Genomic DNA, 57671 nt, shown 5'->3' on the forward strand with positions numbered 1-57671 from the left:
GATGGTCAGCGGCAGCGATGCCCACGGTACCCCGATCACCGTGGCTGCCGACCGCGAGGGGGTCTCCCCCGAGGAGATCTTCCGGCGCTACCACCACCGGTTCCTGGAGACATACCGCCGGCTGGGGATCAGCTTCGACCTGTTCACCCACACGCATACCGAGAACCACGTCGCGGTCTCCCAGGACATCTTCCGCACGCTCAACGAGCGGGGATACCTCTTCACCCGCACACAGACGCAGTTCTACTGCGAGTACGACCGCCGCTTCCTGCCCGACCGATACGTCGAGGGTACCTGCCCGTACTGCGGCTACCCGAATGCCCGCGGCGACCAGTGCGACAACTGCGGCCGCACCCTCGACGCTACCGAGCTGATCGATCCGCGCTGCCGGCTCTGTGGTCGCATGCCGGTGCTGCGCGAGACGGAGCACTTCTTTTTCGACTTGCCGGCCTTCAGCGATCAGCTTCTGGAGTACATCGAGCGGCAGGCGCACTGGCGTCCCAACGTGCAGAACTTCGTCCGCAATTTCATCCAGGAGGGGTTGAAGCCACGGCCGGTCTCCCGCGATCTCGACTGGGGTGTCCCCATCCCGGTTCCCGGCTACGAGCACAAGGTCATGTATGTCTGGTTCGAGGCGGTCATCGGTTACCTCTCGGCCAGTATCGAGTGGGCGCGTCACCACGGCGACGGAGAGTCCTGGGAAGCCTGGTGGCGCGATCCGTCTGCCCGGGGGTACTACTTCATCGGCAAGGACAACATCCCCTTCCACGCTCTCATCTGGCCGGCCGAGCTGATGGGCTATGACCGGTCGCTCAACTTGCCATACGACATCCCGGCGAGCGAGTTCCTCAACCTCGAGGGGCAGCAGTTCAGCACTAGCCGCAACTGGGCTGTCTGGGTGCCGGACTTCCTCGATCGCTACGCGCCCGACCCACTGCGCGATTACCTGACTAGCATCGCGCCGGAGACGCGGGACAGCGAGTTCACCTGGCATGGATTCGTGGAGCGTAACAACAACGAGCTGCTGGCCACCTGGGGAAATCTGGTGAACCGGGTCGTCAGCTTCGCGTATCGGAACTTCGATGGGCGCGTGCCGGAGCCAGGGCAGCTCTCGGAGCGCGATCGCAACCTGCTCGACCAGATCGGCCAGGGCTTCGCCGCCGTGGGCGCCCTCTACGAGCGGGTCGAGCTGAAAGCGGCTCAACGCGAGGCCATGGCGCTGGCCCGGGAGGTCAATCGCTACCTGGACGAGAAGGCGCCCTGGTTCCAGATCCGCGAGAACCGAGAAGCGGCGGCGACCACCATCTTCGTCGCGCTCCGCGCGATCGACTCGCTCAAGCTCCTGCTGTCGCCGGTTCTCCCGTTCAGCAGCGAGCAGGTGCACCACTTCCTAGGCTATGAGTCGCCGCTCTTCGGCGAGCAGGTCATCGAGCCGGGCACTGCGACCGGTGGTCACGAGGTGCTGACCTACCGGCCCGCGGCCAGTGAAGGCGAAGACCGCTGGAAGCCGAGCGAGCTGGAGCCGGGGCGGACGCTTCGCCAGCCGGTCGTGCTGTACCAGAAGCTGGACGAGTCGGTGGTCGAAGAGGAGCGCCAGCGGCTCCTCGTGCAAGTGCGCGGCTAGCCGCTGCCTGGAGTGCCGGGGCGCGGATCCGGCGCGGGAGTGGAGCTCGCCCCCAGCATCCCGACGCCCGGCGCCGGACGCCGGGCCAGGTGCTCCCGCTCTGGGAGGCATCAAAAGACTACTTCACCTTGCCCCGCGCAGCGACCGGCCAGGTCACCTCGACCTTGCCGCTGCGCACGCCGACCAGCTCGTCGTGGAGGTTCAAGCACATCTCCTGGTGCAGCGGGATGAAGCTCAGCCGCTCGCCGACGCGAAACCGGTGGTCGGACGCGCTTGTGTCCACGTGGCCGTGCTCCACGGACATCGCGTAGATCTGTATCTCTGGGTATTCGACGCAGTAGCCGTAGGGCACCGGCGGGTAGCTGGCGAAGGTCTTCATGCCGCCGTCGATGATGATCCGTCCGGGCGCCGGGGTGCTCACGACGCTGCAGACCACCCTGAGCGGGCAACGGTCAGGATGCAGGTCTTCCCGGCCGCGCACCCGCGAGCGGCCCTCCCAGACGTAGGAACCGCTACGGTGCTCGGTGCAACCGATCTCCCGAGAGATCTCCTCCAGCCCGGTGCCCCCGCCGCTGATCGTCGCCACCGGGATCCCATCGGCCTCGAGCAGCCGGATCGTCTCCTCCAGGAACGTCTTGGCCTCAGGACGACTGGGGTAGGTCATGATCCCCTGGAAGTCGAGACTCGGGAGGCGAACCAGCACGCGAGCGAGCGCCCGTGCCTCCTCCGGCGACTGTACTCCGCAGCGCCGGGCACCCGTATCCAGCTCGATGAGCACGCGCACGCGCGCGCCGTCGGCCTGGAGCTGCTCGGCGATACCGCGGGCGGTCTCCTCGGAGTCCACCGCCACGGTGATGGCGGCGCGCCGCGCCAGCCGCGCCAGTCGCTCGAGCTTGGCCTTGCCGACGATGTTGTAGGGGATCAGGATATCGCGGATGCCCGCCGCGACCATCACCTCAGCCTCCCCCAACTTCTGGCAGCAGATGCCGATGGCGCCGGAGGCGAGCTGCCAGTGAGCAATCTCGGGGATCTTGTGCGACTTGGTGTGTGGACGCAGCAGGATACCCAGGTCGCGACAGTAGGCGGCCATCTCGCGGAGGTTGCGCTCGAGCACGTCCAGGTCGCAGATCACCGCCGGGGTATCGAGGTCATCCACCAGCACAGTGTACGCTCCTTTCCCTCTCGCGACCGCCGTTGCCTCGATGTCGGAAGACTCCTCTGGCTGTGCCGTCGCCGCTATCCCCGGTCGAGGAGTTCCAGCACCGGTGCCAGCCGCTCGATTCCAGCTAGGGTGTTGGGCTCTACCCGCACCTGGAGGTGGGTGATCCCGGCTCGCGCGTAGGCGCGGAACTCCTCGGCCAGCCGCTCCGGTGGGCCGGTGAGCGGCTCGGCCACGACGCCGTAGATGGGGCCGTGCCCCTCGAAACCGACCAGCACGGTGGCCGACCGCTCGAGCGTGCCGGGATCGCGCCCCACCTCCGCGCAGGCCTCGTCTACTTGGGCCTGGAGCGGGGGTACGCCGTCCACGCGGTTTCCGGTTCCTGAGTAGTAGGTGTTCCAGATATCGGCGTACCGCGCTGCCAACCGGAGCATCTTGTGGCCGGTCGAGCCGATCAGGATCGGCGGGCCCTGTGGCCGTGGCCCGCGCGGCCGCAGCTCGCACGCGCGCATCTGGTAGAAGCGACCGTCGAAAGCGTCGATCGAGCCCTCGCGCAGCAGCCGGTGGATGATCACCAGCGCTTCCTCGAAGCGGCTGTAGCGGTGGTCGTACGGGAAGCCGAACGCCTGGAACTCCGGCTCGTGATAGCCGGCGCCCAGGCCGAGGATCAGGCGGCCGCCGCTGATCTCGTCGATGGTATCGGCCATCTTGGCGATGAGCCCGGGGTTGCGCCAGTTGGTGCAGACGACGAGCGTGCCGAGTTCCACCCGACGGGTCGCGGCCGCCAGGGCGGAGAGGAGCGTGAGGCACTCCCAGAAGCCTTCGGTCGGCTGGTCTGGCTGGCGAAACAGGAAGTGGTCGACGACCCAGACCGAGTCGAATCCCACGTCCTCGATCAGGTGAACCATCGCCTCTAGATCGCTCCAGCGCGGAGTCCGCCCGTCCCACCGGAACTCCGCCTGTGGGAGAAGGATTCCCACCTTCAGCGGTCGCTTGCCGGGCTGACCCATCGAACGCCTCCTCTCCCGGGCTCGCCGTTCACCTGGGGCTCGCGAGGTTGCTCTGTATAAGCACACAGGCCGGCCGATCGGTCAAGATCGGCGAGCGTCGAATTCGAATGCCCGTCGGGAGATGGTGATGCGCTCGCCAGCTCGGAGCGACCGCTCGGCCGGTGGTTCAGGTTCGACGGCGCGGGTCGAGCAGGCGCCCGAAGTGGCGAGGATGGGTTAGGGATCAGGCGCGATCGATGCGGGATCGACTCTCTGCCTGGCTCCGGGAGGCGACCATCGCCTCAGCGAGCCTGGCAGCGGTCCACTCGAGCAGCTCCTGGTCGGCCGGGCCGAAGGCGTCGACCTGGTTGCCGTCCACGTCGATCTCCCCCAGCACCTGGTCGCCGAGCTTGATCGGCACCACGATCTCGGAGCGCGTCTCCAGGAAGCACTGCAGGTAGCGGGGGTCAGCGTTGACGTCCGGCACGATGATCGTCTCCCCCTGCGCGGCGGCAGCGCCGCAGATCCCGGTGCCGATCGGGATGCGCACGTGTTCCGTCGCCGCCGGGCCGCGCCAGGCGACCAGCACCAGGTCTGGCCCTTCGACCAGGTAGATGCCGACCCAGTTGTGGGTCGGCAAGGTCTCGTTGAGCACCCGGCAGACTCCATCATAGAGCGCGTCCAGGTCACCGGTCGACGCAAATAGCTCGGCGAGCCTCGCTCGCGCAGCCTCTATAGCGGTCGTCTCTGCCCGGCTCGTCATGCCGTTCGTCGCTCCTCCCGAGGCAGTCTCGTTTCCCAGCGCATTTTACCCTTCTGGCGGTCGCTGGCCGTATCGCCACTCGTAGTAGTGGCGCCCGACGTTGCCGAACTCCACCTGCCAGCCCATCGAGTTCGAGGGGGTGTAGGTCAACAGCCGGCGCTCGAACGCCTGCACCAGCACCCACTGCTCCGCCCCGGCGACACGTGTCCTGATCCAGTAAGGCTCGCTGATCGGGTGGCCGAGCACGTAGAGCCAGTCCCACGGCTGGCCCTGCGTCCACTCCCAGAAAACGGCCGCCACGTTGATCCCGGTCACTGGGTCGTACCAGGCGTACGTCGTCGATCCGAGGCGCGGGTCGGTCGTCACGGTACCGTCCCTGGACAGCACCTCGACCACCGGCTGGCCCGTGCGGTCGGGCACAGCCCGATCGGGAGCGATCGCTGCCAGGTGGTGCAGGCTGGCGTACGTCGGCGCGTCCGGGTTGAGCGGGGCCGGGTCGCCAGCGAGCGGCACCTGGGCCGGGCCGACCGGCTGGAACGCGTTGTCACCGACCTGGGCTGCCCCGAGGATCATGTCTCGCACCAGCAGGCCGCTGGTGACGAACCAGGCCGAGGTGGGGTCGCCACCCTGGTCAGTGACCTCCAGCCTGGCCTTGTCCAGGTAGTAGACCGTGCGCCGGCCACCAGGCGACTCCGCGTACGGCTCCTCGACCGTCGCCCAGATATCCGGGCCCCAGACCCAGGAGCGGTCTTCGCTCTCCAACCAGACCGCGGCATCGGTCGACCACCACACCCGCTGCAGGGCCGGCGGCGCTCCGGCCAGGCCCGCCGGAAGCTGGGTAGCCGCGCGCAACCCGTCGCGCGCCAGCGGCTCCTCCGGTGACACCGCTGTCTGGAAGCTGGCCTGGTGAGTAAAGGGCTGGCCGTTGGCCGTGCCGGTGATCGTGTACGTGTAGAGTGTGCCCGGCTGGAGCGGCTTTGTCGCCGCCAGCAGGGCGGTGCGGCGGCTCAGCCAGCCGCTGCCAGTGGCGAACAGGACGTCGACCGGCTGCCCGTCGGCGAGCAACGACGCGCTGGTGAACTCCACGTCTCCGGCGCCGAAGTACTTCAGCGTAATCGGATACCCGATCGGGAACGAGGCATTCGCGAAGGGGTTCGGCACTTCGCCCCAGAAATGGGTGTCGACCCCGGTCGTGCCGTCCGCCGGCCAGGCGACCCACTCCGGGCTGGCGGTGTCGCTCCAGGTCGGCGAGCCGACCACGATGACCTCGATGCGGACGTCTCCCTCACTCACCCAGCCGAACCCGATGTCGGTGTAGCGCGGATCGATCAGCGGCAGCCGGTGGTTGACCGTCCCCATGAACCAGCGGATGGAAGTGGTCAGTGAACCGGAGAGGCCGATGTTCTCGTTGACAGAGCCGGCGTAGCCGTGCGCGCGAGCGCGGTCGCCGATGGTGGCGCCGGTGAAGCCTGGCTTCCCTTCCTGTTCCTGGTGCAGGCCCATCCCGGCGAGCGTGGGGTCGCCGTAGTTGAGCTGGTAATACCGTGCGTGTGCCGTGGCAGCCGACTCCAGGGCCGGGTGGCGTGTCATCGGCGGCAGCCCCAGCCAGGCGCGGTAGGAGTTGATCAAGGCCAGCGCGTGCTCAGCCGGGTCGGTGCTTTCCGACGCAGCCGCGCGCGGCGAGCTGGCGAACATGAGCGGAGTCGAGAGCAGGACAGCGATGACCGCGGCGAGGAGAAACCGGCAGGTACAGCGAGACCGTGCCCCCAGCGGTGCCCCCATCCCGTGTCCCTTCCCTCTGGCCTGCCTGAGCAGCCCGCGAGGTACCCGGCAAGCGCTGGTATCCCTTCCCGGGTCAACTATGCCACACTGAGGACAGGATGCCATCACCGAACGTACAATGGGGTGGTGTTGCGCGGCGCCGGATCTCGGCTTCTCGTGAAGCGGAAGTTGAGGCGACAGATGATCGAATTGATCGTGCTCATCCTGATCCTGCTGGTATTGCTGTTCGCGATCTGGACGACGTTCCAGCTCGTGGGCCTGCTGATCACGCTGCTCGTCGCGGCGATCATCGGCTGGGTGGCCGACCAGATCGTGCCCGGCAGCCTGCCCTATGGGTGGCTCGGTGCGATCGTCGCCGGGCTGCTGGGGAGCTGGTTGGGGAGCCTGCTGCTGGGCGACCTCGGCCCCGATCTGGGTGGTATCGCGATCATCCCAGCCCTGGTCGGGGCGATCATTCTCGCCTTTCTCTACAACGTCGTAGCCAAGCAGGCCCGCGGCCGGCGGTTGTAGGCCCTGCCGCCGCGCGGGGGCTGCCCGCGTTTGACGATCGGGCTGCCGGTTGCTACCGTTATAGAGGGCACAAGCGAGCACCGTAGCGGCGATGACGGAACCGAGTACGCCGTGAGCACGCGCTCAGCGAGTCCGGGTCTGGTGTGAGCCGGGTGCGCGTCCACGGCGGAAGATCCTTCCCGAGCTGCTACCCGAACCCGGGCCCGGCCCGCGAAGTAGGCGTAGACGGGGGCCGCCCGTTACCGCGGCGAGGACACGCGTGTCGATGCACGCCTGTCCGTAGAGTGGGCCCGGCTGAACCCGGGCCAAGCGAGGTGGTACCGCGGGGAAACCCCGTCCTCGGTCGAGGACGGGGTTTTGCGTTATCGGGGCATCGTGCGCGAGACGGTTGGTGGAGGAGAAGGAGGTCGGCCGGTGTTCAAGCCAGTGCCAACCAGAGGTGTCGACTTCCCTGCGATGGAGCGCGAGCTCTTGCGCTGGTGGTACGAGGCCGGAATCGTCCAGAAATACCTGAAGAAGAACGAGAAGAGCGAGAAGCGCTGGTCGTTCCTCGACGGCCCGATCACGGCTAACAACCCGATGGGCGTGCACCACGCCTGGGGGCGCACCTACAAGGACTTCTACCAGCGCTTCTACACCATGCTCGGTTATCGCCAGCGTTACCAGAACGGCTTCGACTGCCAGGGGCTGTGGGTCGAAGTCGAGGTCGAGAAGGAGCTGGGCTTCACGTCGAAGCAAGATATCGAGGCCTACGGCATCGATCGCTTCGTCGAGAAGTGCAAGGAGCGGGTGTTCAAGTACGCCGCCATCCAGACCGAGCAGTCGAAGCGGCTCGGCTACTTCATGGACTGGGACAACTCGTACTACACCCTCTCCGACGAGAACAACTACATGATCTGGCACTTCCTGAAGGTGTGCCATCAACATGGCTGGATCTACCACGGCTACGACGTGATGCCCTGGTGCCCGCGCTGCGCCACCGGCCTCTCGGAGATGGAAGTCAGCGAGGGGTATCAGGAGGTCGCGCACCTGAGCTTGTACGTCCGTTTCCCGCTCGAGGGGCGCGAGAACGAGTCGCTGCTCGTCTGGACGACGACCCCGTGGACGCTGGCGGCGAACGTTGCGGCGGCCGTGCATCCGGAGCTGACGTACGTCAAGGCACGCCAGGGCGACCAGGTCTACTACCTGGCGAAGGACGCGGCTCGGACGGCGCTGCGCGGGCAGTACGAGGTGCTGGAGGAACTGCCTGGCAGCGCGCTCGTCGGCCTGGCGTATCGTGGGCCGTTCGACGAGCTGCCGGCGATGCAGGGCGTAGCGCACCGGGTGATCCCCTGGGACGAGGTGGACGCCGAGGAGGGAACCGGCATCGTCCACATCGCGCCGGGAGCAGGGCGGGAGGACTACCAGCTCGGCAAGGAGTTCGACCTGGCGGTGGTGGCGCCGCTAGACGAGAACGGCGTCTACCTCTCGGGCTTCGACTGGCTGACCGGGATGCGGGTCGGCGAGGTGGCGGAGCCGATCGCGCGCAACCTCGAGGGGAGGGGCCTGCTCTACCGCTCCGAGCAGTACACGCACCGCTACCCCACTTGCTGGCGCTGCGGTACCGAGCTGGTCTTCCGGCTCGTCGACGAGTGGTACATCGACGTCGATCCCTGGCGCGAGCGCGTGATGGAGGCGGCCAAGACCGTCCGCTGGATCCCGGAGTTCGGGCTGGAGCGCGAGCTCGACTGGCTGCGCAACATGGACGACTGGATGATCTCCAAGAAGCGCTACTGGGGCCTGGCGCTCCCGATCTGGCAGTGCCCGGACTGCGGCTGGTTCGACGTCATCGGGAGCGAGACCGAGCTCGAGGAGCGGGCCATCGAGGGCTGGGAAGAGTTCCGTGGGCACTCGCCGCACCGGCCCTGGATCGACAAGGTGAAGATCCGCTGCGAGCAGTGCGGCGGCGTCGCCTCGCGCATCCCGGACGTCGGCAACCCCTGGCTCGACGCCGGCATCGTTCCCTTCTCGACGCTCAACTACCGGCACGACCGCGCCTACTGGCAGCAGTGGTTCCCGGCCGACTTCATCACCGAGTCGTTCCCGGGCCAGTTCCGCAACTGGTTCTACTCGCTGCTGGCCCAGAGCACGGTGCTGGTCGACCAGGCGCCGTTCAAGACCGTGCTCGGCTTCGCCAGCCTGCGAGACGAGCACGGCGAGGAGATGCACAAGAGCAAGGGGAACGCCATCTGGTTCGACGAAGCGGCCGAGCAGGTCGGCGTCGACGTCATGCGCTGGCTCTACCTGAGGCACAACCCGGCGCAGAACCTGAACTTCGGCTACCGGTTGTGCGACGAGACGCGGCGGCAGTTCCTGCTGCCGCTCTGGAACTCCTACGCGTTCTTCGCCAACTATGCGGCGCTCGACGGATTCCACCCGGCCCAGCACGACGTGCCGTTGGCCGAGCGCACGCTGCTCGACCGCTGGATCCTCTCGCGCCTGCAGGAGGTCGTAGCGGTCGCCCGCGAGCGGATCGCCGACTACGACTCGGCCGCGGCCTGCCGGGCGATCCAGGACTTCGTGGTCGAGGAGCTGTCCAACTGGTACATCCGCCGCAACCGTCGCCGCTTCTGGAAGACCGAGAGCGACCGTGACAAGGCGGCGGCCTACCTGACCCTGTACGAGGTGCTGGTGACACTGGCCAAACTGCTGGCTCCCTTCATCCCCTACACCGCCGAGGCGATGTACCAGAACCTGGTACGCTCGGTCGACCCCTCGGCGCCGGAGTCGGTGCATCTGACGGACTACCCGGAGCCGGACGAGGGCAAGGTGGACGCGGCGCTGGCCCAGGACATGGCCTGGCTGCTGCGGGCGGTTGAGCTGGGCCGGGCGGCGCGCAACAAGGCCAACGTCAAGGTGCGCCAGCCGCTGCCGCGCGTGCTGGTCGGCTCCCGCGTGCCTGAGGCGCTCGAGGCGGTTCGCCGCCTGCACGACCAGCTCCTCGACGAGCTGAACGTCAAGGCATTCGACGTGATCGAGCGTCCGGAAGAGTACCTGACGTACCGCGTGCGGCCGAACCTGCCGGTGCTGGGGCCGCGGCTCGGGCCCAAGCTGCCGGCGCTCCAGCGGGCGCTCGCCGAGGCCGACCCAGCGCAGGTCGCCCGGGCGGTGCGCGCCAACCGGCCGGTCACGGTGGTGGTCGACGGGGAAGAAGTCGAGCTCGGGCCCGATGACCTGCTGGTGGAGGCGATCGACCGCGAGGGCTTTGCGGCCTTCGAAGACCGTGACCTGATCGTGGCCGTCGACCTGTCGATCACCCCCGAGCTGCGGCTCGAGGGCCTCGCCCGTGACTTCGTGCGGGGCGTGCAGGAGGCGCGGAAGAGCGCCGGCTTCGAGATCGACGATACGATCGCGGTGGTCTACGACGCGCAGGGAGAGCTGGCCGAGGCGGTGGAGCGCTTCGCCGACTACATCAAGAACGAGACGCTGGCGGTCGAGCTCCGGCCGGGCCGGCCGGCGGAGCAGGACGGCCACGTCGAGGAGGTGCGCGTCGGCAAGGAGCGGTTCGTCGTGGGGCTGCGGCGGGTCGGCCGGCTGGCCAAGGTCACGGCGGACGGCCAGTAAGCCGGCATCCCTCGCTGCGCCACGTGCCTGTCGAGCGGCGTCGACCCGTATGGACTGCACGGGGCGAATAACCAGTCGAGGGGCGAATAACTATTCGCCCCTCTGCGGCATCTGGTCGGCCCGCGCGCTGGCTTTGGACTGGAGTCCGCACGGCGAGCGGCTCCTGGCATCTCCGGGCACCGAAGCACCTCGCGAGGGAGGCGACTTGAGCAGCTCGCCGTGCAATCCAGCCGCTAGTGACGCGCCGGAGCCCGGTCGCGCGCGGGCTGACGGGCAGACGGAGGCCATCTCGGCTCAGTTGACCCGCTTGCGCCGTCGACTCGAGCGGCTCGAGCCGCTGGCTGAGGTAACGGTAACGCTCCCCAGGAGCGGTCGCAGCTTCAGCGTCGTGCGACCGGTGGATATCGACCGGCTGCTCGATGAAGCCGAACGCGACCCCGAGGAGCAGCTCCCCTACTGGGCCGAGCTGTGGCCCAGCGGGATCGCGCTGGCCGACGCGCTTGCTCTGGAGCCGGAGGTCGTGCGCGGCGCCACCGTGCTCGAGCTGGGCTGCGGGCTGGGGCTGACCGCCGCCGCGGCGCTGCGGGCCGGCGCCGAGGTGCTGGCGACCGACTACGCGCCGGAGGCACTGCTCCTGACCCGGCTCAACTGCCTAGCCAACGCGGGCCGCGAGCCGTCAACGCTCCGGCTCAACTGGCGCCGCCCGTCTCCCCGGCTTCTGGCGGCTGCTGGCCCTGCTGGCTTCCCGGTCGTCCTGGCCGCCGACGTGCTCTACGAGGAGCGCGACGTGGAGCCGCTGTTCCGGCTGGTCGGGGAGGTGGTCGCCCCTGGCGGGCTGCTCTGGCTGGCCGAGCCGGGACGGCACTCAGCCGCGCGGTTCCTCGCGCTCGCCCGGGATGCCGGCTGGCGCGGCTCTGCCGAGACCTGGGACGGCCCCTGGCCCGATCCTCTCGATGAGCGCGTGCGCGTCACTGTCCACCGCCTCCGCCGGCCCTGAGGCGCGGATTGCCGAGCTCGGCGGTCTGCGCGCGCTCGAGCCGTTGAGCCGCGACTCCGCGGTGGGCACAATCTGCCGGCGAGAGGGAACTCGCGTAAGGGCTGTCCGATGTATTACCCGACGACCCGTCTGCTCACCGTGCTGGAGCTGCTGCAGGCGCACGCCCGGCTGAGCGGTGCCGAACTGGCTCGGCGCCTCGAGGTCGACCCGCGCACGATCCGGCGCTACGTGACCATGCTCCAGGATCTCGGCATCCCGGTAGAAGCCGAGCGCGGCCGACACGGCGGGTACCGCTTGCGGCCCGGTTACAAGCTCCCGCCACTCCTGTTCACCGAAGAGGAGGCGCTTGCGGTAACGCTCGGGCTGGTCTCGGCCCGGCGGCTCGGCCTGGCCGCAGCCGCGCCAGCGGTGGAGGGGGCGCTGGCCAAGCTAGAGCGCGTGCTGCCCGAGACGGTGCGCGAGCGCGTGCGCGCGATCCAGGATACGATCGGGTTCACGCTTCCGGCCGTCGAGCCGGCCTCGGCCGACAGCGCGACGCTGGCCATGCTCGGCGAAGCGACGCGACGCGAGCAGCGAGTCTGGCTGCGCTACCGTTCCTGGAGCGGCCAAGAGAGCGAGCGCCTCGTCGATCCCTACGGGCTCGTCTTCCATCGTGGCCGCTGGTACCTCGCCGGCCACGACCACCGCCGCGGTGGGGTGCGGGTGTTCCGGGTCGACCGCGTGCTGGCGGCGGAGCTACGCGCCGAGTCGTTCGAGCGGCCGGACGGGTTCGACCCAGTGGCGCACGTGCAGCGGTCGCTGGCCAGCGTACCCTGGGGTCGGGAGGTCGAGGTCGTGCTCGAGACGACCTTAGCCGAAGCGCGCCAGCGCGTGCCATCGACCGTCGCCGTATTGGCGGAGGGGGACGGCGGAGTGGTCTTGCGTGCTCAAGCCAGCGACCTCGGTGCGGCGGCGCGCTCCCTCGTCGCGCTCGGCTGGCGGTTCACCGTGCGCCGTCCCCCCGAGCTGCGCGACGAGTTGCGCCGCCTCGCCGCCGAGATCGCCACCCTGGCGGACGAGTGAGGCCAGCAGGCCCGGCCTCCGCGTCTTCTCCGTGATGGTCCAACGGGCGGCTCCGCAGTGATTACTCACGAGTCTACTTTACGCCGTCGAGACGAGCGCGAGCACGTCGCGCACGATCGCCCGATGCCGGGGGTCTGCCGTTGATCTCGACCCAGCGACGACCAGCCGGTCGTCCTCCTTGACGCCGAGGTCGCGCGCAAGTTCCAGCACGACCGGAACCTCGCGAACGGCCTCTCGGAGGAAGTCCGCGATGTGGAGCCCGACAACCTCCTCGGTCTCTGGATCCACCCGGATGGCTACCCAGTCGTTGACGAACACGGTGACCGCGGGCCGCGGCGGATCGGTGAATGCCACCACCAGCTCGTCGGCGAGGTCGTTATAGACGAACGATACCGGCCGCCGTTCAAGCGATTCGACCGGCGGTAGGTGCCAGCGGCGTTCGTGGCTATAACGCTTGGCGGTCATGGCCATACCTGCATCTCTCGCTGGTGCACCCGGCCTACGAGATATGCTGTCACGGCCAGCGCCGGGTTCGTGCGGACTTCTACGACAACTTTCAGGCAACCGTCAAACGGTAACCCGAGTCAGCGTGCTTCCTGATAACAACACAAGCGGTAAGAGCATGTCTTATCACGCATCACGCAGAACCGGGCCGCGAAGGCATTGAGTACAGCCAAGTGACGACCGATGAGCTCGGGATTCGCTTGGCGTATCTTTGTGTGCCACAGCCAGACCGTCAGCGTGATCCGCCGCCCGGCATAGTCGTAGCCAATAATATCTCTGTGGAAATCTAGATAGCTCGGAAACATCTCCACTCCATGTCGCTGCGGAGACCGAGAGAGTATTCATTAGGTCGTCCGCTCTGTCAAGATTTGTGCCAACTGGGGCGCTACCTGACCTCGTACGAAGGCCCCAGGCGCATTCCGCGGAGGCAACTGAAAGCCAGCTAATGCACCGGTGAGCCGGCTCCCCAGCATGAGGGCCAAGAACGGGCCGCGCGCCAGGCGCTCACAATCCGGCCGTCATGCAGAAGAGCCAGGGAGAGATCGCTTTGGGCAGGTAAGGCACGAGGTTTCGCTCCTGCGTGCGGTAGCGCCAGCGGGTCTGAGCCGAACGCGAGAGGCCGTACATAATCGACTCTCAGGCTGGGGAGACGACGAAGACGTATGGCCGACTTATAGGCGGCATAATTGGCGCGTGGGGATTAGAGTATGGCGCGAAGCGTACGATCCAAGGGTTAGGTCGTCATCGAGAAGGAGATCCGCGACCGGTTGGGGGTGCGACCGGGCTGGCTCGCGGTGCAGTTTCTCGTCGGCGACCACGTCGAGATCTACTTCGTCCCCCCGGAGCACGATCGCTCCCTGGCCGGCGCGCTGAGAGCGTACTCGAGCGTCGCGCTACCAGACCAGCAGTCCTTCCGCGAGGCGATCGAGCGCGCCTGGCACGAGCACGTCCAGGAGCACTTCCTCGGTGAATCCTTGGAGCCTCGCTCGTGAGTGACCCCGCTCGCTGCCACTCGCTTAATGTTCCTTGAGACGAACGTCATCGAGCGCTACTTTACGGAGGACGTGCCAGAGAAGATCGAGGGCGCGCGCCGCGTCGTCGAGCAGGAGCCGGGACTGGCGCTCGCGCCGGTCACGCTCGCGGAGACGGCCTACGTACTGACACGCCCGTACGGAGTTCCCAGGGAGGTCGTCGTCGACCCCCTGTGGCGCTGGTGCAGCGATGGGACATCCAGGTACGCCGGATCGATAAGGGCCCGGTGACCCAGGCACTGCTGCTCTGCCGTCCCTCCGGGCACGTCTCGTTCAGCGACGCGCTAGTGTGGGCGACGGCGAGGGGCGCCGGAAGCGGGAGCGTGTGTATACGCTCGACCGGCGTTTCCCGCGCATCGGCGTCGAGGTGGTGGAGCTGTGAACCGGTTGTGATCGGCTGTTTCCATGGCGACGGCCCCAGGTCTATCCGCGGCCTCTGGCTGGTCGGGAGCGCCCGTGAGGCAGGGCCGCGCCACCGCACGAGCCGCTCTCGTCTTGCCCTCGTCGCGCTCGCGGGGCGCCGCAGGCAGAGCGTCTGCTGCCAGGCGGTTTCCCATCGCCCTCCTCGCACGTCCCGCCGCGCCAGCGGGCGGGCAGACCCTGCGCCCAGACGCGCATCGGGACAGGGCGAGCGACCTCGCACTTCTCCCTTCTGCTCTCGCTGGAGCGTACCGTCTGGCTGGGTCGTCGCTGTGCGCCGATACCGCAATACGGTCAGGGCGAGCCGAGCGCGAGGCGAGTGCGTCGAGGACGGGCCGAGAGGCAGTCGCGACCGGCTGAGGCTGAGTACGAACGGGCCTTGACACGAGCGTGGACTGTGAACCATACTGCGGCATCTTTTAGAATCCGGAGGACACGTGCAACGCGTCGTCGAGGGTCGGAATCGCTATCACCTCTCGGTCAAAGAGCTGCCGCGCGACGAGCGCCCGCGCGAGCGCCTGCGCCAGCTCGGCGCGGGCGTGCTCACGAACGCTGAGCTGCTCGCGATCATCCTCAACACCGGGACGCGCGGCGAGTCGGTCATCGACCTGGCGCAGCGGCTGCTGGTGGAGCACGGCGGGCTCGTGGGGCTGGCCCGGGTCGACTTCGAGACGCTGCGCGGGGCGCACGGGCTGGGAGAGGCCAAGGCAGCCAAGCTGAAGGCCGCGCTCGAGCTGGGGCGACGGCTCGCGCTGGCCCAGCCCGAGGAGCGGCCGACGATCCGAACCCCCGAAGACGCCTACGCCGTGGCCGGCGCGGAGATGGCGGCGTTGGAGCAGGAGCACCTGCGCGTGCTGTTGCTCGATACCAAGAACCGCGTGCTGCGCACTGTGACCGTCTCGCAGGGGAACGTCAGCGGCGCGCAGGTGCGCGTGGCCGAGGTGTTCAAGGACGCGATCCGGCACAACGCGCCGGCGCTCATCCTGCTCCACAACCACCCCTCTGGCGATCCGACCCCTTCGCAGGCCGATATCGTCCTCACTGCGAGCGTGGTGCAAGCCGGCGAGCTGCTGGGCATCGAGGTCGTCGACCACCTCGTCATCGGGCACGGGGACTTTCGTTCGCTGCGGCGGCTGGGGCTCGGTTTCGGAGGGAACGGGGCCCGTTGAGCGGAGTGGGGGTGGGAGACCAGTGGCTGGTGTGGACAGCCTGGTGAGCGGATCGATGGGTTGAGGTAGGCGTCGCAGTCGCTGCGCGGCGACCTCGCGCGGGGGAGGAGGAGAGCGAGCGGCGCGGGCGGAAGCTTCGATGGGCAGCGGCTTGGTCTAACGGTTGCCGTGTCTATGCGGAAGGGGGCTGGTCATGGACGAGCGGGAGACGATGGGTGCGCAGCCGGGCTCGAGCGGGTCGCCCCAGACCTTCGCTGGCATTCAGCCGGCGACAGAGAACGACAAGCTGATCTCAGCCTTAGGCTACATCTTCTGGATTATCGTTCCGCTCATCGTGCTGCTGACCGACATGAAGAACAGCGCCTTCAACCGCGTCCATGCCTTCCAGGCGCTCGTCTTCGGCGGCGCGGGGTTCGCGTTCGTTATCCTGTACACGTGCGTGACGACGGCGATCACCGCAGCGGTGCCGCCGCTGGGCTGCATCCTCTGGGTCGGCTACTTCCTGCCATTGATTCTGGCGCTGTACTACGCGTTCAAGACCTTCACCGCCGGTCAGGTGGAGTTTCCCTACCTGAGCCAGGCGACGCGCTCGCTCTTCCGCCAGCAGCTCGTAGGGCTGGCCTGAGCATGGTCTTTCCCTTTCTAACGGGGGCAGCCGAGGGGATAGACGGACTGGGCTGGCAACAGAGTCGTCGCTACTCGTCTCCATGAATACCGACCCGCTCGCGCTCGGGCGCGGGCACGGCCGTGCCGGCGAGCGTCGCGGAGCGCGACCCGGTCGTCACGCGCCTGGCAGGCCAGCTCAGCCGGCGAGCCGCGACGTCGAGCGGGAAGAGCAGCGCCGCGGCGCCCAGTAGCCACGGCCAAAGGGCCAGCCGCTCCTCCAGCCTAGCGACCGGCGGGCTCGCCACGAGATCAGCAGGCAGGCGGAGCTCTCGCCCTCCTGTGCCCTCGGCGAGCTGGCGGAGCAGGACAAGGTTCACGCCCGCGGTGCGGCCCTCGAATCCAGGCACTGGGACGCTGAAGGTCGCCAGTTCCTCCTTGATTACCTGATCTCCCGCTCGCTGGCTGAAGAGCACTCGGTAGGTACCAGGGTGTTCGACAGCGAGGGTCTGCTCGTAGACTCCCGGCGCGCGCTGGGGCAATGCCACTTCGCGGGCGCTGCCGTCCGGCAGCGCGATCGTCGCGCGGGTGTCCAGCCCGTTGGCGAACGTACCGTCTTCCCGCAGGCTCTCGACGCGCAGGAGCACGCGGTGTCCGCCGGGTTCAGGTTGGGCTGAGACGAGGAAGTCTGGCCTGACCGGTGCCGGCATCGACCAGCGCACCACCTGCGACCAGAACAGCCCGGCGTTGGGCCAGCCGCTGTCCAGCCAGCGGCTCGACCAGCCCGCCGGCGACGCGTCTGACGTCCAGGCCACCACTCGCCCGAGCCCGTACTGCCAGTGGGCCAGCAACGGATCACCCTGGGAGGTCTCCAGCGCGGTCACCGCTCGCTGCCGGGGCGTGGTGGCGATATACCCGTTGAGCGTGGGCAGCTCGCCGGGCAAGCTGCGGAGCAGAGGGCTGGAGGCCGCCGGTTGGGCCGTCACCTCGCTCTCCACCACCGCGCTGCGGATCAGAATCGAGGTCTCCTGCGTGGCGATCCTCGGAACCTGCGTGCTGCGCTCAGTGAAGTGGTACCGACCTCCACCGAGCTCGGCGAGCCGGGCCAACAGTTCGGTGTCGGCATCCGAGCCGATCGCCACCGTGGAGAGGGTGATCTGGTACTGCTCCATGCGCCGAAGGAGGGCCTCGTACCCGCGATCGCTCGACTGGCCATCGGTCAGGAGCACGATGTGCTTCAACCGGGCATCGACTCTCGACGCTGCCTCGTAGGCAGCCTGGAGGGGCGGCAGAATCGAGGTGCCGCCGCCGCTCTCGAGACCGCTGATCCGATCTTGAATGGACCTGATGGTATCCGCGTTCTCGATGCGCGTGGTCGGGACGAGCCACTGGTATTCCGAATCGAAGGCGACGATTCCGATCACGTCGCCTGGCTGCAGGAGCCCGACCGCCTGGATGGCGGCCTCGCGCGCCATCGCCAGCTTGGAGGCCTCGTTCGACCACGCCGACGCCATGCTGCCGGACTTGTCGAGCACGAGGAAGAGGGCCACGCTGCTGCGCTCGGGCCGCTCGGGTGGCCGGCTGGAAACCGGCAGCATCTCGTCGAGTGTGGATCCCTCGTAGCCACCCGGCCCGAAGCTGCGCTGCCCGCCGATGACGACCAGCCCACGCCCCAGCTCGCGGACGAAGAGCTGGAGAGTCTTCTGCTGATCTAGCGTCAAGCTAGTGGCTGGCGTGTCGACCAGCACTGCCGCGTCATAGCCGGTCAGCGGTTCAGTCGTGGGAGGGATCTGGCTCGACGGCTGAACCTGGACATCCAGGCCATCGGCGCGCAGGATCTCGACCAGCCGGCTCGCTTGGCCCGGCTCGTGCTCGAGCACCAGGACACGCCCAGGCTCTTTCACCACGGTCGACGTCACCAGGCTGTTGTTGTCAGCTCGGGTATCTTGCGCCGGCACCACAGCGGCCAGGATGTCGTGGAACCCAGTCGCTGGCAAACGCAGCGCGACCGGAACGCGGTTGATGCCAGGTCGCAGCGTCACTTGCTGTTCAGAGACGACCTGGTCATCGAGCGAGACGCGGAGCGTGGCGGCGATCTGCCCGGTGCTGTGGAGGACAGCCGCCACGTCGACGAGGTCGCCGGCCCGAGCGAACGGCGGGACGTCCAGCGAGGCCACGGTCACCTCGGGAGGCTGCTGCCCCGCCAGGCTGATCGGCACGTAGGAAACCGTGACGCCGCCCGCTGCTGCCCGCCGCATGGCACGCGGCGCGTCACCGGCAGTCTGCCAGCCGTCGGTGAGGAGCACGATCTCGCCAGCGCTCGATTCGGGCGAGGACAACGCGCTGCGCGCCAGCGTGATCGCTTGTTCGAGATTCGTCTCTCCTCCGGAGGGCAGCGCACTCCCAGACCCGGCGAGCTGTGCCCATTGACCGAACTCGATGACCGCTACCCGGCTATTCGGGCCGAGTTCCTGGATCGCCTGGCGAACCCAGGCCCGGGTCCAGTCTCTCTGCTGCTGGCTCACGCTTTCGGACACATCGATGGCGAACACGACGTTTCTGAACGGCCGGAGTATCCCGAAAGTAGGCTCGGCCAGCGCGAGGATGAGCAGAGTCACGATCAGGCTCCGCAGCGCGAGCGTGGCCGCCCGCTGGCCAGCCGGCATGGCGCGCACGCGCGCGCGGGCGAGTACCAGGATCGCCAAGACCGCTGGGGGCAGGGCCAGCAGGAGAAGCGGATGCTCGAAGTGGATCCCAGTCAACCTGTCCACGCTCATCCGATCCACTTTCTCTGGTGTGCTGCCTCGCGCCGCGCGCTCATAGACTTGCTCGTCCCTCGCTCGCTAGCCACGGCGCGTGAACACCAGCCACTCGACCCCGACCACCACGACCAACGCCGCGGCCAGGAATCTCCACCACTCCTGTACTGGGAGTTCGGCTGGCTGCGCGGCCGCCGGGCCGATCTGGGCGGTCGCCGGCAGCGGTGCCAGGTCGCGACGCGGGCGGATGTCCGACTCGCCCTGGTCGAACAGGTTCACGGAGAAGGAGGAGAGCACCGCCTGCTCGTTTTCCGCGTCGAGCACCAGGTAGCGGCCAGACCGCTCGGTGTCGGAGATCCAGAGCTCGCCAGCCGCTGGGTCAGCCAGTTCGACGACCTGGCGCTGGCCGTCCGGGCGCACGAGCAGAGCCCGTCCAGCGCTCGGAGCGGGCAACGCGACCGGATCGCCAGGGATCACCGTCCGCCCGGAGCGATCGGCGATCAGGTATGCAACGGCGTTGCTGACCAGAAGCGGGAAGGCGAGCGATTTGTCCAGGCCGGACTGCGCTGGATCGAAGGTGAAGATCACTAGCGGATAGCCGTGGTCGTAGCCTTCGAGGATCAACGGTCCCTCGCCGGCTGCCACGACCGGTCGAGCCCAGGGGACTCGCGCGAGATTCTTCCCCACTGCGCCCGTCAGGGCTAAGATGTCCACGCCGCGAAGCAGCGGGTGGCCGGCGTCGATGGTCGTCAGGCCGGTGGTAGTGAACGTGCCCAGGACGGGCAGGAAGCGGTTCCCTGCGGGCGGGTTGACGATCAGGAGCGGGCCTCGGGGCAACTCGGGCGGAAGGAAACTGTCGAAAACCGTGATGTCGGGGCTGGGGCCGGAGGGCTGGTAGGCATCGGGGCCGACAACCGACAGCTCAACGGTCGGTACAGCCTCGAGCGCCTGGCGCAGCGCGGAGGGGGCGGGGGAGACGAGCTGGACGCGGAGCGAGCGCGTACCCAGGAGCGGCGTGTCTATTTCGACCCGATCGTCCAGCGGGAGAGCGTCCGGCTGCGGGCGATCGAGCTCGATCGCCAGGCGCGAGAGGTCTCCAGGTAGCTCGACTGCTAGGCTGCCGGCACTGTTGGGCGGGAGCTCGACGGTCTGTCGCGCAACCTCCTGGCCACTGGCCGCGTCGGCGACGCGGACGGGAATGGACGCGGGCCGGTCATCCAGGTTCGCCACCACGATGAAGGCCGCGCGCCGGTCGGGTGAGGAGGGCTGCGCGCGCACCTGCGCTGAGACGATCGCCTGGTTGCCGGTGCTCGGGTCCCCAGCGACGGAGAGGAACTCGACTGGGGCGGCGAGCGCCCCCACCGGATCGAGCGGGGGGAAGGCGCCATCGGTGAACACGACGATCTGTCCCCGGAGGCCGGGCGTGTGAGCGATCTGCTGGGAGGCCAGCGCGATCGCTTCGTGCAGAGCACCTGCTCCGTCTCCAGGCTGGGCCTGGCGCAGTGCCTCGCGTACCTTGTCCGGCGGGCCGGCGGCCAGGAGTGTCGCGGTTGGCCCGGCCCGGATGACGCTCACCTCGTCGGACGGCCCGAGCGAAGCCAGCCGGTCGAGCGCGCGCCGCCGGGCGAGCTCGAACCGGCTCGGCGAGGCGTCCGTGGCCTGCATGCTGGCGGAGGCATCGAGGATCAGGACGACGTGCTGCCCCGGCTCGGGTAACAGGGTCGCTGGGCGAGCCAGCGTCACTCCGCCGAGCGCGGCCGCCAGGAGCTGCAGCAGGAGGAGCAATGTCAACCGCGGCAGGCGCGGGCGCGAGTGTCCCGCCACGCTGGGAGCCAGATCGGCCCACAGGAAGGTGGCCGGCACGCGGACACGCCAGCGGCTGCCGCGCAGCAAGTGCAGCAGGACGATGGTGGCTGGTAACGCAACGGCGAGCGCGAGCGCGAGTGGGGCGAGAAAGAGCACGGTTCACCTCAAGAGCTGCACGCGTCGCAGATCCTCGATCAGAAGCGACTGGATCGATCGATCCGTGCGCGCGCGGGCGTAGCGAAGCCCACGCTGCGCGCAGACGCGCTCGATCTCGTCGAGCCAGCTCGCTAGACGATCCCGGTAGGCCGCAATGGCCTCGAAGTTCAACCCGATATCGAGGATCTCGCCGGTCTCAGCATCGACGAGTTCGACCTCGCCCAGCGGGTCGGGCGCCTCTTCCTGGGGACTCAACACGTGGATCACGGCCAGGTCGGCTCCTGCTCTGAGCAGGACATCGAAAGCCTCGCCGAGGCTCCTGGGGTCGGCGACTAGGAGATCGGACACGAGCACGAGGAGCGGCATAGTCGGGTGCGCGCCGCGTGGAAGGGTGGCGGGGAGACGCGACAGCATCTCGGCGAGCGCCACCTGCCCCGCAGATTCGACCGAAGCTAGGAAGCGAATGACTTCCGGGAACTGCGTGCGGCCGGTTAGCGGCCCGAGCGCGCGGAGCTGCTGGCCCAGGCACACGATGCGGACCACCGCTGCTTGCCGCAGCCCGACGTACGCCAGCGCAGTGATCGCTTCGACCGCACGGTCGAGCTTGCTGGGCTCTCCCCAATCCATCGATGCCGAGCAATCGAGGAGCAGGAAGAGGTGGAGTCGCTCCTCCGCCTCGGTCACCTTCACCTGCAAGGTGCCGAGGCGGCCATAGACGTTCCAATCGATCCAGCGCGGGTCGTCGCCGACCTGGTAGGCGCGGTGGTCGAAGAAGTCGATCGCTGGGGTACGCAGGCGGCTTCGGTGCTCTCCGCCGGGGCCGGCCGTGGCGGGCCGGCGAGTGACGAGTGCCAGCCGATCGAACTGGTGCCAGTCTCGCTCGCTGAGGCGAGCGGTGGAGCCGCGCTGGGACTCGGGGTGCCGCCAGAGCCGAGCAATGCCCGCCTTGCCTCTTGCAGTGAGGGAGAGGGGAATCCGTACCACTCGGCTCCGTTCTCCTTCGGTTCGGGCCGCTGGCCGGCGACGTGCGAGTTCAGGCCTCTTCCGGCACCCGTGCCAGGATCTGGCGGATCACCGCGTCGGCCGTGACGCCGTTGACCTGTGCGTCGTAGTTGAGAATGAGCCGGTGACGAAGTGCTGGAACGGCGACGCGCCGCACGTCCTCGTAGGAGGCGTTGAGCCGGCCGGCCAGAACGGCGTGGATTTTGCCGGCTAGAATCAGGGCCTGGGCTGCCCGGGGGCTCGCCCCGAGCCGGATGAAGCGCCGCGTTACCTCGAGCGCTGCCGGCAGGTCAGGGTGCGTTGCCAGCACGATACGGGCGGCGTAGTCGACGACGTGGCTGGCCGCCGGCACCTCCCTCACCAGCTCCTGCAGGGCCAGGATCGTCTGTGCGTCGGCGATGGCGTACGGCCGGTGACCGTCCGGCCCGGTGGTGCGCTGCACGATCTCGACCAGCTCCTGGCGGGAAGGGAAGCCGACCTGGAGCTTGAAGAAGAAGCGGTCGAGCTCTGCCTCGGGCAGCGGGTAGGTGCCTTCCAGCTCGATCGGGTTCTGTGTCGCGAGGACGAAGAAGGGGCGCGGCAGCTCATGGCTGCTGGTGCCGACCGTGACCCGGCCTTCCTGCATCGCCTCGAGGAGGGCGGCTTGGGTCTTCGGTGTGGCGCGGTTGATCTCGTCGGCCAGGACGAGATTGGCGAAGATCGGCCCGGGCTGGAACTCGAACGTCCGGCGCCCGTCTTCCCGCTCGACCAGAACGTTCGTCCCAGTTACGTCGGCCGGCATCAGATCGGGAGTGAACTGGATCCGGCTATCGCGAAGGCGCAGCGCCTGGGCGAAACTGCGGACGAGCATGGTCTTTCCGAGCCCTGGCAACCCTTCCAGCAGCACGTGGCCCCCGGCGAGAAGCGCGATCGTCACGCCGCGGACGACCTCGTGCTGCCCCACGATGACCTGGGCAACCTGTTGCTCCAGGGCCAGTACGGTCTCGCGCAGCCGGTCGATCTCGGATTGCGTGCGTGGTTGCTGCGTCATGGCGAGCTCTCGTGTCCTTCTCCGTCGAAGTACTCCTGGATCAGCCGGCGCCGGTCACCAGGCACGAGGTTCTGCTCCGGGGGGAGCGGCATCACCTCAGGCGCGTCGCCTCCGACCCCTGCTACGGCGGCCACCGGGCTGTTCACCGAGAGGGCCGGCTGGGCATTCTCCCCGACCGGGAGCGATTCGCCGCTGCCGAGCGTGAGCTGAGCGGGAACCTCCACCGGCATCCCGCTGGTCTCCAGCCGCGGTGTAGCGTGATCCAGGCTCATCGCTGGGCGCTCACCACCACCGCCAGCCTGCTCGCCCCCTGCCTGCTGACCCTGCTCGATTCCACCTGGTTGGGGGCCGAGCGAGCTGCCAGCCTGGCCGGAGTTCCCCGTACCGCTTCCGCCCTCGGTGCCGCCGGCGGTCGCTCGACCATCCTGCCAGCGCTCACCTCCGGCACCGCTCGCCCCCTCCATGCTCCCAGGGTTGCCGGCGGTCTCGGTGCCGCCAGCGGTGGGCAATTGCTCGGACAACTCATCGGGCGGGTCTCCCGCCGCGTCCGTCGCCGATTGGCCCAGGCGCGCGATCTCCTCTGCCAGCTCCTCGAGTGCCCGGCGCTGGGCTTCGTAGTCCGCTCCGGTGAGGGCTTCCGACGCGCGCTGCTCCAGCTCAGCGAGCCTGGATTGCTGGCTGCTCGGATCCTGCGCTGCCTCATGGAGGGCAGCAGCGAGCCGTTCCTTCGCTTCTGGCGAGAGCTGGTCTACGTTCTCGGCGAGCTGAGAGAGCTCAGCGGCCGCCGTTTGGTACTCTCCTTGCTGTATTGCCTGCGCTGCCGCCTGGCCAACCGAGACCTCCGCCAGCGCCTGCGCTAATCGATCCAATGCTTGTCGCTGGGCTGCCGCATGCTCGGCTGCCTGGGCAGCGGCCGGATCGATCGTATGCAACTCGCCCATCTGGCTTTCCGGAAGCGTCCCGACTGGCTGCTCGATCACGTCAAGCTCAGGCGCAACCATTCCGGGTTCAGCCAGTCCTGGTTGGGCGGGCTGTGTCCACGGCAGGAGCGCAGCCAGTTCAACCAAGCCGAGGCGCGGAAGCAGGAGGAGCGCGAATGCCAGGAGCGCCGAACCTCCCGAGATGAGGAGCTCGCGCCGAACCCGATCGACAAGCGGGGGCCAGGATCTGCGCACTTCTTCGGCTGCCCGCGCGGCATCCCGCACCTGGAGCAAGGCCAGGCGAGCGCGTGCCAGTGACTCGGGCTGCTGTGTCAGCTCGACGGCGGTCGAGAGCCGCTCGTGCAGGCCGAAGCGCCGATCGACTACTCGTGCAGCCTGCATGGCCGAAGGCCAGCAGAGTGCCGTAATGGCGAGTCCAGCGAGTAGTGGGAGAAGCAGTGCACCAATGGTGATGGCAGGCGGCAGGTCGAGCACAAGCACGCCGGCGACCGCGTGGGTGAGAGCGGCCGCGATAAGCCCGGCCCCAACTGCGTAGAGCAGAATTCGGAGCAGCAGCTCGGTGCCGAGCTGCCAGCGCATCTCGTAAATGGCCCGGTGGAGATCGAAAGGATCGCGGTGCGGTGTGCTCATAGCCTGCTCGCCCTCACCGAGATTAGGCCTATTGTACCGAGCGAGCCGGATTGTGGGTTGCATTGTACCCCGGCTGGCCTCCTGAGACCAGATACGGGTCAGGGCGGATTTCGGTTTTGACCAGCGATCGAGGCAAGCACTGTGCTGGACGTAATGTACAGCATTCGTGAGGCCGGCGATAGGTGTGGCCGGCATCGCGGCAGTGCTGGAGTGGAGATCTGAGCCCGGCTGGTGTGCCGGGCCGGGACGCCCCAGCACCGCGGAGGCGGAGTGCGACAGGGTGTCGGCGGACGATCCGTCCAGGTTAGAGCCAGCCGCGGTCGATCAGTATCTCGCGCGCCAGATGCCCGAGGAGCACTTCGTACCGCGTACCGGCGAACTCGGGGTGCCACTCGAAGCGGTTACGCTCGAAGTACTGGACAACGTAGACCTGCCCGTCGGTCTTGCTCTGTTCCTCGAACTCTTCGCTGATCGGGTAGCCGAAGATGGGCAAGCCACCGTTTTGCCACCAGTACTGGCGAAAGAGGCCACGAAGGGTGTGGCCTGTCTCCGGGAAGTAGTCGACGTCGGGTTCCGAAGGTGGTGGCACCGGTTGGAAGGGAGGCTCCTGCCGGCGCCCGGCAGTGCGTTCAGAACCGAGCAGGCCGAGCAGCACCTCGAACTGGGTGCCGGCGAGCTCGGGATGGTGCTCGAAGCGTGCCCGCTCGAAGTACTGGGTGAGATACGTGTTCCCGTCGGTGAGCGAGACTTCGGGAAACGGCTCGGTGAGCGGATAGCCGAACCGCTCCAGCCCGCCGTTCGCTTGCCAGTAGTCGTAGAAGATGCGCGGCACATTGTGCTGGGTTTCCGGGAAGTAGACCATGTTCGGGTCGCTGCTCGCCGGTACCGGGCTGGTCGGAGCTGGCAGGGTGACGACGTCTTGTGGGAACACGCCCTGCTGCTGGTAGCGGACGAACTCCTGCACCAGGCTCGCCGAGAATCGCCAGTGGCGGATGCTGTGGAGCCGGATGAATCCCGTGACCGTGGTCTCCTGGCCAGGGGGCAGCCGATCGGGTAGTCCCCAGCGGAATGGATTCGGGATGCCGGTGTTGCCCTCGAAGTCGATGCCGACCCGGAACCGGCCTTCGATCTTCGAGTAGCCAGCGCTTTCGAAGCTCTGGTTCTCATCGTAGGTGAAGCCGGGGGGCGGGCCCTGGGTGAGGAGGTCGACTTCGCCGGTATTGCGTACGGTGATATCGACCCTTACTGCCGTTCCAGCATAGAGTTCAGCCGGGGTGAACGTTACCGAGACCAGCTCTCCCTGGGCGAGGCCAGGGCGCGGCTTGCTCCGGAAGACGATCGGCCCGGTGCCTTTGAGCCGTCCACGGATATCCGGGATTACCTCGTACAGGTGATCACCGGGGCACTCGGTCAGGTTGTAGTCGCGGTGCGCGCCGATGTTCGGAACATCGACCAGGTCGCGGAAGTAGGAGATGCCGCCGGGGTCGATCTGCGGCGCGCGCTCCCGGATCAGACGGATGAGCGAGTCGATGGCAGCCTGTGGCGGGGCCGTCGATTCGAAGTCTCCGAGAACGGCGATACCCAGCGTGCCGGTGTTGTACCCGGCGGTGTGCGCGCCGACGACGTTCGGCCCACCGAAGCGTCCTTCGTAGACATTGCCTTGCCAGTCGACCAGAAAGTTGTACCCGATATCTCCCCAACCCTGCGTGATGGCATGGTACGCGTAGATCGCTCGCACCGAAGCGGCCGGGTCGGGCGGGTTGTTCTGCGTGACCGTGTGATGGATGACGACCTTCTCCACCGGCGCGTAGCTGGGTGGCCAGATTTCCCTGCCGTTCGAGGCGAAGCGGAGCGACTCGTCGGCGCCCCAGCCCGCGCGCGGAATGATCCACCCGTCGATCAGCGGCGTCTCAGCGAGGAAGCGGAGATCCTGGCTACGGGTGTCGACACAGCCCAACTCCACCTCTTCGAGCTGCACCGGCGAGCCGTCCAGGCCCGGCTCGAGCTGGACGCGATACTGCACGATCGTGCTCGGTTCCAGCAGCACCGGGGCGGCATGTAGCCTGCCGTCGGACGGCAACGGGTCGACATGAGGGTCAGGCCTCAGGAAGATCCAGTCACTCCAGCGCTGGCCGTCGGGGCTGGCGCGCACGGCGAGCGCCAGGTTGCCACCAGGAGGCACGCTGGCCTTCCAGCTCACCTCGATACTGTTGAACGGATTGGGAGTCGTGAAGGGAGGCGACGTGTACGTCCCGGAACCGGGAAAGACGCCGCGCTCTACCCAACTGACCCGGGTGATCGCGCGGGCTGAAGGGTGCGGCAAGCGGATCTCGGTCACTGTGGCCAGGACCAGCCCACCCGCGACCTGGAGGAACGCTCGCCGCGTCATCCGCGGCTGCCTCACGATCCCTTCCCTTCCCAGTACACGGCCCGATGACCGTGTGTCCGGCCTCGCGCTCCCTATGGTACTCTCGTGACCCTGTACGATCAAACTGTACGGACAAGCGGGCGGCCCATCTTCGCGGCGGCGTGGTGGTGTATGCTGAGCGCAGCGGCGGTGATTGCTGGGGGCGTCGCGCTATGACGGTAGGGACACTAGAGCGGCCGGTTGGCGGCCAGAAGCGCAGAGCGGGCGTAGGCGCGTTTGCCGGGCTCTTGCTGCTGCTGCTGGCTACCTTTCTGCTCACCCCCTGGCCGCTCGAGGAGAAGTCGCTGGCCGCGTTGCACGGGCTCTGTGCGCAGCGCCCGAGCCATTCGTTCTGGTTTGCGGGCAGCCGGCTGCCGTTCGATGCGCGGATGACCGGTATCTACGGTGCCTTCCTGCTGACTGCCAGCTATCTGACCGTTGCTGGCCGCCTGCGGCGGGCCGGCTTGCCCAGCGTGCCGGTCATCGCGTTCCTGGCCGCGGGTGTGGTGGGACTCGGCATCGATGGAGTCAACGCGCTGCTGCACGACCTCCGGCTGCCGACCCTCTACGAGCCACGGAACTGGCTCCGGTTCGTCACCGGTGCGTGGACAGGCATCCTGCTCGGTGTGGTCCTGTGGATCGCCGCGAACGCAGTGATCTGGCGCCCGAGCGGGGACACCGTTCGCGCGGTGCTCGACGGGCGGCGCGACCTGCTCGCTCTCGCCCTGCTCAGCGCGGCGCTGGGCTGGCTGGCGATGAGTGGCTGGCGACCGCTCTACTGGCCGCTGGCGCTGTATCTGGTGCTCGCGGCGGTCACACTGCTGGCGCTGCTGGCGTTGCCGGCAGTCCAGCTTCTACGCCGGAGAGAACAACAAATCGGGTCGCTAGCGGAGATCGGATGGCCGGCAACGGCCTCGCTGGCGCTGGCCTGCGCCTTCATGGTCGTCACCAGCGGCCTGCGGTTTCTGGTCGAATCGGTGGCTGGCGTCCCCCCGTTCCGCTAGCCCGCCGCTGGCCGGTGATTCGTTGCGAGTGTCATGGGATGTGGGTTGCGGGTACGCGCGATGCCTCGGGACATACCACTCGGGAATGGCAGGCTCCTCATCAACTTCGACCACACGTACACGCTCCGCGACGTGTATTTCCCCCGTGTGGGGCAGGAGAATCACACGCAGGGACGGCTCAACCGGTTCGGCGTCTGGGTGGACGGCCGCCTGGCCTGGCTCAACGACCCAGGGTGGGAGCGTGACCTGCGCTACGAGGCCAGCACGCTGGTCAGTGACGTGACGCTGCGCCAGCCCGAGCTGCGCGTCGAGCTCCGGATCAACGATGCGGTCGATCTCGAGCACGACATCTGGCTGCGACGGGTGGCGGTGCGCGACCTCGACGGCCGGGCCCGGCGCGCCTGGCTCTTCAACCACTTCGACGGGTATCTCTGGGGCTATGCAGACGGTGAGACGGCGTACTACGAGCCGGAAGGCCGCGCCCTGGTGCACTACAAGGGGAAGCGGTACTTCTGGTTCTGCGGTTGGGCCGGAACCGACCCAGGTTTCCATGCCTATGCGACCGGCAACAAGGCTTTCCGCGGGCGCGAGGGAACTTGGCGCGATGCCGAGGACGGCGTGCTCAGCGGAAATGCGATCGCGCAGGGCTCAGTCGACTCGATCGGCGGGCTGAGTCTCGAGCTGCCAGCCGGCCGGGAAGCGGTTGCCTACTTCTGGATGACGGTCGGATTTCGCCACGCCGATGTCCGCGAGCTGCACAGCCTGGTGCTCTCGGCTGGCCCGGAGTTCATCCTGAACCGGGTTCGCCATTACTGGAGGAACTGGGCTAATCATCGAACGCGCCGCTTCGACTCCCTTTCGCCCTCGGTGGAACAGCTTACCCGCCAAAGCTTGCTGATCCTGCGAACCCAGATCGATCACGGCGGGGCCATCATCGCCGCCAACGACTCCGATATCCTCCAGTTCGGTCGCGACACGTACAGCTACATGTGGCCTCGCGATGGGGCCTTGATCTCGATGGCTCTCGACAAAGCTGGCTATCCCGAACTGAGCCGGCGGTTTTTCCTCTTCGTCCACGAGCTGGTCACGCACTACGGCTTTTTCCTGCACAAGTACAACCCGGACGGCTCGGCCGGCTCGTCCTGGCACCCCTGGTCTACGCCGGGTGGCGAGCTCCAGTTCCCGATCCAGGAGGACGAGACCGCGCTGGTGCTCCACGCGCTGTGGGAGCACTACCGGCGCTACCACGACATCGAGCTGATCCGCCAGCTCTACCAGCCGATGGTGGTTCCCTGTGCCCGCTTCCTGGCCTCGTATCGGGATCAGCGAACGGGGCTGCCATCGCCGTCGTACGACCTCTGGGAAGAGCGGCACGGTATCCACGCTTTCACCGTCGCCACAGTCTGGGCCGGGCTCCACGCGGCGTCTCGCCTGGCTCGGATCTTCGGCGACGACGCGCTGGCTGGCGGCTGGGAGTCGGCAGCCCAGGAGATCCGAGACGCGGCACTTCGGGCGTTCTACGACCCGGGGCTGGGGCGGTTCGTCCGCACAATCACCATAGGGGAGTGTGGGGTTGTCGACCGTGATCCGACACTCGATGCCAGTCTGGCTGGCCTGTTCCAGTTCGGATTGGTGCCAGCGGGCGACCCGCGGATGGTCAAGACGATGCAGGCCGTGGAGCAGCGGCTTTGGTGCCGCACACCGGTCGGCGGTTTGGCGCGATACGAAGACGACTATTACTACCAGGTCAGCCGCGACGTGGCGAACGTGCCGGGCAATCCCTGGTTCGTCTGCACCCTCTGGCTGGCCGACTGGTACATCGCCCGCGCGGTCTCGCCGGCGCACCTAGAGCGGGCGCGCGAGCTGATCGAGTGGGTAGCGCAGCATGCGCTACCCAGCGGGGTACTCGCCGAGCAGGTTCACCCGTATACGGGCGAGCCCCTCTCGGTCAGCCCGCTGAGCTGGAGCCACGGCGCATTCGTCTCGACCGTGCTCGACTTCCTGGCCAAAGAGGAGCAGCTCGCTCGCTCCGGCTGGGCGACACTGCTGGGTTGAGCGCGCTCGCGTGCTCAGCGCCCGCCTGGCCAGCGGCCGTACCAGTCGAAGACTTCCTCCGAGAGGCCGACGACGACGTTCTTGACCTGCGTGTACAGGTCGAGCGCGTGCCGGCTGAGCTCGCGCCCGATGCCGCTCTGCTTGAAGCCACCGAACGGCGCCTCGGGCGGGTTCACCACCGGGTAGTTGATGCTGATATTGCCGGCCCGGATCCGGGCAGCGAGCCGGTGAGCGCGCTTGACATCGCTCGTCCAGATCGTCGCGGCGAGCCCGTAGATGGTGTCGTTGGCCAGCGCGACGACCTCCTCCTCGTCGCGGAACGGGATGACGGAGAGGACAGGGCCGAACACCTCCTCGCGGGCGATCGACATGTCGTTGCGGACGAGGTCGAAGATGGTCGGTTCGACGAAGTTCCCTCGCTGGAGGTCGGCCTTCTCTGGGCGCTTGCCGCCGAGGCGTAGCTCGGCGCCCTCGCTCCTCGCTCTCTCGACGAAGCTGAGCACGCGCTCGCACTGTCGCCGCGAGACGAGTGGCCCCATCTGGGTAGAATCGTCCAATGGGTCTCCGATCCGGATCTTGCCAGCCTTGGCGAGGAAGTCGTCCATGAACCGGTCATGGATCGACTCGTGCAGAAACAGCCGGGTACGAGCCGTGCAGCGCTGGCCAGCGTTGCTGAAGATGGCGAAGAGCGAGCCGTTGACCGCCTCCTCCAGGTTGGCGTCCGGGAACACGATATTGGGCGACTTCCCGCCTAGCTCGAGCGAGACTTTCTTGATCGTACCGGCGCTGAGCCGGAGGATCTGGCGTCCGGTCTCGGTCTCACCGGTGAACGCGATCTTGTCCACCATCGGATGCTCACAGATGGCGGCCCCCACCTCGTTGCCCGGGCCGGGGAGAACGTTGACGACTCCCTCCGGGATGTCGGCTTCCAGGCAGATCTGGCCCAGGAGCAGCGCCGTGATCGGCGTGTAACTCGCGGGCTTGAGCACGACCGTATTGCCGGCTGCTAGCGCCGGAGCGAGCTTCCAGGCAGCCATCAGGATCGGGAAGTTCCACGGGATGATCTGCCCGCAGACGCCATAGGGCTCGCGCACCGTGTAGTCGAGCAGCGGGCCGTTCATCGGGATGGTCTCGCCCCAGATCTGCCCGGCGAGATTCGCGTAGTACTCGAAGCAGTTGGCGGCACTTGCCACGTCCATGCGTGACTCGACGATGATCTTGCCGCAGTTGAGCGTCTCCAGACGGGCGAGCTCTTCCTGTCGCTCGCGCATGATCTCGGCCACCCGGCGCAGGCGCCTGGCCCGCTCGTTCGGTGTCATCCGGCCCCACGGCCCGTCATCGAATGCGCGCCGGGCGGCCCGAACGGCGCGATCCACGTCCTCCTTGCCCGCGCGGGCGACCCGTCCGATGACCTCGTTCGTGGTCGGGTTCAGGGTCTCGAACGTCTCTCCCGAGGCTGCGGGGACGAATTGGCCGTCGATCAGAAGCTGGTACTCCTTTATCCCGGCGGTTACTGCCATGGTTTGCCTCCCTCTCAGAACACCTGGTTCCAGGGCTTGAGCTGGATCTCCTGGAAGACACCGGCCGCGTGGAACGGGTCCTGCTCGATGAGCCGCCGCGCTTCTTCTTCAGAATCCACCTCGTAGATGATCAAGGCGCCGGAGTCGTCGGTGAACGGGCCAGAGGCCCAGAGCTTGCCAGCCTCCTTGAGCTTGGACAGGTACTGGCGGTGCGTTGGGCGAACCTCGGCGATCTTCTCCGGGTTGCCATACCGGATGAAGGCAGCGTACTTCACGGGCCATCCTCCTTCGCTCGTCCTCCCGGCAGCAGTGTAGCGCGGGGGAGTGGAACGTGGGAGGGGGATATGGGGTACGCCGAGTACACGCCTCGAGCCGAAAGTACCGATGTGACGAGGCGGCAGGCTACTCGCTCAGCTCGCCCACCTCTGCAGCGCTTCTTCCCAGCCTTCGACGGTGCCGTTCTTGAACAACACGACGGTCTGTTCCTGGACGGCGCTCTTGGCACCCTGCGTTGTCCGCTCGCCGGCCACGGCCGGCAGGGCGCGGAGACCAGCGGCCCGGAGTGCCTCTGCGCGGCGCACTGCTCGCTCGACATCGCCGCGGTCGACCCTAGCCGATATCTCGACGACCAGCCAGACTTCGCCAGTCTCTGGCTGGTACCGCGGAACGCCGGTCACGAGAAGGTCGGCGCGCAGGAGTTCCTCGGCCGCCCATCGGGGCAGGCGGTCGTCGTACTGGTCGACCGCTTCGCTCGGCCAGACGAGTCGCAGGCGACGCAGCAGCGGGCCGAAGTATGCAGATGGGCGCTGGAGGTAGCGCCACTCCAGGCGATAGCCACGGAATTCCGAGCGGAGGTTCGAGAGATCGCGCTCCATCGTGTCGACCCGCGCGATGAGCTGCTCCAGCCGCTGCTCGGTGCGCACCTGGGCCGTAGCGAGTTCGTCCACTCTCTGGGTGAGCTGCTCCATGCGCACGGTGAGGTCGTCGACGCGGGCGGTGAGCTGCTCGACGCGCACGGTGAGGTCGTCAACGCGGGCAGTAAGCTGCTCGAGACGCACGGTGAGGTCGTCGACGCGGGCCGTGAGCTGAGCGATCTGCTCCTCGACCCGAATCATCCGCTGGGTGAGGTCATCGACCCGCGCGGTGAGCTGCTCCATGCGCACGGTGAGGTCATCGACGCGAGCAGTAAGCTGCTCGAGACGAACAGTGAGGTCGTCGACGCGGGCGGTGAGCTGAGCGATCTGCTCCGCGACCCGAATCATCCGCTGGGTGAGGGCATCGACCCGGGCGGTGAGCTGGGCGATCTGCGCCTCGGCCCGAATCATCCGCTGGGTGAGGTCGTCGACCCGGGCGGTGAGCTGGGCGATCTGCGCCTCGGCCCGAATCATCCGCTGGGTGAGGTCATCGACCCGCGCAGTGAGCTGCTCCATGCGCACGGTGAGGTCATCGACGCGGGCAGTAAGCTGCTCGAGACGAACAGTGAGGTCGTCGACGCGGGCGGTGAGCTGAGCGATCTGCTCCTCGACCCGAATCATCCGCTGGGTGAGGTCATCGACCCGGGCGGTGAGCTGGGCGATCTGCTCCTCGACCCGAATCATCCGCTGGGTGAGGTCATCGACCCGCGCAGTGAGCTGCTCCATGCGCACGGTGAGGTCATCGACCCGGGCGGTGAGCTGCTCGAGACGCTGCTCGGTACGTACCTGCGCTTGAGCGAGTTCGTCGACCCGGGCGCTGAGCTGTGCTACGCGCTGTTCCGTGCGCACCTGCGCCTCAGCCAGCTCGTCGACCCGGGCGGCGAGCTGTTCCAAGCGCTGTTCGGTGCGCCTCTGGGTATCCACCAGCTCGTCGACCCGGGCCGTCAAACTTTCCAGGCGGTGCTCGGTACGCAACTGGGCATCGGCGAGTTGACGAACGAGTTCCGGTAGCTGGAGCAATTCCTCGGTGAGCACGTGGCGGCGAAGCTCAGCGCGCCACTCAGGGTGCTCGCCCAGCATTCGGATTAGGTCCTGAAAGCTCTCCAGGCTAGAGGGCATACGCTATCCTCACCTCCGCTCACGACGATTATACCCGAGTAGATACGCGAAACGGCGGGCCAGGAGGCGACGAGACCACGATGTCCGCAGCATGCTGGCTGTACGGTTTCGCGGATCGCCGACGCTTCGGTGTACAATAGCATTGTCTCGGGCGTTGGTGGCTGGGGTAGCTCAGAACCGGCAGGCCTTGGGCCTGGAAAGAGTGCCACCCGTGAATCGCGGGTGGAGGTCGGAGGGCTCCGGAGCCTCCCCCTAGCCGTAAGCCAGCGCCCGGGGCGTTTCTTCAGGTCGGGGCGTGTCGCCCAATTCGCACAAGTTCCGGCGATGCCGGCCAACTGGGCTTGACACGGCGGGCACGGCGTGCGATGATTACCGTGCTGGCAAGAGTCCAGCTACGGCATGTAGTCGGTAAATCCTCCGAAAGGGACAGTCACGGATGGGACTCCGGCTCAGGCGCAGGTCCAGCGTTTCTCTTGGCCCGGTGTGCGGCTGGACTGAGCGTGCCTGGAGGAGGTTCCCATGGCTGTCCCGACGATTACCAAGACCTTTCATCTGCTGACCGACGACGATCTGACCCCGGCGCAAGCCACTGCGCTGATCGATTTTGCCGCCCAGCTCAAAGCTGACCACTACGCCGGTAAACCGCAGCATCATTACCTGGCCGGCAAGACGCTCGCCATGATCTTCCAGAAGCCATCTACCCGGACGCGGGTGGCGTTCGAGGCTGGCATGGCCCAGCTCGGCGGTCATGCGCTCTACCTCTCGACCAACGACCTGCAGCTCGGCCGCGGCGAGACTATCGCCGACACGGCACGCGTACTCTCGCGCTATGTCAACGCGATCATGGCTCGCGTCTACAAGCACCAGGACATTGTAGAGCTGGCAGCATACGCGACCGTGCCCGTCATCAACGGGTTGTCCGACCTAGCGCACCCCACCCAGGGGCTGGCCGACATGCTCACGGTCAAGGAGCACCTGGGTGGCTGGGCCGGGCGGACGCTGGCGTATCTCGGCTGCGCGAACAACATGGCGCACTCGCTGGTGCTCTCCGGCGCGCTGGTCGGGCTCAACGTCCGCATCGCCTGCCCGCCGCACTGCCAGCCTGATCCGGCGATCATCGCCCGCGCCCAAGCGATCGCCCAGCAAACCGGCGCGACGATCACCGTGCTGAGCGATCCCTGGCAGGCCGTCCAGGGCGTGGACATCGTCTACACGGACGTGTGGGTGAGCATGGGGCAGTCGCTGAGCCAGGAGGCGCTGGACGCGCTCCAGGCCTACCAGGTAACCGAGGAGATCATGGCGGCGGCTGGGCCGGGCGCGATCTTCATGCACTGTCTGCCGATGTACCGGGGGCAGGAGGCGACGGCGGAGGTGGCCGATGGTTCGCGCTCGGTCATCTTCGACCAGGCCGAGAACCGGCTGCACTTGCACAAGGCGCTCCTAGTCGAGCTGCTCAGCGACGCTGGGCCGGGCATCTTGAAGTAGGTGTCGTCTTCGGCAGCTCCGGTCGCCGTTGCCACGATTTCGTGCCGGCTAGATTGCCCTATGACTGGTCAACCGGCTCGGCGTAGGCCAGAGGAGCGGTCTCGTAGAGGTCACCCCCATAGCGGTCGTTGATCACGACTGCTGGGAAATCGACCACGGTGAGCTGGTAGATCGCCTCGGGGCCGAGGTCCTCGTAGGCAAGGATTTCGGCGGCGGTGATTCGCCGAGCGAGCAGGGCACCGGAACCCCCGACGGCTCCGAAGTAGACCGCGCCGTGCTCGACGATCGCCTGGCGCACGGCCAGGCTCCGGTAGCCTTTACCGATCATTCCGCGCAGGCCAGCCGCCAGGAGAGCGGGTGTATAGGGATCCATTCGCCCGCTGGTGGTCGGCCCAGCCGAGCCGATCACCATGCCCGGCCGGGGCGGGGCTGGGCCGACGTAGTAGATCACCTGCCCGCGCAGGTCGATTGGGAGCGGCTCGCCCCGCTCCAGCGCGGCGACGAGCCGCTGGTGTGCCGCGTCGCGGGCGGTCAGCAGCGTGCCGCTGATCAGCACCTGGTCACCAGCGCGCAGCGCGTCGATCGTCTCCTGGTCGAGCGGCACACGGATGTGCCTAGGATGCTTGCCAGCCATTGCTCGTCTCGCTCTCACCCAACCCAGGCCAGGAGTGGGCAGGTGGTTCTCGTCGGCTCAGAGAGGCCACGACTCGGCCCGGCACTGATCCAGCGCCATCGGTCGAGTCACCAGCAGCGCGCATCTGGTCGTACAATACGCGATGCCCGCGGCCAGTCAAGGCGCTGAGCTGGGCGAGACGTGCGAGTTCGCCTCCGTCGAGAGATCGGCTCGATGAGGGAAAAGAGACCGGGCAAGGAGTCGTTGATCGGAGCGACGAGCACTCCTGTGGGAGAGCGCGGGGCCGCCACGGCTGACCGTATGCTCGGAGCTGCCTCACGGTCGCACTTCGAGCGCCTCGTTGCCGCGCTGCGCGGGTACGGTGCGCTGTTGGGGTTCGCCCTCATCGTCGCTTTTTTCTCGCTGCTCCGCCCCTCGGTCTTTCTCAGCCCTGTCAACCTGCGGAACATCTTGGAGCAAGTGGCGATCCTTGCGATCGTCTCCGCCACCATGACGATGGTGATGGCGGTCGGCGACTTCGACCTCTCGGTCGGCGCGCTCGCGAGCCTGACCGGCGTGGTCGTCGCCTCGCTGCTGCTCGATGGCTGGGGAACGGGACCGGCCGTTGCCACCGGCCTTGTCCTGGGCGCCTGCGCTGGGGCGCTCAACGGGCTCCTGGTCACCTACTTCGGGCTGTCGGCCTTCGTCGCCACGCTCGCGACGATGACCGCTTTTCGGGGCCTGGCGCTCTGGTTCACCGACGGCTCCACCCTGTTCAACCTGCCGAGCCTCTTTCTCGTGCTCGGCCAGGGCAACATCGGCTCGCTCCCAGTGCCGGTGCTGCTTGCGGCATTTGTCGCGCAGGCGAGCTGGATCGTGCTGACCCAGACCACGGTGGGACGGTACTGGTACGCGGTCGGCGCGAACCCGCAGGCAGCGTTTCTTGCGGGGATCAGCGTGCGCCGGCTTCGTCTCCTCGCGTTCGTCGCGTCGGGGCTCGGCGCTGCTCTGGCCGGCATCGTGTTGACGAGCAGGCTAGCCTCGGCCCATCCACTGGCCGGCGAGCCCTTCATGCTTACGTCCATCGCCGCAGTCTTCCTCGGCATGACCATGTTCCGCGAGGGTCAACCGAACCTGCCGGGAACGATGGTCGGCGTGCTCGTTCTCGGCGTGCTCAGCAACGGGTTGAACATCCTTCGGGTCAATACCTACCTGCAGGAGGTACTGACCGGGGTCATCATCGTGGTCGCGGTGCTCGCCTCTATGCTCACCCGGCGCGTGCGCGCATGAAGCCGCTCGGCAACGCCGCGGGGGAGGATGGCGCGGGCGGGGTGCCGCGCTTCTCGAGGGAGGGCGGGTGCATGGCCGGCCGGGAAGCGGTTCTCGCGCTCGATTTGGGGACGAGCGGTGCCAAAGCGGCGCTCGTGACGCGCGACGGCCAAGTGGTAGCCGATGCCTCTGCTGGATACTCGACCACCACCGGGCCGAGCGGCGAGGTGGAGCAGTTCCCAGGAGACTGGTGGCGGGCGAGCTGTGATGCCGTGCGCCGCTGCCTGTCGCGCGCGGATGCACGAGTCGTCGCCATCGCGCTCACCGGGCAAATGCAGGATCTGGTGCTGCTCGCTGGCGATGACGTGCTCGGCCCCGCTCTGCTCTATGCCGACCAGCGTGCCGCGCTCGAGGCGTCCGCGATGCTGGAGCGCGTATCGCCGGACGACTTCGTCCGAGTCACCGCTAACTTGGCCGACGCCACCAGTCTCCCAGCGAAGCTGCTCTGGCTCGAGCGACACCGGCCGGAAGATGCCGGGCGCGTCGATCGGCTCCTCTTCGGCGCGCACGACTACCTCGCCTGGCGGCTGACCGGTCAGGCGGTCACCGATGCCACCACAGCGTCGACGACCGGTCTGCTCGACTTCCAGGCGGGGACGTGGTCGAGGGAGATCCTGGAGAGGCTCGGCCTGAGGACAGACTGGCTCCCGGAGATCTGGCCGTCCGACCAGCCCGTCGGAGAGCTGAAGCAGGAGGTCGCAGGCGAGTTGGGTCTGCTGAGCGGGCTGCCGGTACTGCACGGAGCCGGCGACGCCGGATGCACGACGCTCGGCGTCGGGAGCGGGGAGCCGGGCTCTGCCTACCTGTATCTCGGCACGAGTGGCTGGCTCGCACTCTCGGCGTCTGGACGTCGCGGCGATCCTTATGCCGGGCTCTTCACCTTGCGTCACCCGAACCCCGAGTGGACGATCGTAGTCGGCCCCATGCTTACAGCCGCAGGCTGTCTCGAGTGGGCGCGCCGAGCCGTTCTGAGCTCCCTGGAGTACGGCGAGGTCGACTCGCTGGTCCTCTCAGTGCCACCGGGTAGCGATGGCCTGCTTTTTCTCCCGTACCTCGCCGGCGAGCGATCTCCATTTCGCGATCCGCATGCCCGCGGCGCGTTCATCGGCCTGGGCCTCGGTACCCAACCAGGGCACCTCGCCCGATCGATCTTGGAGGGGGTGGCCTTCGGTTTCCGCTCGATCGCCGAGGCAATGGGTTTCACCCAGCCGGCAGGACCGCTGGTTGTGGCTGGCGGAGGAGCGCATTCCCGGGTCTGGTGCCAGATTCTTGCCGATGTGCTCGGTTGCCCCGTACGCCGCGCGGAGGTGTTCGAGGACGTCGCGGTGCGCGGAGCGGCCCTGTTGGCCGCGCGGTGGCTCGGCTGGTGCCCTGGCTGGTCGTGGACGCAGGCGGAGTCTTCCGACGAGATCTTCGAGCCAGTGCCTGGGGCACGCGCGCGGTACGACCAGCTCTACCCGGTTTTCCGCCAGCTTTATCCGTCTCTGTATACCTGCTTTCGGCACTTACGCGAAATCGGGGATTCACTCTCGTGACAGTAGAAACCCTTTGCTCCAAAATGTGTGGCGTTTGAGCCGCAGACACTGCGGCACCAGCGTTGCTTAAGGAGGACGGCATGCCCAGAGTGAAGACGAGAGGTTCGCTATTCGGCCTGCTTATCTGGACCGTGAGCATCGCGCTCACGCTGGTAGGATGCGGGCAAGGCGGCCAGGACGCCGGAAGCGCGCAGTCCACGCCGTCGAGCGGCGAGACGAAGCGGATCGCCGTGGTCACGCCCTACATGGCCAACGCGACGACTAAGCTGGTCATCGACCTCTTCGTCCAGGAAGCCGAGGCGAAGGGCTGGGAAGTCTCGGTCACCGACACGGCGGGTGACTTCAACAAGCTGGTCAGCGCCATCCAGGACGCGGTCGCGCAGCGCGTTGACGCGATCGTGCTGGGTATGGGCGATCCAGGCCAGATGACGAAGGGACTCGAAGAGGCCCAGAAGGCGAACATTCCCGTCTTCGGTATCGATGCAGGTGTAGCACCGGGCGTCCTGGCTAACGTGACGTCGGACAACACCGCTCTGGGCACCATGAGTGCAGAAGACCTTGTCGAGCGCATCGGTGGCAAAGGCAATGTCATCATGTTCACGCACGACCCGCACCCGGGGGTCAACGCGCGGGCACGCGCCGCTGAGGACGTCTTCGCCAAGTACCCAGAGATCAAGGTCATCGAGAAGAAACATATCAACGTTCCTGGCCCAGTCGACAACGCCCGCAAGATCACCCAGGACCTGCTGACCGCCTATCCGCAGCAGGGATCGATTGCTGGGATCTGGGCGGCATGGGATGAGCCGGCCCTCGGCGCAACGCAGGCGCTGGAGGCGGCCGGGCGAACCGAGGTCGTCGTCGTTGGGGTGGACGGCACCGACTTCGCGAAGGCTGAGATCGACAAGGGCGGGCCGTTCAAGTCCACGGTCGAGCAGGACTGGCCAGGCATCGCCAAGAAGACGGCCGAGTTGATCGAGGCCTACTTCCGGGGCCAGCGGCCGGATCAGCAGGTCTACACGTTGCCGGGGAAGCTCATCACCGCTGAAGCATCCCAGTAAGACGTTCTCGTACCCGGCAGGGGCGCGTGATTAGCGGAGCCCGGGAGTTTCAAGCCCGGGCTCCGTGGCGGGGCTGGCAGTGGCCAATTCCCGCAGTTGTGTGAACCTACGGGGGCCGCGCCCGGTCTATTCCCCTCCGCCGAATGGGACGACCTCCCACCCGGCGGACTCGTGCGCGCCTTCGGGCAGCGATCCGGCTTCGCCGCTCTTACCCTTGAATTGGCCGGGCGCGCCGCTGAACAGCGTGGAGAGGAACGGATCGTGCGAGACCGACGGGTGAATGAAGACTTCGACACCGTCCGGCCGCAAGACATAGCCTGCTACACCGCCATTGTGGGCAATCGCTTCCTGACCCGCCCCTTCGACCTTATGCACGTTCACGCACTCATGCGCATATGCGCCTGAAGCGTAGGCTGCGAACAGGGCGGCGGCCAGGGCTACTGCCAGGGCCCCCTTTCGTCGCATTGAGACACCTGCCCTTCCTCTCCCGGCTGTGCCCGTTGAGGAGCTGCGAGCCTATCCTCCGGGAACACGGTGCGCTGTCCGGCACCTGCACCTTACAGTAGCCTCGAGGCAGAGTCCTGGCCAGCCCAAACATCGCTCAAGTCATGGTCAAGCCATGTTCAACTCCTGGGGTGCGCCGTCGAATCGAGCAGTTGGTGCGGTGTGTCCAGTTGGAGGCAAACCACTGATGTGTCTCGCCTGTCGGACTGGGGTCAGCTTGTCTGGTCGAACGCGATAAACTCGTGTTCGAGCACGCTCATCAGAATCTGGTCGTGCCAGGAACCGCCGCGGTAGACATCGTCGCGCAGGATGCCGTCCTCGCGGAAGCCGCAGGCAGCATAGGCCCGCCGCGCGGCGGCGTTCTCGGCGAAGACCGACAGGTAGACCTTGTGCAGGCCGAGGCCGCCGGTTGCGGCTGGAGCGAAGGCATGGCGCAGCAGCGTGCGCAGCGCCTCGCGGGCGTAGCCACGACCCCAGACCTCGCGCTCGCCGATCATCAACGACAGCTCTGCCTTGCGGTTGACGATGTCTCGATCGAAGAGATCGATGTAACCGATCTCACGACCATGCTCGTCAGCGATGACCCACATGAGCACGCCGGCCGCGCGGTTGCGCTCGAACCAGCCGCTCATCTCCTCACGAGTGGGAGAAGCCTGAGTAATCCAGTAGCGGGTTACTTCGGGGTCGGAGCGCCAGCGCCGCAGCGCCTCCAGGTGGCACTCATCGAGCGGCACAAGCGTCACCCGCCTCCCACGTAGCTCGGCCGGCTGATCTTTCCAGTTTCGCTGGTTATCCACAGTTCGCTCCTGCTCGTGGCGATCGCCTGGTTGAGTGCACCAGCGTGCCGAAGACGCCAGGTGACGCCGTCCCTACTGGGAGATCGGCTAGCTCGCGCCTGGCTGGTGAGGGAGTTCGGCGATGACGATCGGCTCGCTCGTCGGGGCTGGGTTACCGAGTGGCCCCTGTTCGATCGTGATCGCGATCGCCGAATAGTCCGTAATGTCCGCTGCCACCGCGAAGCGGCCGTCGGGCTGGTCGAACACGCCCGCCGAGAGGGGTCGATTACCCTCGATCAGCCAGACCTGGTAGACCTGGCCGGGCTGAAGCGGCGGGAGGTCTTCCACCGTAATCAGTACGATGTTCCAATCGCGCAGGTACACTACCTGCCCGTGGGCCTGTGGGGCGGCTGCCGGTTGCAAGGCGATCGATTCGATCTCCTGCCGGAGCTGGAGGTTCCACACCAGCATGGCCACTGAGAAGAGCAAGAACACGGCGGCGGCCAGCCAGGGGATGAGCTGTCGTCGCTCGTGCAGCGCGACGATGCGCGAGGCACGTGGAGGCGATTCGCGCTCGGCGGCGGGCGCGGCGTGCTCGCGTTCTTCCAGGGCAGCGCTCCGGATACGCTCGCGCAAGGATGGCGAGGGCGCGCGCTCGTCGACACTGAGCGCCAGGGCTCGCGCGGCCGCAAGGAGAGACCGCAGCTCCTGACGGCAGGTGGGGCAGGACGCCATGTGCTCGTGGAGAGCGGCGCGCTCGTCCGCTGGCAAAGCCCCGAGCGCGTACGCCCCCAGCAGTTCCTGGTAATAGTCGTGACCCTGATCAGGTACCGTCGCTGGCACCGCTCTCGCTCCGTACCCCAGGTGTGACCAGCAGGTCGTGCAACTTTTGTAGCCCGAGCCGCAGCCGGCTCTTCACAGTTCCCAGCGGAATACTCAAGCGCTCGGCAATTTCGACGTGCGTCAACCCTTCGAAGTAGGCCAGCTCGATCGCTATGCGCTGCTCCTCTGGTAAGGCTCTCAGCGCTGCTCGCACCGCTGAAGCCTGGATCTCGCTCAAGAGGTCGTCCCATTCATCTGGAGCGGCGAGCAGAGGCGCCACGGTGTCCAGATCGACATCGCTCTGGCTGCGGCCGAACCTGCCGCGGAGCTGATCGATCGCGCGATTGCGCACGATGGTGAGCAGCCAGGTGCGGACGGTTCCGCGCGACAGGTCGTACGAGGCGGCATGGCGCCAGATGCTCATGAAGGCGTCCTGCACGACTTCCTCGGCGACGAACGCGTCACCGAGAATCCGGTAGGCCAGTCCGAAGGCCAGCCGATTATAGCGGTCGAAGAGCGCAACGAGCGCATCCGCGTCTTGCCGCGCGATGGCTTGCAGCAGCTCGCGGTCGTCGCGTCCCTCCACGGGCTGCCCTTCTCCCGATCCTACGTGTTCGCGCGCCGAAGAGATCTGCCGAAGACGCTCAATCTCATCGCTAGTCTATCACGATCAGGAATTGTGACCGGTAAGGCGAGTCGGCAGCCCGTTGATCCAGGCTGGCGGCGGGCTCGTATGCACCGTCGCAGCCGGTCATGAGGCGGCCGCGATGACCTGGCGACTACTGCACGGTACGTACGCGAGGAGGTATCCGCCCCAGAGTGGCGTGAAGGCTGGTGATGGAACCGCGTGCCGGCTAGTGCGGCACTGGCAGCGAGAACGGAGAGGAGACGACAGGGATGGCCATGTTGAACGCGACACCCGGACGTATTGCTTTGCTGGCCCAGACGGCGGCGCAGTGCGAGACGGTTCAGCAGATCATCGACATCGCTGCGACGGCTGAAGCGCTCGCGGTCACCGCGATCGGTGGCGCGATCCAGAGCGCGCTCGATGGCCAGCTCGCCTTGAACGACGAGCAGATCCAGTTCTTGAAAGCGGCCCGCGCATCGGAACAGGCCCATTACGAGGTGCTGGTCGGTGCCGGGGCCAAGCCCTTGACGCTGACGTTCACGATCCCCGATCCCCGGATCGTGACGGACGCTGGCGTGTTGTTAACGACAGCGATCAACCTCGAAGAAGCGTTCATCGCAGCCTATCTCGCGGCGGCGCAGGAGTTCGCCATCCTCGGTCAGCCCGACCTGGTGAAGCTAGCCCTGCAGATCGGCGGTGTCGAAGCCGAGCACCGCGCTCACTTGCGTTTCTATGCCATTTCGGCGAGCGTGATCAGTGGTGTGCCGAACAATGTCGCGTTCGAGAAGTCGCTCTTTACCAGCGTGGGCGCGGCTGCCGAGGCCCTAATCCAACTGGGCTTCATCGGCGGTGATGGCCCGGAGATCACCTATCCAGGCCCAGGCGAGATCGACTACAGCGGGGTGACGCAGCTCCGGCCATAGGGGCGCTGGCTGTTACAGGAGTACCCTGCAAGCCCTATCCCGAGGACGTGTCCGGGCGCCGTTCGAGGCATCGAATGACGAGACAGGAGGAGAACCGATGAGCAAGGCTCTGGAGCGGTTGACGACGGCCAACATGTCGCGGCGGACGCTCTTCAAGGGCGTCGGGGCGCTGGGTGCCGGGTTCATGCTCTCTCGACTCGGCCTCCTCAGGGTCGCCCTCGCGCAAGACGAGACCGTTGCTGAGATCGCCAACATCGCGGCGACCGCCGAGTCGATGGCGGTGACGCTGCTCGGCGGAGCGATCGAGAGCGCCCGCAATGGTGGATACGATCGGCAGATCCCTGGCCCGGTGATCGATATCCTGGAAGCCGCGCGCGCGACCGAGCAGTTCCACTTGGAATACCTCCTCTCAGCCGGCGCGCAGCCGCTGACGCAGACCTTCACCGTGCCGGATACCAGCATCCTCTCGAGCTACGATGCGCTCTTCAGCACGATCGTGGCACTGGAGGGTGCCTTCATTGCAGCCTACATCGCCGCGGCCCGGCGGTTCGCCGAGCTCAAGCAGACGGAGCTCGTCAAAGTGGCATTTCAGATCGCCGGCACTGAGGCAGAACACCGTGTGCTAGCGAACTACGCTCTGGGAACTCGCCCCGCGAACGACGTTGCCTTCGAGAAGGCACTGTTCAACAGCGTCGGCGAGGCGGCCGAGTTGCTCCAGCGGCTCGGCTATATCGGTGGTGACGGCCCCTCAGTCACCTACCCAGGCCCGGGCACGATTCGGACGGCTGGTGTCATCGAGACGGTGCCGGGCGGGCCGACGGTCGACTGCATGCCTCCAGGGATGCCGGCTCCGGCTCCAGCACCGGCGCAGCCCAAGCCCGGTTGTCTCTACTTCCTGGAGACTGGCCACAACGTCTGTGCCGGCTTCCGTGCCTTCTGGGAGCACTTCGGTGGGCTGGCAATCTTCGGCTACCCGCTGACCGAGGAGTTCGTCGAGAACGGGAGGACTGTCCAGTACTTCGAGCGGGCGCGCTTCGAGTGGCATCCGGGTGCGGCGCCAGACCGGTGGGACGTGCTGCTGGGACTGTTGGGCCGCGAGGTGACGGCTGGCAGAGAGAACGAGCCGCCCTTCCGCACCGCAACCCCCTGCCCGGGCGCGCACACCTGGGACGGCAGCCATGTCCCAGACCATGTCGAGTGTGTCTACTTCCCGCAGACTGGGCACAACCTGGCTCACGGGTTCCTGCGCTACTGGCAGATGTTCGGTGGCGTGCCGATTTTCGGCTACCCGATCAGCGAGGAATTCCGCGAGCGCAACCCGGACAACGGCCGGGAGTACACCGTCCAGTATTTCGAGCGCGCTCGGTTGGAGTGGCACCCGGGAGAGTGGCCCGAGCGGTGGGACATCATGCTCGGCCGGATCGGGGCCCAGGTGCTGGCCACCAGGGGCCGGCGCTAGGACACGCAGATTCCTTTCGGCGCGGCACGAGGGGGGAGCTGACGTGGCTCCCCCCTCGTCTCTGCGCGCTGCGATGGCCTAGGCACGGGCGAGCGCCGTGAGGTAGCGGCAATAGGCGCGCGTCATCCTCCGGAAGTCCTCTAGCCGGTACGACTCGTTCGGCGCGTGTACACGGGAATCCGGCATGCCCCAGGCGAAGAACACCATATCGGCGCCGAGCTCGCGCTGGAAGACTTCGGCCACCGGTAGCGTGCCTCCGAGCCGGATCGCGAGCGGTTCCTTGCCGTACAGGTCGCGCAGCACTGCCCTCGCCGCCTGGAGTGCAGGGTGATCCCGCCGGATAGCGAAGGGCCGAGCCGAGCCAGGGAAGCGCTCAACGGTCACCTCGGCCCAGGGCGGAGCGTGGCGGGCGACGTGCTGCTCGATGAGCCGCAGGATCTCTTCCGGCTCCTGATCAGGTACCAGCCGGCAGGTGATCTTGAGGTGAGCTTCGCACGGCGTGACGGTCTTGACTCCCTCGCCCTGGAAGCCGCCCCAGATGCCGTTGAGGTCGAGCGTCGGGCGGGCCCAGGCCCGCTCTAGGGGGCTGTAGCCCGGCTCGCCCCAGAGCGCCCGCGCGCCGACGCTGTCCAGGTACTCTCGCTCATCGAACGGCACCGCCGCGATCTCGGCCCGCTCTTCGGGCGTCAACTCCCGTACCTTGTCGTAGAACCCGTCCACCGCGACCTTGCCATCTGGCGTATGGAAGGTAGCCGCGAGTTGTGCCAGTGTCTGCACTGCGTTGGCGATGACAGCGCCGTATTGCCCGGAGTGGAGGTCGGTCGACGCCGTGCGCACGTTGACCTGGCAGGCGCACAGGCCCTTAGTGGAGAGCGTGACCGACGGCTGCTCGGGCCCGTACATCCCGCCATCGGCCGAGATCACGAAGTCGCAGGCGAGCTTCTCGCGGTTGGCGCGGATCACGGGCCCGAGGCTCGGGCTGCCGATCTCTTCTTCCCCCTCGAAGAAGAACTTCAGGTTGATCGGTGGCTTGCCGCGCGTCCTGACGAGCGCCTCGACCCCGCAGAGCGCGGCGAACAGGTTGCCCTTATCATCGGACGCACCCCGAGCGTAGATACGCCCGTTGCGTACGGCTGGCTCGAAAGGCGGCGTCTCCCACAGCTCCAGCGGGTCGGGCGGCTGGACGTCGTAGTGGCCGTAGATGAGGGCCGTGGGCTGGTGGTCGTCGACGTGCCAGTGGCCGAAGACAACCGGGTTGCGCTCGGTCTCGAGCAGCTCGACTTCCGGCACGCCGAGTGCCCGCAGCCGTTTGGCCACCCATTCGGCCGCCCGGCGCACGTCGGCCTGGCGCTCCGGCAGGGCGCTCGCGCTCGGGATGCGTAGGAGCTCGAACAGCGCTTCCAGGTGGTCCTGTTCGTGCTCCTCGAGATACCGATCGTACTGCTCGCTCATCTCTGGCCTCCATACCAGCGACTCGAACCAGGCGCCGCGCAGCCGCTCTCAGGCGGCTGGCGCCAGCATCGCAGTATCGCATACCAGTACGAGGGCCGCTCTGTTCGCACACTCCTTGGGCGTGGGAACCCCTGTCTTCCCACCGGTTGAGGACGATCTTATACTGTGGCCTAGGCCACAAGGAGACAGGAACCCGCAACGCGCCGCGCGCTTCGCTGTCAATAACTACCACGGCGCTAGGGGTTGTGGAGGCGACTGGCAGGTAGCGAGTGGGACTCCCCCGCTGGCGGCGATCGCCCGTCCCTCCGGTGGCCGGGAGCGGCGGTTTCCGGCCGGGAGCGAAGGGAGACTCGATGCAACAGCACGTACGGCAAGGGCAACGCCCTTTGGAGGTGCGCATCCCGCTGCGCACGGTCACGCCCCTGTTTCTGGCGGGAGCCGACCCGCGCGGCCCAGCCGAGCTCCGTGCCACCTCGGTGCGGGGCGCGCTGCGGTTCTGGTTGCGCGCGCTCGCCGGTGGTTGCTACGGCACCGATGGTGCCGGGGTGGATCGAGTGCGCAAGCTGGAAACGTCGGTCTTCGGGGCGGCCGGCGGAGAGAACGGCGTCGGGGCGTCAAGAGTTGTAGTGTCGCTCAGTGGGAAAGCGGCGGAGCCGCGGGAGTGGCGTCCGTTCCAGCGGAGTCGAAAGCAGCGAGGGGGTGTCGAGGCCGGTGCGGGCATTGACTATCTGTATTGGTCGATGGCAGCCACCTCGAAAGAGGCAGCTAGGTGGTGCTTTGCCCCGGGTACTGTTTTCGATATTTCGCTGTCCCCTCGCTATCGCCGCTATGACCGTGAGCACTTGGCAAACCATTCCAATGATGAAATTACAGACTCTGATGCGCTTGATTACGTGCTACGCGCTACATGGCTGCTCATTACACTAGGATCTCTTGGAGCTCGCCAGCGGAGAACTGCCGGATCGCTAGAGGCACTTATCGGCAAAATAGAGAGACTTCCGAACCTTAATTTCTCGCTACCCTCTGATGTTAGAGTAGCAGCTATGCACATTGGCGCACAACTATCGCAAATTCGACATGGACTTGATTCTCAGGCTGAATTTCAGGCCACAGAATTACCACTGTTTGAGGTGATACATCCAGCATTTTGTCATATTTGGGTGCTTGGTAAATGGGGGTCTTGGCAGGAGGCAGCCGAAGAGATGGGCAACAAGCTGCAGGCGTATAGAAGGAGAAGCCCCATTCATGATCGGTGGATCTTTGGCCTGCCTATACCTAGGGTCAGTGTCGCGCTGAGAGATGAGGATGAGGAACTAAAGCGACGTCCGTCGCCGCTCTGGCTCAAGCTGTGCCGAAGTGAGGATGGAGCCATCCTTGGGCTTGCCACAATCTTTGAAGCGAGACCACTTCCTGTTGGTTCCACTATTCGAGAAACCGGAAAGCTGGCGGGAGGGCGCCCAGTAGTATATCGAATTGTAGAGGACTTCATCCGCCAGTTTCCCACTGCCGTCGAGGTGCGCTATGAGTGACGGGGTGCTTCGTTTCACCTTCAGCCCTGTCCAGTCGTTCATCGCCGAGGCCCGGCGCACGTCTGACCTCTTCGCGGGCAGCCGCATCCTGGCCGAGCTGGCGAGCGCGGCGGCGCAGTCGATCCGTGCCAGCGGGGGCGAGCTCGTCTTCCCGGCTTCGCTCGACGGCAACCGCCACGACATGCCGAACGTGATCGTCGCCGTCGTGCCCTGGGAGCAGGTCGAGCGTATCGCCGAGGAAGCTGAGTCCGCACTGCACGGCCGCTGGGACGACTTGGCCGAGGAGGCGAAGCGTACCCTGAGCCGTCTCGGGCCCGTCGACCGGCACTGGGACGAGACGTGGCGTCGGCAAGTCGAGCACCTTTGGGAGGTCTACTGGGCCGCCGCGCGGCTCGATGGCTCCTACCGCGAGGCTTTCCGGCGCGCGGCCGCCGCGGTGGCCTCCGCCAAGCGCCTACGCCCGTTCGCCCAGGTCGAAGAGCCGGGGATCAAAGACAGCCTCAGCGGCAGCCGCTCCGCGCTGTGCACCGAGCGGCTCGGGGCCAACAAGTACTGGCAGCAGGTGCGGCACGCCCAGCGTGGCATGGGCGTGCTCGGCAAGCACGAGCGGCTCGACGCGGTCGGCGCCGTCAAGCGCTTCTCTGGTCTCGGCCAAGAGGAGTCGTTCCCGTCCCTGCCGACCATCGCTGCCCGCCCGTTCCTCCAACACGCGGAGACTCAGGCGAGCCAGGCGCTCGAGGCGTACGCGCGCGCCCTCGCGGAGCTGTTCCAAGCCTGCCAGGTCGACCCGCGACGGATGCGTCGACGGGCGAGCGAGAGGTTCCCCTACGACGGCGGCTTCCTCTTCCCGAACCGCTTGGAGAGGCTAGCCCTCGCCGAGGAGCTCGACGTGACAGAAGACCGGATCCCGGAGCCGGAGCGAGCCGCCGCGCTCAGAGCGCTGCAGTCCCTCTACCGTCAGGCCCGCTGGCCTAGCGGGCCGTCGCCCTACGTCGCCGTGCTCGTGCTCGACGGGGACTCGATGGGCGCGCGGATCGACGCGCTCTTGGAGGGCACGGACTCTCCTGGGGCGCACCGCGAGTTCAGCGAAAAGCTCGCGACCTTCGCCGGGCAGGTGCGGGAGCTGGAGAAGGACTTCCCCCTCGTCGAGGTGGTCTACAACGGCGGCGACGACGTGCTCGCCCTGGCTCCGGCCCAGGACGCGCTCGGTTTCGCGCGTCGGGCCGCGCAGGCCTTTCACGAGGAGACCGGCGGCTCCGCGTCGGCCGGGATCGTGGTGGCGCACTGGCTGCAGCCGCTCGGCGACGCCCTCAAGGCCGCACGCCGGGCCGAGGGGATGGCCAAGCAGGTGACCGGCAAGGGGGCAGTGTGTATCGAGCTCCAGCGCCGGAGCGGCGAGGCGACGACGGTGCGCGCGAAGTGGACGCACCTCGAACACCTCGATATCGCCTCACTCGTCGAACTCTTCCGGGGAAATCGCCTCTCGGGCAGGTTACCCTACGCGCTTCGCGAGTCGGCACGGGCGTTCACTGCTACCGGACCTGCGTTCGAGGCGGTGGTCAAGCGCGTGGTGGCCCGGCAGGGGAACTGGCCAGACGGGAGCGCGCCCGAGCGTGAGGCACTGGTGGCGCGCCTGACGAGCTTCGCGAGCGCGCTCGACGGTGCCGGTCTCGCTGGCGCTGAAGAGCTCGTCGGCTGGCTGGTGGTCGCTCGCTTCCTGGCCGCTGGAGGTGAAGAGTGAGAGCGCTGTTCCTGGAGCCGCTCGATGTCTGGATGTTCCGCGACGGCCGGCCGTTCGACGCTGGGCAAGCCCACCGCGCGGAGTCGCGTTTTCCGCCGCTGCCGACGACGCTGCAGGGCGCGCTGCGGGCCTTCCACCTCGCCGTGGTGCGCAAGGACGTCCCGTTCGACGACGCTGCCGCGATCGAGCAGGCCGTGGGCCCTGCCGACGGCTGGGGCTCGCTCCGGATGTGTGGTCCCTTCGTCGCACGCCGCACCGCGGACGGCCGGGTCGAGCGCCTGTTCCCGCCCCCTGCGGACGCGGTGCCGTCCGGGGCGGGCATCGCCCGCCTGCCGGCTCCGGTGACGCCGCCCGAGTGGCTGCGGACGAATGCTCCGCTCCCGCAGTTCTTCCCGCTCTGGGACGACGAGCGAGAGGAGAAAGCGTCCAAGGGAGAGCCACTCCGCTGGCTAACGCTCGACGAGCTGTGGGCATATCTCGACCGGCGCGTGGTCGAAGGATGCCCGGAGGGGGCTATCTGGCAGCGGGAGGTGCGGGTCGGGATCGCGCAGGACTCGGGGCTCCGCGTCACGCTGGAGGGGCGGTACTACGAGGCGGGCTACGTACGGCTTGCGCCAGGGTACGGGCTCTTGGTCGAGTTCGCCGGACTCGAGGGCTGGCCGGAGCGCGGTCTGCTCGCGCTGGGAGGAGAGCGGAGGTCAGCGAGCTTCGAAACGGTGCTCGTCGAACCGCTGCCGCAGGTAGCGGATGCGTTGCCGGAGCGCTTCTCGGTCTACCTCGCGACGCCGGCCTGGTTCGAGGACGGGTGGCGGCCGCGCGACTGGAGCGTGCTGTTCGAGGGGCGAGTAGAGCTCGTGGCGGCGGCAGTGCCCCCGTACGAGACGGCTGGCGGGTTCAGCCTGGCGGCCAAGTGGCACCGCCCAGCGCGTCGCTTCGTCCCCGCCGGGAGCGTCTACTCGTTCCGAGCCGAGCCGGAAACCCGTCTGCGCCGGGTCGAGGGTTGCTGGTGGCCGAGTTTCACCCAGTGGGGCGCGGAGATCGGATTCGGTGTAGCAGTGATCGGAGCATGGTGAGATGGCCGAAGCACACGCGCTGCTCTTCGCCTACTGCGAGACGCCGGTACACGCCGGCACGGGCCGATCGGTCGGCACGGTCGACCTGCCGATCCAGAGGGAGCGGATCACCGGCTACCCGATCGTCCAGGCGTCGAGCGTCAAGGGCGTGCTGCGATCGATGACGGCGCCGAACGGGGCGGAGGCGAGCGACGACGCCGAGCGGCACCGCGCGGTGTTCGGGCCCGACGAGCCGACGAAGGCGCATGAGCACGCCGGCGCGCTCCAGGTCACCGACCTCGGGGTCGTGCTCTTCCCGGTGCGCTCGCTAGCCGGGGTCTTCGCCTGGACGACGAGCCTCCCCGCGCTGGCACGCCTCGCCCGGCTGGCGGCACTGGCCGGTGTCTCCCTGAAATGGTCGATCACCGAGAAGGGACCGAACAGTGACGTCGCCTGGGTCGCTCCCCAGAGCGCGCTGGCCATCCCCACGGCACAGGGTTCCTCGGTCGTCCTCGAGGAGTTCAGCTTTACCGCCGAGACGAGCTCGGCCGACTTCGTGCAGCGGCTCGGAGGGTGGCTCGCGGAGAACGCGCTCCCTGCCGGCGAAGAGTACGGCTGGTGGAAGCGGAACCTCACCTCGCACCTGTGCGTACTGCCCGACGACGCCTTCCGCGACTTCGTGCAGTACGGCACGGAAATCGAAGCGCACGTCCGCCTCGACTCCGGCACGAAGACGGTCGCTCAAGGCGCGTTGTGGACGACCGAGGCGGTGCCGGCGGAGACGCTCTTCGCCGGGCTGCTCGCGGCTACGCGCTCGCGGTACCCGAAGGTAAAGGACGACGGGCAGAGCCTTTTGAGCTGGCTGACCCTGCGTCTCGACGACGCGCGCACCCGGATCGGCGGCGACGAGACGACCGGCCGCGGGTCGGTGGCGCTGCGCGTGGTGCATGGGGGAGGGCAGCGAGGATGAGCGGGACGACACAGCCGAGTCGTCAGCGGAGCCTGGAGCAGGAGCGCGCCGCCTTCGCCTGGGACTGCGTGCAGCATGTCAAGAAGAAGGGCTGGGCGAGCGACTACTGCCAGCTCGCCAAGGGGCTGCCGGCGATGGTGCAGGTCAACGGCCTGGGGCAGACCCTCGCCTTCCTCGACTCGAAGGGAAAGCGCCAGGACAACGAGCACGCGCGGCTGGCGGCCGACCTCTCGCGCTGGGTGAGCACGCAACTGCTCGGGAGCGAGCGGGACGACCTGATGCCGTGGATCACCAGCCAGGCATCGGCGGCGGAGTACCGGCGCGCGACGGCGGAAGCGCTGGCCTTCCTGAACTGGCTGCGGCGCTTCGCTGAGGCAGAACTGGGGGGGCGAGCAATGAGCCGGCCGCACGAGCCACGTGGCCAGCGACCCGGGGGACGGCCTCGATGGCCCCCCGCCCAGCAGCAACGATCCGAGCACAGCGCGGCCGTGGAGCTCATGCGGCCACCGCTGCCCCGCTCGACCGTCGACGCCTGGGAGCGCCTCCGGAGCGCTGGCGAGCTGGTGAACCCTAGCCTCCTCTTCGACCGCTACGCTGTCTTGGGAGCGGTTCGAGAGAACGGTAGCCGACCTGCTCGGCGCTTCGAGCATCTGAAAGCTGTCCAGGCTGCGGTGGGGAGCCTCGCTGCACAGGAGCTGGCCCGTGCCTACCAGGCGCGCTGGGAGGCGATGGTGCGCGCGGCTGGCGCCGAGCCGTGGACGATGCGCACGAACTCGCGACTGGTGACTGGTCTCGGCAGCGGTGGGCCGCTCGAAGTCGGGTTCCGGTTCAACCGCCTCGGGATGCCTGTACTGCCCGGCAGCGGCGTCAAGGGCGTGGCACGCGCCTATGCCGAGCTGGTCGAGGGGCGAGGCGAAGGCGATCCGGACTTCCTGGCCGTCTTCGGCCGGGCGCCGCGAGAGGGTGAATCCCAGGAGGCAGCACGGGCCGGTCAACTCGTCTTCTTCGACGCGATCCCGATCGAGGGCCTGGAGCTCGCGCTCGACGTGATGACGCCGCACTATCCGGACTACTACCAGGGCAAGGAACCGTGGCCGACGCCCTGGCAGAACCCGGTACCGATCACGTTCCTCACGGTCGCGCCAGGGACGACCTTCGCCTTCGCGGTTGGCCTGCGGCAGGGCGTGACCGATCCACAGCGCCGTCTGCGCGCGCTCGCCGAGACCTGGCTACGCCAGGGCCTCGCCGAGCTCGGCTTCGGTGCCAAGACCACGAGTGGCTACGGGCGATTCGTCGCAGATGGGGGACGCGGGTCGTGACAGTGCGGAACCAGGATGTCCAGCGCATTCTCGTGCTCAACGTCGGATTACCGTCGCAACAGGGACCTGAGACGCGCTCCGAGATGTACGCAATCCAGCGGACGCAGCCGCACCACGTCGTCTTCGTCTGCTCCGAAGCGTCACGCGCCCTGGTACGCGAGTATGTTCGGCTGGCGAACCTCGGGCCTGAGCGACACGAGGTGCTCACCCTGGAAGATCCGGACGATCTCGTGCTCGTGTACGAGCAGGTCAGCGCCGCCTTGCACCGCCTCCAGAGCCGCTGGCCCGAGGCCTCCGTCGTCGTGGACTACACGGCTGGCACGAAATCGATGAGCTGCGCCACAGCGATGGCAGCGGTCGACTGCGAGGACGACAAGGTCACCTTGCGGCTCGTCCGCGGGCAACGCGGCGAGGGATCGACGGTGGTGCCAGGAACCGAGACTCATCGTCCGGTCCAGCGCATCCACGATCTCCGGGCGCGGAGACGGCTCGCGTCGCTCCGGGCGGCACTCGCGCGCTACGACTACGTCGCTGCAGGAGCGGGCATCGAGGAGATCATCGACAGCGACATCTCGTCGCAGCTCGCAGAGCGGTGTCGCCCGATCCGCGACCTCTGCCGGGCGTTCGACGCGTGGGATCGCTGGGAACTGCAGACGGCTCGACAGTTGTTCACGGCCTACCGCTCCTATCCGGCCGGCAGGCAGCCAGCGTTCGAGCGGCTGGCTGTGCTCGCCCAACTGACGGTCGTGGCCGAGGCGGCGAGAGACGGCGCCGATCTGGCAGCGGCGCGGGACCCGTACGTCGCCGTCGAGGATCTGCTCCTCAACGCCGAGCGGCGGGCGACGCAGGGGCGCTACGACGACGCGGTCGCGCGCGTGTACCGGGCACTGGAGCTGCTGGCACAGCTCCGGTTGCGCATCGCCTACGGCGTGGATACCGCAGACGTCGATCCCGGCAAGCTGCCGGAGCAGGCGCGCGGCCGCATCGACGGTGACCCGGAGGGTGAGCCGAGGAAGCTCGGTCTCTGGCGTGCCTGGGAGGTACTCGCGGCGTACCCGCACGAACCACTCGCTGCCTGGTTTGCTGAGTCCCGGGATCGACTGTGGGATTTCCTCGCGGTGCGCAACCAGTCGATCCTCGCGCACGGGGTGACGGCGGTCAGCCGGAGAGAGTGGGAAGGCAAGGGGCAGGCGGCGCTCGACCTGTGCCGGGTCGCCCTCCGGCGGCTGAGCGAGGCGAAGGTCCGTAAGCCACTCAGACACATGCAATTTCCGCGGGACGAGCTCCTGGACGGGGTGTCGGACGGTGCCTGAGCAGGTTGCGAGTCCCCGAGCGTCCGAGGGGGACACTGACCTCGATTCTGAGACTCGGGCGGTAAGGAGAGCCCACAGGATGGGCGATATTCAGTTTAGATGTCTGTCTGCGCGTGTCGGCATCACAGCGCCAGGGGGATAAGGTTGGGGTAGCCGTACGGTTTCCGGCATTCCGGCACGAGCACTCGAGGTGTGACGCGATGGGAAGGAGGTAACCCGCGTGAGTCGTTCCGCGAGTCTTCTGTGCGTGCTCGTTGTCGCGCTTGCGCTTGGCCCATTGCAGGCGTTGCCGGCTCGCGCCGCCGGGGGTGGGATGAGCGCCGCGTTCGCTCGCACTTGGGCGAGGACAGATCGACCGGTGGCCGAGGGGCAGGCGAACCGGACCTGGATGTGGGGGCCAGGGCCATTCAGCAACGTTCTCTTCGAGCAATACGATGAGGGGTCGATGCGCGGTTTCCGCGTCGTCCAGTATTTCGACAAGACGCGGATGGAGATTACGGATACAGAAGCTGATCCGGTAAATCCCTGGTACGTCACGAATGGCCTGCTGGCTAAGGAGCTCATCACCGGGCAGCTCCAGCTCGGCCACAACAGTTTTTGGCAAGGGCCACCGGCGCTGGTCAATGTGGCCGGCGACCCGAATGACCCCAATGGGCCGACGTACGCCACCTTCAACACGCTGATGGGCCACCAGCCGCTGCCGCTCGGCTGGACGATCATCCAGACGGTCGATCGGGCCGGCAACGTAGGCGCGAACCAGAGCCTGGCGAGCTTCGGGGTGACGGCTGCCACGTTCGTTCCGGAGACCAACCACACCGTGGCCTCGGTCTTCTGGGAGTTCATGCAGAGCGAAGGCCTCATCTATCAAGACGGGGGTTTTCGGAACGGACGGCTCTTCGAAAACCCGTTCTATGCCACAGGCTACCCGCTGACCGAGGCCTACTGGACGACGGTCCTGGTCGGTGGGGTGCCGAAGCTCGTGCTCGTGCAGGTCTTCGAGCGGCGGGTGCTCACCTATACGCCGGACAATCCACCAGGCTGGCAGGTCGAGGCTGGAAACGTCGGCCAGCACTACTATGCCTGGCGGTACGGCTTGCTCGGAGACGAACCGCTGACCTGGACGGCGCTGGGTGGCCCCTACGCCGAGATCCGGCCCGAAGAATTGCCGTACATCGACGTGCTCTTCTTGAGCATCTGGCAGCTTCAGGTCGGGCTCCAACCGCTCACGTTCCTGCTCGACCACCCGGATCGCGACAACCCGCAGTGGCGGGCCGATGTGGAGACCCGGCTGATCTTCATGCAGGACGCGGTACGCGCGCTGCGGGAGGTCTCGCCGCCGCCGCGACTCGGGTCAGCCCATAGCGAGGTACTCGCCGCACTGAACTACTTCGATCGGGCGTCGTCGGAACTGCGCCAGTATCTCGCCACCGGTGACGGAACGCTGGAACGGGCTGCGTATTTCGACGTGCTCCAGGGACTGGCTGCCCTCGACGAGCTCGGTCTCCTGGCTGCACGAGGCACGAAACCGGCTCTCGGCCGAACGCAGGCACTGCGATCTGTTTCCTAGGAGGGGTCAATCTATGTTCTGCCCTCAGTGTGGTGCGGAAGCAGTTCCCGGCGCGCGCTACTGCACCGGCTGTGGAGCCAAGCTCCCAAGCGAGCTGGCCCACTCGAACGAGCAGCTCGAGACGGTGCCCGGTCCTCCACCGGCTGGCACAGCAGGGGCTCTGGCTGAGCAGGTTGCGATGGAACCAGCAGATGCCCCCAAAGACCAGCAGAGCGAGCCGGCGGTGATCCCCTTCCCCTCACGCTCGCTCGAGCAGGTGTCTCAGCGGCCTGCACCTCTGGAGGCCCGAGAGCCTAAACCTCAGGATCAGCCGGAGGCTGGCGAAACGAGAGCGCAGCCAGCGAGTCGCTCTCTCGCCACGGGCGCGGTCAGGTGGCTGGCGGCCCTGAGTGTGGCGCTTCTGCTGGCGCTGGGCATCGGCACTGCCCTGGCCCTGACCGAAGTCTCGCGACGCGACCAGTTAATTCGCGATCACGAGCGCCAGGCCGCGGCGCTGACCGAAGCGAACCTGGCCTACCAGGATCAGGTGAGCGCACTCGTAGGCGAGCGCGACCGGCTGGCCCAGGAGCGCACGGCACTGACGAAGGAGCGGGATGCGCTAGTCGCCGAGCGCGACGCGCTCAACGCGACGATCGACGATCTGGAGTCGACAGTTGCTGAGTACCAGAAGCAGGTTGCCGACCTGAACGCTCGGTTGGGCGAGCAGGGTAGGCAGCTCACACAGGCGCGGGAGGAGGCCTCCCGGCAGCAGACGCGGGCCGAAGAGGCCGAGGCCTTCGGCGTGATCATGAGCCAGGTGGTAGCGCTGGATAACGAGATCCACACGGAGTTCGAACGTCTCTTCAACGCCGTCGCAGACATGAACAAGGCCTATCGAAGTGGCAATAGCGTTGGGTATTTCGCCGCTTACGAAGCGGCGCTGAAGAGTGCTGCCCGCCTTGACCAGCTCTTCGCCGAGCGAGCCCGGCTCCTCGCGCAGATCGGTTACTAGGAGCAGCCCATGCGTTGGGGCACGATCCTTCTGGCACTCGGTACCGTGCTGGCGGCATTGCTGGCGGTCGCACTCGGAGTCGTCCTCGCGCTTCGCCTTCAAGAGCCGTCCGATCGCCCGGTGCTCGATCCCCGGGTGCAGCTCACCGTCACGCCGATTCCGACTCTGCCGCCGCTGGATGTCACACCGGTGCTGTCCGGTACGCCGACGCCGGCGGCGGCGAGCACGCCAGTCGCGACCCCGCTCCCGGTCGCGGCCGGTCAGGGTGACAATCCGGCTCATGCGGCGATCGGGAGCGTGGTGCTGGTGCGAACCCCCACCGGCCAGGGTACCGGGTTTGCTTGGGCCAGTCGAGGCGATGCGCTGGTGCTGGTCACGGCGGCTCACGTCGTGGAGGACAACCAGCGCGTTCTGATCATCGCTCCCGACGGTGTCGCACATCCAGCGGAGGTGCTCCTCCGTGATCCGGTCGTCGACATCGCGCTGCTGGAGGTCAACGATGGGCTCTCGTTGAAGCCACTCGCGCGCGGTGACTCGCGGCAGCTCGTGCCCGGCGATCCGCTCTACGTGGTGGGATTTGCCCTGGGTACCGAACTCCTGGGCGACCCGACGGTTACTCGCGGCGTGCTGTCGGGACGTCGCGTCGTCGGTGGAGTTGAGTACTTGCAGACGGACGCTGCTATGAACCCGGGGAACAGTGGTGGGCCGGTGCTGGACGGCGAGGGCCGCGTGGTGGGAGTGGCGATCGCAGCCATTCGTAACGTCGAGGGCATACCGATGGAAGGTTTGAACTTCGCCGTCACCGTCGAAGAGTTGATGAGCGTGGCTGAGAGCTGACCTCCAGTCGAGCAGCCCTCGAGTGCCGGCCACAGACCGCGCGACGTGCTGCAGGTCATCCGGGCTCGGTGAGAGATGGCCGAGCCCGGATGACCGCGGCGAGCCTGGTGACGAGCAACTGGGCTCTAACCGGATGTGGAGTTGCCCGCATATCAGGCCGGGCGAGAGACGGGAGTGGGGAGTCTCTCGACCCGGTTTGCGATGCTGTC

48 protein-coding genes and 1 pseudogene (2 of these 49 cut by a window edge) are annotated in these 57671 nt (G+C 67.3%); 27 read left to right on the forward strand and 22 right to left on the reverse strand.

Translation table 11 applies throughout. The features are described 5' to 3' along the window. Positions 1 to 1624 carry the 3' portion of a methionine--tRNA ligase gene (gene metG / locus NET02_RS00270; protein ID WP_284055357.1) on the forward strand. It extends 134 nt beyond the left edge of the window, so only the last 1624 of its 1758 coding nucleotides appear in the window; the start codon falls outside the window, past its left edge; it ends in the stop codon at positions 1622 to 1624. A gap of 118 nt (positions 1625 to 1742) precedes the next feature. Here metG and NET02_RS00275 read toward each other — a convergent pair whose 3' ends face one another. The 4 genes from NET02_RS00275 to NET02_RS00290 all read right to left on the reverse strand — a co-directional run bounded on the left by NET02_RS00275 (position 1743) and on the right by NET02_RS00290 (position 6317). Further along, complete coding sequence (locus NET02_RS00275) at positions 1743 to 2786, reverse strand: alanine racemase (RefSeq protein WP_284055358.1); 1044 nt, start codon at positions 2784 to 2786, stop codon at positions 1743 to 1745. Between the two features lie 74 nt (positions 2787 to 2860). Further along, on the reverse strand, positions 2861 to 3793 hold the full coding sequence (locus NET02_RS00280; protein ID WP_284055359.1) for an LLM class flavin-dependent oxidoreductase: 933 nt from the start codon (positions 3791 to 3793) through the stop codon (positions 2861 to 2863). 223 nt (positions 3794 to 4016) lie between these two features. Next, positions 4017 to 4535, reverse strand: coding sequence for a GAF domain-containing protein (locus NET02_RS00285; protein WP_284055360.1), 519 nt, complete (start codon positions 4533 to 4535; stop codon positions 4017 to 4019). A gap of 45 nt (positions 4536 to 4580) precedes the next feature. Then, positions 4581 to 6317 (reverse strand): CAP domain-containing protein, encoded by a 1737-nt coding sequence (locus tag NET02_RS00290; RefSeq protein WP_284055361.1) that lies wholly within the window; start codon positions 6315 to 6317, stop codon positions 4581 to 4583. Between the two features lie 180 nt (positions 6318 to 6497). Between NET02_RS00290 and NET02_RS00295 the strand changes: the two genes are divergently transcribed. The 4 genes from NET02_RS00295 to NET02_RS00310 all read left to right on the forward strand — a co-directional run bounded on the left by NET02_RS00295 (position 6498) and on the right by NET02_RS00310 (position 12489). Beyond that, positions 6498 to 6827, forward strand: a complete 330-nt coding sequence (locus tag NET02_RS00295) for a GlsB/YeaQ/YmgE family stress response membrane protein (RefSeq protein ID WP_284055362.1) — start codon at positions 6498 to 6500, stop codon at positions 6825 to 6827. Positions 6828 to 7241: 414 nt separating this feature from the next. Beyond that, positions 7242 to 10430 carry an isoleucine--tRNA ligase gene (gene ileS / locus NET02_RS00300; RefSeq protein WP_284055363.1) on the forward strand — a complete coding sequence of 1063 codons (3189 nt, stop codon included), beginning with the start codon at positions 7242 to 7244 and terminating at the stop codon, positions 10428 to 10430. A gap of 205 nt (positions 10431 to 10635) precedes the next feature. Then, positions 10636 to 11427 (forward strand): class I SAM-dependent methyltransferase, encoded by a 792-nt coding sequence (locus NET02_RS00305; protein ID WP_284055364.1) that lies wholly within the window; start codon positions 10636 to 10638, stop codon positions 11425 to 11427. A gap of 108 nt (positions 11428 to 11535) precedes the next feature. After that, complete coding sequence (locus NET02_RS00310; RefSeq protein ID WP_284055365.1) at positions 11536 to 12489, forward strand: helix-turn-helix transcriptional regulator; 954 nt, start codon at positions 11536 to 11538, stop codon at positions 12487 to 12489. Between the two features lie 78 nt (positions 12490 to 12567). Here NET02_RS00310 and NET02_RS00315 read toward each other — a convergent pair whose 3' ends face one another. Both NET02_RS00315 and NET02_RS00320 read right to left on the reverse strand, forming a co-directional pair. Further along, positions 12568 to 12954 (reverse strand): hypothetical protein, encoded by a 387-nt coding sequence (locus NET02_RS00315; protein WP_284055366.1) that lies wholly within the window; start codon positions 12952 to 12954, stop codon positions 12568 to 12570. A gap of 119 nt (positions 12955 to 13073) precedes the next feature. Beyond that, the gene (locus NET02_RS00320; RefSeq protein WP_284055367.1) at positions 13074 to 13298 is read right to left on the reverse strand and encodes a hypothetical protein; all 225 of its coding nucleotides are present in this window, start codon (positions 13296 to 13298) and stop codon (positions 13074 to 13076) included. A 468-nt stretch (positions 13299 to 13766) separates the two neighbouring features. Between NET02_RS00320 and NET02_RS00325 the strand changes: the two genes are divergently transcribed. The 4 genes from NET02_RS00325 to NET02_RS00340 all read left to right on the forward strand — a co-directional run bounded on the left by NET02_RS00325 (position 13767) and on the right by NET02_RS00340 (position 16238). Beyond that, positions 13767 to 13985, forward strand: a complete 219-nt coding sequence (locus NET02_RS00325; RefSeq protein ID WP_430981066.1) for an AbrB/MazE/SpoVT family DNA-binding domain-containing protein — start codon at positions 13767 to 13769, stop codon at positions 13983 to 13985. Further along, complete coding sequence (locus NET02_RS00330; protein ID WP_284055369.1) at positions 13986 to 14255, forward strand: hypothetical protein; 270 nt, start codon at positions 13986 to 13988, stop codon at positions 14253 to 14255. A gap of 626 nt (positions 14256 to 14881) precedes the next feature. Further along, positions 14882 to 15613, forward strand: a complete 732-nt coding sequence (radC, locus tag NET02_RS00335) for a RadC family protein (RefSeq protein ID WP_284055370.1) — start codon at positions 14882 to 14884, stop codon at positions 15611 to 15613. Positions 15614 to 15806: 193 nt separating this feature from the next. Further along, entirely contained in the window at positions 15807 to 16238 is a 432-nt protein-coding gene (locus tag NET02_RS00340) for a hypothetical protein (protein ID WP_284055371.1), read from the forward strand. A 70-nt stretch (positions 16239 to 16308) separates the two neighbouring features. Here the strand turns inward: NET02_RS00340 and NET02_RS00345 are convergent, their stop codons facing one another. The 6 genes from NET02_RS00345 to NET02_RS00370 form a co-directional block, all read right to left on the reverse strand. Then, a complete protein-coding gene (locus NET02_RS00345; RefSeq protein ID WP_284055372.1) occupies positions 16309 to 18993 on the reverse strand; it encodes a VWA domain-containing protein in 2685 nt (894 codons plus the stop codon). A 66-nt stretch (positions 18994 to 19059) separates the two neighbouring features. Then, entirely contained in the window at positions 19060 to 20937 is a 1878-nt protein-coding gene (locus tag NET02_RS00350) for a vWA domain-containing protein (RefSeq protein WP_284055373.1), read from the reverse strand. 3 nt (positions 20938 to 20940) lie between these two features. Beyond that, positions 20941 to 21921 (reverse strand): DUF58 domain-containing protein, encoded by a 981-nt coding sequence (locus tag NET02_RS00355; RefSeq protein WP_284055374.1) that lies wholly within the window; start codon positions 21919 to 21921, stop codon positions 20941 to 20943. Between the two features lie 49 nt (positions 21922 to 21970). Continuing rightward, complete coding sequence (locus NET02_RS00360) at positions 21971 to 22969, reverse strand: AAA family ATPase (protein ID WP_284055375.1); 999 nt, start codon at positions 22967 to 22969, stop codon at positions 21971 to 21973. Next, on the reverse strand, positions 22966 to 24540 hold the full coding sequence (locus NET02_RS00365) for a hypothetical protein (RefSeq protein ID WP_284055376.1): 1575 nt from the start codon (positions 24538 to 24540) through the stop codon (positions 22966 to 22968). The genes NET02_RS00360 and NET02_RS00365 overlap by 4 nt, the downstream gene beginning before the upstream one ends. 304 nt (positions 24541 to 24844) lie before the next feature. After that, the gene (locus NET02_RS00370; protein ID WP_284055377.1) at positions 24845 to 26929 is read right to left on the reverse strand and encodes an N-acetylmuramoyl-L-alanine amidase; all 2085 of its coding nucleotides are present in this window, start codon (positions 26927 to 26929) and stop codon (positions 24845 to 24847) included. Positions 26930 to 27120: 191 nt separating this feature from the next. Here NET02_RS00370 and NET02_RS00375 point away from each other — a divergent pair, with 191 nt between their 5' ends. Both NET02_RS00375 and NET02_RS00380 read left to right on the forward strand, forming a co-directional pair. Then, positions 27121 to 27951 carry a DUF2085 domain-containing protein gene (locus tag NET02_RS00375; RefSeq protein ID WP_284055378.1) on the forward strand — a complete coding sequence of 277 codons (831 nt, stop codon included), beginning with the start codon at positions 27121 to 27123 and terminating at the stop codon, positions 27949 to 27951. Between the two features lie 60 nt (positions 27952 to 28011). Continuing rightward, positions 28012 to 30006 (forward strand): glycoside hydrolase family 15 protein, encoded by a 1995-nt coding sequence (locus NET02_RS00380; protein ID WP_284055379.1) that lies wholly within the window; start codon positions 28012 to 28014, stop codon positions 30004 to 30006. Between the two features lie 14 nt (positions 30007 to 30020). Here the strand turns inward: NET02_RS00380 and NET02_RS00385 are convergent, their stop codons facing one another. The 3 genes from NET02_RS00385 to NET02_RS00395 all read right to left on the reverse strand — a co-directional run bounded on the left by NET02_RS00385 (position 30021) and on the right by NET02_RS00395 (position 33559). Next, entirely contained in the window at positions 30021 to 31526 is a 1506-nt protein-coding gene (locus NET02_RS00385; RefSeq protein WP_284055380.1) for an aldehyde dehydrogenase family protein, read from the reverse strand. Between the two features lie 14 nt (positions 31527 to 31540). Continuing rightward, complete coding sequence (locus NET02_RS00390) at positions 31541 to 31801, reverse strand: YciI family protein (RefSeq protein ID WP_284055381.1); 261 nt, start codon at positions 31799 to 31801, stop codon at positions 31541 to 31543. A gap of 135 nt (positions 31802 to 31936) precedes the next feature. Beyond that, positions 31937 to 33559 carry a coiled-coil domain-containing protein gene (locus NET02_RS00395; RefSeq protein WP_284055382.1) on the reverse strand — a complete coding sequence of 541 codons (1623 nt, stop codon included), beginning with the start codon at positions 33557 to 33559 and terminating at the stop codon, positions 31937 to 31939. Positions 33560 to 34078: 519 nt separating this feature from the next. On the opposite strand from NET02_RS00395, the gene argF reads away from it, so the two are divergent. After that, a complete protein-coding gene (argF, locus tag NET02_RS00400) occupies positions 34079 to 35044 on the forward strand; it encodes an ornithine carbamoyltransferase (RefSeq protein ID WP_284055383.1) in 966 nt (321 codons plus the stop codon). A 58-nt stretch (positions 35045 to 35102) separates the two neighbouring features. Here the strand turns inward: argF and NET02_RS00405 are convergent, their stop codons facing one another. Further along, positions 35103 to 35678: a Fe-S-containing hydro-lyase gene (locus NET02_RS00405; RefSeq protein WP_284055384.1), complete on the reverse strand. Its 576-nt coding sequence runs from the start codon at positions 35676 to 35678 to the stop codon at positions 35103 to 35105. Between the two features lie 213 nt (positions 35679 to 35891). On the opposite strand from NET02_RS00405, the gene NET02_RS00410 reads away from it, so the two are divergent. The 3 genes from NET02_RS00410 (at position 35892) to NET02_RS00420 (ending at position 39579) form a co-directional block, all read left to right on the forward strand. Further along, entirely contained in the window at positions 35892 to 36947 is a 1056-nt protein-coding gene (locus NET02_RS00410) for an ABC transporter permease (protein WP_284055385.1), read from the forward strand. 71 nt (positions 36948 to 37018) lie between these two features. Next, positions 37019 to 38521, forward strand: coding sequence for a xylulokinase (locus tag NET02_RS00415; RefSeq protein WP_284055386.1), 1503 nt, complete (start codon positions 37019 to 37021; stop codon positions 38519 to 38521). Between the two features lie 80 nt (positions 38522 to 38601). Beyond that, the gene (locus NET02_RS00420) at positions 38602 to 39579 is read left to right on the forward strand and encodes a sugar ABC transporter substrate-binding protein (RefSeq protein ID WP_284055387.1); all 978 of its coding nucleotides are present in this window, start codon (positions 38602 to 38604) and stop codon (positions 39577 to 39579) included. 126 nt (positions 39580 to 39705) lie between these two features. On the opposite strand, the gene NET02_RS00425 is transcribed toward NET02_RS00420, so the two are convergent. The 4 genes from NET02_RS00425 to NET02_RS00440 form a co-directional block, all read right to left on the reverse strand. Next, on the reverse strand, positions 39706 to 39954 hold the full coding sequence (locus tag NET02_RS00425) for a hypothetical protein (RefSeq protein ID WP_284055388.1): 249 nt from the start codon (positions 39952 to 39954) through the stop codon (positions 39706 to 39708). A gap of 341 nt (positions 39955 to 40295) precedes the next feature. Continuing rightward, positions 40296 to 40880 (reverse strand): GNAT family N-acetyltransferase, encoded by a 585-nt coding sequence (locus tag NET02_RS00430; protein WP_284055389.1) that lies wholly within the window; start codon positions 40878 to 40880, stop codon positions 40296 to 40298. An 87-nt stretch (positions 40881 to 40967) separates the two neighbouring features. Next, positions 40968 to 41702 carry an anti-sigma factor gene (locus NET02_RS00435; RefSeq protein ID WP_284055390.1) on the reverse strand — a complete coding sequence of 245 codons (735 nt, stop codon included), beginning with the start codon at positions 41700 to 41702 and terminating at the stop codon, positions 40968 to 40970. Beyond that, positions 41683 to 42267 (reverse strand): RNA polymerase sigma factor, encoded by a 585-nt coding sequence (locus NET02_RS00440; RefSeq protein ID WP_284055391.1) that lies wholly within the window; start codon positions 42265 to 42267, stop codon positions 41683 to 41685. The genes NET02_RS00435 and NET02_RS00440 overlap by 20 nt, the downstream gene beginning before the upstream one ends. Before the next feature lie 311 nt (positions 42268 to 42578). Here NET02_RS00440 and NET02_RS00445 point away from each other — a divergent pair, with 311 nt between their 5' ends. Beyond that, the gene (locus NET02_RS00445) at positions 42579 to 43232 is read left to right on the forward strand and encodes a ferritin-like domain-containing protein (protein ID WP_284055392.1); all 654 of its coding nucleotides are present in this window, start codon (positions 42579 to 42581) and stop codon (positions 43230 to 43232) included. Positions 43233 to 43329: 97 nt separating this feature from the next. Further along, complete coding sequence (locus tag NET02_RS00450) at positions 43330 to 44691, forward strand: ferritin-like domain-containing protein (protein WP_284055393.1); 1362 nt, start codon at positions 43330 to 43332, stop codon at positions 44689 to 44691. A gap of 78 nt (positions 44692 to 44769) precedes the next feature. Here NET02_RS00450 and NET02_RS00455 read toward each other — a convergent pair whose 3' ends face one another. Continuing rightward, a complete protein-coding gene (locus NET02_RS00455) occupies positions 44770 to 46143 on the reverse strand; it encodes a dipeptidase (RefSeq protein ID WP_284055394.1) in 1374 nt (457 codons plus the stop codon). 353 nt (positions 46144 to 46496) lie between these two features. On the opposite strand from NET02_RS00455, the gene cmr1 reads away from it, so the two are divergent. From cmr1 to NET02_RS00500, 10 genes and pseudogenes are all read left to right on the forward strand, one after another. Beyond that, a complete protein-coding gene (gene cmr1, locus NET02_RS00460) occupies positions 46497 to 47672 on the forward strand; it encodes a type III-B CRISPR module RAMP protein Cmr1 (RefSeq protein ID WP_284055395.1) in 1176 nt (391 codons plus the stop codon). Continuing rightward, complete coding sequence (gene cas10 / locus NET02_RS00465) at positions 47665 to 49413, forward strand: type III-B CRISPR-associated protein Cas10/Cmr2 (protein WP_284055396.1); 1749 nt, start codon at positions 47665 to 47667, stop codon at positions 49411 to 49413. The genes cmr1 and cas10 overlap by 8 nt, the downstream gene beginning before the upstream one ends. Then, on the forward strand, positions 49410 to 50486 hold the full coding sequence (locus NET02_RS00470) for a type III-B CRISPR module-associated Cmr3 family protein (RefSeq protein WP_284055397.1): 1077 nt from the start codon (positions 49410 to 49412) through the stop codon (positions 50484 to 50486). The genes cas10 and NET02_RS00470 overlap by 4 nt, the downstream gene beginning before the upstream one ends. A gap of 1 nt (position 50487) precedes the next feature. Next, positions 50488 to 51435 (forward strand): type III-B CRISPR module RAMP protein Cmr4, encoded by a 948-nt coding sequence (gene cmr4 / locus NET02_RS00475; protein ID WP_284055398.1) that lies wholly within the window; start codon positions 50488 to 50490, stop codon positions 51433 to 51435. Continuing rightward, entirely contained in the window at positions 51432 to 52754 is a 1323-nt protein-coding gene (gene cmr6 / locus NET02_RS00480; protein ID WP_284055399.1) for a type III-B CRISPR module RAMP protein Cmr6, read from the forward strand. The genes cmr4 and cmr6 overlap by 4 nt, the downstream gene beginning before the upstream one ends. After that, complete coding sequence (locus NET02_RS00485) at positions 52751 to 54067, forward strand: TIGR02710 family CRISPR-associated CARF protein (protein WP_284055400.1); 1317 nt, start codon at positions 52751 to 52753, stop codon at positions 54065 to 54067. The genes cmr6 and NET02_RS00485 overlap by 4 nt, the downstream gene beginning before the upstream one ends. A gap of 220 nt (positions 54068 to 54287) precedes the next feature. Continuing rightward, entirely contained in the window at positions 54288 to 55634 is a 1347-nt protein-coding gene (locus NET02_RS00490) for a peptidase domain-containing protein (RefSeq protein WP_284055401.1), read from the forward strand. 13 nt (positions 55635 to 55647) lie between these two features. Next, a pseudogene (locus NET02_RS16645) lies at positions 55648 to 55713 on the forward strand (zinc-ribbon domain-containing protein); the annotation flags it as partial. Positions 55714 to 55812: 99 nt separating this feature from the next. Next, positions 55813 to 56625 (forward strand): hypothetical protein, encoded by an 813-nt coding sequence (locus NET02_RS00495; protein WP_284055402.1) that lies wholly within the window; start codon positions 55813 to 55815, stop codon positions 56623 to 56625. Positions 56626 to 56634: 9 nt separating this feature from the next. Beyond that, positions 56635 to 57462 (forward strand): S1C family serine protease, encoded by an 828-nt coding sequence (locus NET02_RS00500; protein ID WP_284055403.1) that lies wholly within the window; start codon positions 56635 to 56637, stop codon positions 57460 to 57462. Positions 57463 to 57614: 152 nt separating this feature from the next. Here the strand turns inward: NET02_RS00500 and NET02_RS00505 are convergent, their stop codons facing one another. Beyond that, positions 57615 to 57671, reverse strand: the 3' end of a protein-coding gene (locus NET02_RS00505) for a hypothetical protein (protein ID WP_284055404.1). 327 nt of this gene lie beyond the right edge of the window; 57 of the gene's 384 nt are visible here — the last part of the coding sequence; the start codon falls outside the window, past its right edge; its stop codon occupies positions 57615 to 57617.

The organism is Thermalbibacter longus, from assembly GCF_023806485.1.
Lineage (GTDB): Bacteria > Chloroflexota > Chloroflexia > Thermomicrobiales > Thermomicrobiaceae > Thermalbibacter > Thermalbibacter longus.

Excerpts from the sequence above, each read along its gene's own strand:
- NET02_RS00290 (WP_284055361.1), bottom strand. The coding sequence starts at position 6,317 with ATGGGGGCACCGCTGGGGGCACGGTCTCGCTGTACCTGCCGGTTTCTC.
- NET02_RS00280 (WP_284055359.1), bottom strand. The coding sequence starts at position 3,793 with ATGGGTCAGCCCGGCAAGCGACCGCTGAAGGTGGGAATCCTTCTCCCA.
- NET02_RS00445 (WP_284055392.1), top strand. The coding sequence starts at position 42,579 with ATGGCCATGTTGAACGCGACACCCGGACGTATTGCTTTGCTGGCCCAG.
- NET02_RS00320 (WP_284055367.1), bottom strand. The coding sequence starts at position 13,298 with ATGTTTCCGAGCTATCTAGATTTCCACAGAGATATTATTGGCTACGAC.
- cas10 (WP_284055396.1), top strand. The coding sequence starts at position 47,665 with ATGAGTGACGGGGTGCTTCGTTTCACCTTCAGCCCTGTCCAGTCGTTC.
- NET02_RS00385 (WP_284055380.1), bottom strand. The coding sequence starts at position 31,526 with ATGGCAGTAACCGCCGGGATAAAGGAGTACCAGCTTCTGATCGACGGC.
- NET02_RS00380 (WP_284055379.1), top strand. The coding sequence starts at position 28,012 with ATGCCTCGGGACATACCACTCGGGAATGGCAGGCTCCTCATCAACTTC.
- NET02_RS00495 (WP_284055402.1), top strand. The coding sequence starts at position 55,813 with ATGGAACCAGCAGATGCCCCCAAAGACCAGCAGAGCGAGCCGGCGGTG.
- NET02_RS00455 (WP_284055394.1), bottom strand. The coding sequence starts at position 46,143 with ATGAGCGAGCAGTACGATCGGTATCTCGAGGAGCACGAACAGGACCAC.
- NET02_RS00405 (WP_284055384.1), bottom strand. The coding sequence starts at position 35,678 with ATGGCTGGCAAGCATCCTAGGCACATCCGTGTGCCGCTCGACCAGGAG.
- NET02_RS00420 (WP_284055387.1), top strand. The coding sequence starts at position 38,602 with ATGCCCAGAGTGAAGACGAGAGGTTCGCTATTCGGCCTGCTTATCTGG.
- NET02_RS00500 (WP_284055403.1), top strand. The coding sequence starts at position 56,635 with ATGCGTTGGGGCACGATCCTTCTGGCACTCGGTACCGTGCTGGCGGCA.
- cmr1 (WP_284055395.1), top strand. The coding sequence starts at position 46,497 with ATGCAACAGCACGTACGGCAAGGGCAACGCCCTTTGGAGGTGCGCATC.
- NET02_RS00360 (WP_284055375.1), bottom strand. The coding sequence starts at position 22,969 with ATGACGCAGCAACCACGCACGCAATCCGAGATCGACCGGCTGCGCGAG.
- NET02_RS00315 (WP_284055366.1), bottom strand. The coding sequence starts at position 12,954 with ATGACCGCCAAGCGTTATAGCCACGAACGCCGCTGGCACCTACCGCCG.
- NET02_RS00365 (WP_284055376.1), bottom strand. The coding sequence starts at position 24,540 with ATGAGCACACCGCACCGCGATCCTTTCGATCTCCACCGGGCCATTTAC.
- cmr6 (WP_284055399.1), top strand. The coding sequence starts at position 51,432 with ATGAGCGGGACGACACAGCCGAGTCGTCAGCGGAGCCTGGAGCAGGAG.
- NET02_RS00340 (WP_284055371.1), top strand. The coding sequence starts at position 15,807 with ATGGACGAGCGGGAGACGATGGGTGCGCAGCCGGGCTCGAGCGGGTCG.
- NET02_RS00310 (WP_284055365.1), top strand. The coding sequence starts at position 11,536 with ATGTATTACCCGACGACCCGTCTGCTCACCGTGCTGGAGCTGCTGCAG.
- NET02_RS00410 (WP_284055385.1), top strand. The coding sequence starts at position 35,892 with ATGAGGGAAAAGAGACCGGGCAAGGAGTCGTTGATCGGAGCGACGAGC.
- NET02_RS00450 (WP_284055393.1), top strand. The coding sequence starts at position 43,330 with ATGAGCAAGGCTCTGGAGCGGTTGACGACGGCCAACATGTCGCGGCGG.
- NET02_RS00345 (WP_284055372.1), bottom strand. The coding sequence starts at position 18,993 with ATGAGCGTGGACAGGTTGACTGGGATCCACTTCGAGCATCCGCTTCTC.
- argF (WP_284055383.1), top strand. The coding sequence starts at position 34,079 with ATGGCTGTCCCGACGATTACCAAGACCTTTCATCTGCTGACCGACGAC.
- NET02_RS00285 (WP_284055360.1), bottom strand. The coding sequence starts at position 4,535 with ATGACGAGCCGGGCAGAGACGACCGCTATAGAGGCTGCGCGAGCGAGG.
- NET02_RS00375 (WP_284055378.1), top strand. The coding sequence starts at position 27,121 with ATGACGGTAGGGACACTAGAGCGGCCGGTTGGCGGCCAGAAGCGCAGA.
- NET02_RS00395 (WP_284055382.1), bottom strand. The coding sequence starts at position 33,559 with ATGCCCTCTAGCCTGGAGAGCTTTCAGGACCTAATCCGAATGCTGGGC.
- NET02_RS00415 (WP_284055386.1), top strand. The coding sequence starts at position 37,019 with ATGGCCGGCCGGGAAGCGGTTCTCGCGCTCGATTTGGGGACGAGCGGT.
- NET02_RS00295 (WP_284055362.1), top strand. The coding sequence starts at position 6,498 with ATGATCGAATTGATCGTGCTCATCCTGATCCTGCTGGTATTGCTGTTC.
- cmr4 (WP_284055398.1), top strand. The coding sequence starts at position 50,488 with ATGGCCGAAGCACACGCGCTGCTCTTCGCCTACTGCGAGACGCCGGTA.
- NET02_RS00370 (WP_284055377.1), bottom strand. The coding sequence starts at position 26,929 with ATGACGCGGCGAGCGTTCCTCCAGGTCGCGGGTGGGCTGGTCCTGGCC.